The 56159-nt window shown below is 73.3% G+C and carries 52 protein-coding genes and 4 pseudogenes (1 of these 56 running past the window's edge); 43 read left to right on the plus strand and 13 right to left on the minus strand.

The features are described from left to right. From ABZ261_RS18465 to ABZ261_RS18475, 3 genes and pseudogenes are all read left to right on the plus strand, one after another. Positions 1 to 330 (plus strand): annotated as a pseudogene (locus ABZ261_RS18465) (3-isopropylmalate dehydratase small subunit); the annotation flags it as partial. Between the two features lie 273 nt (positions 331 to 603). After that, a complete protein-coding gene (locus ABZ261_RS18470; protein ID WP_356860356.1) occupies positions 604 to 834 on the plus strand; it encodes a hypothetical protein in 231 nt (76 codons plus the stop codon). A 136-nt stretch (positions 835 to 970) separates the two neighbouring features. After that, on the plus strand, positions 971 to 1627 hold the full coding sequence (locus tag ABZ261_RS18475; protein WP_356860358.1) for an HU family DNA-binding protein: 657 nt from the start codon (positions 971 to 973) through the stop codon (positions 1625 to 1627). Positions 1628 to 1698: 71 nt separating this feature from the next. Here ABZ261_RS18475 and ABZ261_RS18480 read toward each other — a convergent pair whose 3' ends face one another. Together ABZ261_RS18480 and cofC are read right to left on the minus strand one after the other, a co-directional pair. Further along, a complete protein-coding gene (locus tag ABZ261_RS18480; RefSeq protein ID WP_356860360.1) occupies positions 1699 to 1902 on the minus strand; it encodes a hypothetical protein in 204 nt (67 codons plus the stop codon). Between the two features lie 122 nt (positions 1903 to 2024). Next, complete coding sequence (gene cofC / locus ABZ261_RS18485) at positions 2025 to 2663, minus strand: 2-phospho-L-lactate guanylyltransferase (RefSeq protein ID WP_356860362.1); 639 nt, start codon at positions 2661 to 2663, stop codon at positions 2025 to 2027. Between the two features lie 200 nt (positions 2664 to 2863). On the opposite strand from cofC, the gene ABZ261_RS18490 reads away from it, so the two are divergent. The 3 genes from ABZ261_RS18490 to ABZ261_RS18500 all read left to right on the plus strand — a co-directional run bounded on the left by ABZ261_RS18490 (position 2864) and on the right by ABZ261_RS18500 (position 6029). Next, the gene (locus tag ABZ261_RS18490; RefSeq protein ID WP_356860364.1) at positions 2864 to 3634 is read left to right on the plus strand and encodes a lysophospholipid acyltransferase family protein; all 771 of its coding nucleotides are present in this window, start codon (positions 2864 to 2866) and stop codon (positions 3632 to 3634) included. Next, complete coding sequence (locus tag ABZ261_RS18495; RefSeq protein ID WP_356860366.1) at positions 3631 to 4641, plus strand: NAD(P)H-dependent glycerol-3-phosphate dehydrogenase; 1011 nt, start codon at positions 3631 to 3633, stop codon at positions 4639 to 4641. The genes ABZ261_RS18490 and ABZ261_RS18495 overlap by 4 nt, the downstream gene beginning before the upstream one ends. Positions 4642 to 4871: 230 nt before the next feature. Beyond that, positions 4872 to 6029, plus strand: coding sequence for a D-alanine--D-alanine ligase family protein (locus tag ABZ261_RS18500; protein ID WP_356860368.1), 1158 nt, complete (start codon positions 4872 to 4874; stop codon positions 6027 to 6029). 70 nt (positions 6030 to 6099) lie between these two features. On the opposite strand, the gene ABZ261_RS18505 is transcribed toward ABZ261_RS18500, so the two are convergent. Both ABZ261_RS18505 and ABZ261_RS18510 read right to left on the minus strand, forming a co-directional pair. Continuing rightward, positions 6100 to 6618, minus strand: coding sequence for a DUF3515 domain-containing protein (locus ABZ261_RS18505; RefSeq protein WP_356860370.1), 519 nt, complete (start codon positions 6616 to 6618; stop codon positions 6100 to 6102). A gap of 20 nt (positions 6619 to 6638) precedes the next feature. Further along, a complete protein-coding gene (locus tag ABZ261_RS18510) occupies positions 6639 to 6872 on the minus strand; it encodes an Lrp/AsnC ligand binding domain-containing protein (RefSeq protein ID WP_030952852.1) in 234 nt (77 codons plus the stop codon). A 206-nt stretch (positions 6873 to 7078) separates the two neighbouring features. Between ABZ261_RS18510 and ABZ261_RS18515 the strand changes: the two genes are divergently transcribed. Both ABZ261_RS18515 and thiD read left to right on the plus strand, forming a co-directional pair. Beyond that, a complete protein-coding gene (locus ABZ261_RS18515) occupies positions 7079 to 8044 on the plus strand; it encodes a thiamine-phosphate kinase (protein ID WP_356860372.1) in 966 nt (321 codons plus the stop codon). Continuing rightward, entirely contained in the window at positions 8041 to 8835 is a 795-nt protein-coding gene (gene thiD / locus ABZ261_RS18520; protein ID WP_356860374.1) for a bifunctional hydroxymethylpyrimidine kinase/phosphomethylpyrimidine kinase, read from the plus strand. The genes ABZ261_RS18515 and thiD overlap by 4 nt, the downstream gene beginning before the upstream one ends. 147 nt (positions 8836 to 8982) lie before the next feature. On the opposite strand, the gene rpmB is transcribed toward thiD, so the two are convergent. Beyond that, on the minus strand, positions 8983 to 9168 hold the full coding sequence (gene rpmB, locus ABZ261_RS18525) for a 50S ribosomal protein L28 (protein ID WP_003993230.1): 186 nt from the start codon (positions 9166 to 9168) through the stop codon (positions 8983 to 8985). Positions 9169 to 9425: 257 nt separating this feature from the next. Here rpmB and ABZ261_RS18530 point away from each other — a divergent pair, with 257 nt between their 5' ends. Continuing rightward, positions 9426 to 11186: a DAK2 domain-containing protein gene (locus ABZ261_RS18530; protein WP_356860376.1), complete on the plus strand. Its 1761-nt coding sequence runs from the start codon at positions 9426 to 9428 to the stop codon at positions 11184 to 11186. A gap of 1 nt (position 11187) precedes the next feature. On the opposite strand, the gene ABZ261_RS18535 is transcribed toward ABZ261_RS18530, so the two are convergent. Both ABZ261_RS18535 and ABZ261_RS18540 read right to left on the minus strand, forming a co-directional pair. Further along, the gene (locus ABZ261_RS18535) at positions 11188 to 14184 is read right to left on the minus strand and encodes a tetratricopeptide repeat protein (protein WP_356860378.1); all 2997 of its coding nucleotides are present in this window, start codon (positions 14182 to 14184) and stop codon (positions 11188 to 11190) included. Further along, entirely contained in the window at positions 14181 to 16019 is a 1839-nt protein-coding gene (locus ABZ261_RS18540) for an HSP90 family protein (RefSeq protein ID WP_356860380.1), read from the minus strand. The genes ABZ261_RS18535 and ABZ261_RS18540 overlap by 4 nt, the downstream gene beginning before the upstream one ends. A 200-nt stretch (positions 16020 to 16219) precedes the next feature. Here ABZ261_RS18540 and recG point away from each other — a divergent pair, with 200 nt between their 5' ends. From recG to mutM, 8 genes are all read left to right on the plus strand, one after another. After that, positions 16220 to 18448, plus strand: coding sequence for an ATP-dependent DNA helicase RecG (recG, locus tag ABZ261_RS18545; RefSeq protein WP_356860382.1), 2229 nt, complete (start codon positions 16220 to 16222; stop codon positions 18446 to 18448). Between the two features lie 121 nt (positions 18449 to 18569). Further along, complete coding sequence (gene rsmD, locus ABZ261_RS18550) at positions 18570 to 19157, plus strand: 16S rRNA (guanine(966)-N(2))-methyltransferase RsmD (RefSeq protein ID WP_356860384.1); 588 nt, start codon at positions 18570 to 18572, stop codon at positions 19155 to 19157. Positions 19158 to 19183: 26 nt separating this feature from the next. After that, a complete protein-coding gene (coaD, locus tag ABZ261_RS18555) occupies positions 19184 to 19663 on the plus strand; it encodes a pantetheine-phosphate adenylyltransferase (protein ID WP_356860386.1) in 480 nt (159 codons plus the stop codon). 57 nt (positions 19664 to 19720) lie between these two features. Next, entirely contained in the window at positions 19721 to 20833 is a 1113-nt protein-coding gene (locus ABZ261_RS18560; RefSeq protein ID WP_356860388.1) for a cell division initiation protein, read from the plus strand. A gap of 131 nt (positions 20834 to 20964) precedes the next feature. Next, the gene (locus ABZ261_RS18565) at positions 20965 to 21618 is read left to right on the plus strand and encodes a YceD family protein (RefSeq protein WP_356860390.1); all 654 of its coding nucleotides are present in this window, start codon (positions 20965 to 20967) and stop codon (positions 21616 to 21618) included. A 2-nt stretch (positions 21619 to 21620) separates the two neighbouring features. Then, positions 21621 to 21794 carry a 50S ribosomal protein L32 gene (gene rpmF / locus ABZ261_RS18570; protein WP_003951102.1) on the plus strand — a complete coding sequence of 58 codons (174 nt, stop codon included), beginning with the start codon at positions 21621 to 21623 and terminating at the stop codon, positions 21792 to 21794. A gap of 8 nt (positions 21795 to 21802) precedes the next feature. Further along, on the plus strand, positions 21803 to 22645 hold the full coding sequence (rnc, locus tag ABZ261_RS18575) for a ribonuclease III (protein WP_356860392.1): 843 nt from the start codon (positions 21803 to 21805) through the stop codon (positions 22643 to 22645). A gap of 162 nt (positions 22646 to 22807) precedes the next feature. Next, entirely contained in the window at positions 22808 to 23671 is an 864-nt protein-coding gene (gene mutM, locus ABZ261_RS18580; RefSeq protein WP_356860394.1) for a bifunctional DNA-formamidopyrimidine glycosylase/DNA-(apurinic or apyrimidinic site) lyase, read from the plus strand. 28 nt (positions 23672 to 23699) lie between these two features. Here the strand turns inward: mutM and ABZ261_RS18585 are convergent, their stop codons facing one another. Beyond that, positions 23700 to 24092 (minus strand): helix-turn-helix domain-containing protein, encoded by a 393-nt coding sequence (locus tag ABZ261_RS18585; RefSeq protein ID WP_356860396.1) that lies wholly within the window; start codon positions 24090 to 24092, stop codon positions 23700 to 23702. A gap of 102 nt (positions 24093 to 24194) precedes the next feature. Between ABZ261_RS18585 and ABZ261_RS18590 the strand changes: the two are divergent. Further along, positions 24195 to 24821: pseudogene (locus ABZ261_RS18590) on the plus strand (GNAT family N-acetyltransferase). Positions 24822 to 25005: 184 nt separating this feature from the next. Here the strand turns inward: ABZ261_RS18590 and ABZ261_RS18595 are convergent. Continuing rightward, positions 25006 to 25545 (minus strand): DUF4262 domain-containing protein, encoded by a 540-nt coding sequence (locus ABZ261_RS18595; protein WP_356860398.1) that lies wholly within the window; start codon positions 25543 to 25545, stop codon positions 25006 to 25008. A 99-nt stretch (positions 25546 to 25644) separates the two neighbouring features. On the opposite strand from ABZ261_RS18595, the pseudogene ABZ261_RS18600 reads away from it, so the two are divergent. Further along, positions 25645 to 26064: pseudogene (locus ABZ261_RS18600) on the plus strand (tyrosine-type recombinase/integrase); the annotation flags it as partial. Here ABZ261_RS18600 and ABZ261_RS18605 read toward each other — a convergent pair. After that, positions 26058 to 27284, minus strand: coding sequence for a CAP domain-containing protein (locus tag ABZ261_RS18605; protein WP_356860400.1), 1227 nt, complete (start codon positions 27282 to 27284; stop codon positions 26058 to 26060). The pseudogene ABZ261_RS18600 and the gene ABZ261_RS18605 sit on opposite strands and share 7 nt — an antisense overlap. A 206-nt stretch (positions 27285 to 27490) precedes the next feature. Between ABZ261_RS18605 and ABZ261_RS18610 the strand changes: the two genes are divergently transcribed. The 4 genes from ABZ261_RS18610 (at position 27491) to ABZ261_RS18625 (ending at position 33838) form a co-directional block, all read left to right on the plus strand. Further along, positions 27491 to 27772 (plus strand): acylphosphatase, encoded by a 282-nt coding sequence (locus tag ABZ261_RS18610; protein ID WP_356860402.1) that lies wholly within the window; start codon positions 27491 to 27493, stop codon positions 27770 to 27772. A 379-nt stretch (positions 27773 to 28151) separates the two neighbouring features. Next, a complete protein-coding gene (locus tag ABZ261_RS18615) occupies positions 28152 to 28355 on the plus strand; it encodes a hypothetical protein (RefSeq protein ID WP_014675251.1) in 204 nt (67 codons plus the stop codon). A gap of 264 nt (positions 28356 to 28619) precedes the next feature. Then, on the plus strand, positions 28620 to 32219 hold the full coding sequence (smc, locus tag ABZ261_RS18620; protein ID WP_356860404.1) for a chromosome segregation protein SMC: 3600 nt from the start codon (positions 28620 to 28622) through the stop codon (positions 32217 to 32219). Positions 32220 to 32419: 200 nt separating this feature from the next. Then, the gene (locus tag ABZ261_RS18625) at positions 32420 to 33838 is read left to right on the plus strand and encodes a sugar porter family MFS transporter (RefSeq protein ID WP_356860406.1); all 1419 of its coding nucleotides are present in this window, start codon (positions 32420 to 32422) and stop codon (positions 33836 to 33838) included. A gap of 351 nt (positions 33839 to 34189) precedes the next feature. Here ABZ261_RS18625 and ABZ261_RS18630 read toward each other — a convergent pair. After that, positions 34190 to 34454 (minus strand): annotated as a pseudogene (locus ABZ261_RS18630) (cytosine permease); the annotation flags it as partial. A gap of 75 nt (positions 34455 to 34529) precedes the next feature. On the opposite strand from ABZ261_RS18630, the gene ftsY reads away from it, so the two are divergent. Further along, the gene (ftsY, locus tag ABZ261_RS18635; RefSeq protein WP_356860408.1) at positions 34530 to 35729 is read left to right on the plus strand and encodes a signal recognition particle-docking protein FtsY; all 1200 of its coding nucleotides are present in this window, start codon (positions 34530 to 34532) and stop codon (positions 35727 to 35729) included. Between the two features lie 98 nt (positions 35730 to 35827). On the opposite strand, the gene ABZ261_RS18640 is transcribed toward ftsY, so the two are convergent. Further along, positions 35828 to 36490 (minus strand): bifunctional DNA primase/polymerase, encoded by a 663-nt coding sequence (locus ABZ261_RS18640; protein ID WP_356860410.1) that lies wholly within the window; start codon positions 36488 to 36490, stop codon positions 35828 to 35830. Positions 36491 to 36947: 457 nt separating this feature from the next. Between ABZ261_RS18640 and ABZ261_RS18645 the strand changes: the two genes are divergently transcribed. The 5 genes from ABZ261_RS18645 (at position 36948) to ffh (ending at position 44550) form a co-directional block, all read left to right on the plus strand. Next, a complete protein-coding gene (locus ABZ261_RS18645) occupies positions 36948 to 38426 on the plus strand; it encodes a hypothetical protein (RefSeq protein WP_356860412.1) in 1479 nt (492 codons plus the stop codon). A 265-nt stretch (positions 38427 to 38691) separates the two neighbouring features. Next, positions 38692 to 40029: an ammonium transporter gene (locus ABZ261_RS18650; protein ID WP_356860414.1), complete on the plus strand. Its 1338-nt coding sequence runs from the start codon at positions 38692 to 38694 to the stop codon at positions 40027 to 40029. Continuing rightward, positions 40026 to 40364, plus strand: a complete 339-nt coding sequence (locus tag ABZ261_RS18655) for a P-II family nitrogen regulator (RefSeq protein ID WP_030612756.1) — start codon at positions 40026 to 40028, stop codon at positions 40362 to 40364. Before ABZ261_RS18650 ends, ABZ261_RS18655 begins: the two co-directional genes overlap by 4 nt. Positions 40365 to 40407: 43 nt before the next feature. Beyond that, entirely contained in the window at positions 40408 to 42915 is a 2508-nt protein-coding gene (locus ABZ261_RS18660; RefSeq protein ID WP_356860416.1) for a [protein-PII] uridylyltransferase, read from the plus strand. An 84-nt stretch (positions 42916 to 42999) separates the two neighbouring features. Then, complete coding sequence (gene ffh / locus ABZ261_RS18665; RefSeq protein WP_356860418.1) at positions 43000 to 44550, plus strand: signal recognition particle protein; 1551 nt, start codon at positions 43000 to 43002, stop codon at positions 44548 to 44550. 527 nt (positions 44551 to 45077) lie between these two features. On the opposite strand, the gene ABZ261_RS18670 is transcribed toward ffh, so the two are convergent. Further along, positions 45078 to 45971, minus strand: a complete 894-nt coding sequence (locus ABZ261_RS18670) for a class I SAM-dependent methyltransferase (protein WP_356860420.1) — start codon at positions 45969 to 45971, stop codon at positions 45078 to 45080. Positions 45972 to 46464: 493 nt separating this feature from the next. Here ABZ261_RS18670 and ABZ261_RS18675 point away from each other — a divergent pair, with 493 nt between their 5' ends. The 14 genes from ABZ261_RS18675 to ABZ261_RS18740 all read left to right on the plus strand — a co-directional run. Beyond that, a complete protein-coding gene (locus ABZ261_RS18675) occupies positions 46465 to 47061 on the plus strand; it encodes a hypothetical protein (protein ID WP_356860422.1) in 597 nt (198 codons plus the stop codon). 433 nt (positions 47062 to 47494) lie between these two features. Further along, positions 47495 to 47914 carry a 30S ribosomal protein S16 gene (rpsP, locus tag ABZ261_RS18680; RefSeq protein WP_356860424.1) on the plus strand — a complete coding sequence of 140 codons (420 nt, stop codon included), beginning with the start codon at positions 47495 to 47497 and terminating at the stop codon, positions 47912 to 47914. A 5-nt stretch (positions 47915 to 47919) separates the two neighbouring features. Then, entirely contained in the window at positions 47920 to 48159 is a 240-nt protein-coding gene (locus ABZ261_RS18685) for an RNA-binding protein (RefSeq protein WP_108954184.1), read from the plus strand. A gap of 121 nt (positions 48160 to 48280) precedes the next feature. After that, positions 48281 to 48838, plus strand: coding sequence for a ribosome maturation factor RimM (rimM, locus tag ABZ261_RS18690; RefSeq protein ID WP_356860426.1), 558 nt, complete (start codon positions 48281 to 48283; stop codon positions 48836 to 48838). Then, positions 48835 to 49668 (plus strand): tRNA (guanosine(37)-N1)-methyltransferase TrmD, encoded by an 834-nt coding sequence (gene trmD, locus ABZ261_RS18695; protein WP_356860428.1) that lies wholly within the window; start codon positions 48835 to 48837, stop codon positions 49666 to 49668. Before rimM ends, trmD begins: the two co-directional genes overlap by 4 nt. A 135-nt stretch (positions 49669 to 49803) precedes the next feature. Continuing rightward, positions 49804 to 50154 carry a 50S ribosomal protein L19 gene (rplS, locus tag ABZ261_RS18700; protein ID WP_356860430.1) on the plus strand — a complete coding sequence of 117 codons (351 nt, stop codon included), beginning with the start codon at positions 49804 to 49806 and terminating at the stop codon, positions 50152 to 50154. 47 nt (positions 50155 to 50201) lie between these two features. Continuing rightward, positions 50202 to 50900 (plus strand): signal peptidase I, encoded by a 699-nt coding sequence (lepB, locus tag ABZ261_RS18705; RefSeq protein ID WP_356860432.1) that lies wholly within the window; start codon positions 50202 to 50204, stop codon positions 50898 to 50900. Beyond that, a complete protein-coding gene (gene lepB / locus ABZ261_RS18710) occupies positions 50893 to 52002 on the plus strand; it encodes a signal peptidase I (protein WP_356860434.1) in 1110 nt (369 codons plus the stop codon). The genes lepB (ABZ261_RS18705) and lepB (ABZ261_RS18710) overlap by 8 nt, the downstream gene beginning before the upstream one ends. After that, positions 51935 to 52858 carry a signal peptidase I gene (gene lepB, locus ABZ261_RS18715; protein WP_356860436.1) on the plus strand — a complete coding sequence of 308 codons (924 nt, stop codon included), beginning with the start codon at positions 51935 to 51937 and terminating at the stop codon, positions 52856 to 52858. Before lepB (ABZ261_RS18710) ends, lepB (ABZ261_RS18715) begins: the two co-directional genes overlap by 68 nt. Before the next feature lie 186 nt (positions 52859 to 53044). Then, a complete protein-coding gene (lepB, locus tag ABZ261_RS18720; protein WP_356860438.1) occupies positions 53045 to 53830 on the plus strand; it encodes a signal peptidase I in 786 nt (261 codons plus the stop codon). 85 nt (positions 53831 to 53915) lie between these two features. Continuing rightward, on the plus strand, positions 53916 to 54422 hold the full coding sequence (locus tag ABZ261_RS18725; RefSeq protein WP_356860530.1) for an NUDIX hydrolase: 507 nt from the start codon (positions 53916 to 53918) through the stop codon (positions 54420 to 54422). Between the two features lie 56 nt (positions 54423 to 54478). Then, positions 54479 to 54787, plus strand: a complete 309-nt coding sequence (locus tag ABZ261_RS18730; RefSeq protein WP_003965949.1) for a DUF2469 domain-containing protein — start codon at positions 54479 to 54481, stop codon at positions 54785 to 54787. 135 nt (positions 54788 to 54922) lie between these two features. Continuing rightward, positions 54923 to 55285: a YraN family protein gene (locus ABZ261_RS18735; protein ID WP_356860440.1), complete on the plus strand. Its 363-nt coding sequence runs from the start codon at positions 54923 to 54925 to the stop codon at positions 55283 to 55285. Further along, positions 55286 to 56159, plus strand: partial view of a YifB family Mg chelatase-like AAA ATPase gene (locus tag ABZ261_RS18740; RefSeq protein ID WP_356860442.1) — the 5' portion only. The gene runs 752 nt beyond the window's last position; 874 of the gene's 1626 nt are visible here — the first part of the coding sequence; the start codon lies at positions 55286 to 55288; the stop codon falls past the right edge of the window.

The following is a 56159-nucleotide window of genomic DNA, read 5'->3' on the forward strand; positions in this document are numbered from 1 at the left end:
TTCAAAGCCGTGATCTCCTCCCGCTTCGCCGACATCTTCCGCGGCAACTCGCTGAAGAACGGCCTGCTCACCGTCGTCCTCGACCAGAGGACCGTGGACGCCCTGTGGGAGCTGACCGAGGCGGATCCCACCGCCGAGATCACCGTCGACCTCCAGGCCCGCGAGGTCCGCGCCCGGGGCATCACCGCCGCCTTCGAACTCGACGAGAACTCCCGCTGGCGACTGCTCAACGGCCTCGACGACATCTCGATCACCCTCCGCAACGAGACCGACATCGCCGCCTACGAGGCCCGCCGCCCGCCCCACAAGCCGCGCACCCTCCCGGTCTGATCCGACGCGGGCCGAGCCCCCGGACGGTCGGCTTTCGGCCACCCCGACACCCCCCCTGTACCCCTGATCGCCACGATCGGGGGTACAGCCGTGTCTGCGCCCGGACGGCCTCTTCCGCACCCGTCCGCTGCCCCAACTCCCAAGATTGCGCAGGTGATTGGCCGGGTAGGCGAGCGGTGGAAACGGATCTTCGCCGGGGCCCGAGAGGGTTGCCGAAGGCGGCAGTTGCACCCTGGGCAGGCGACAACTCGCCCCAGATGGCACAATCTGTGCATGGAACACGACGGCCAACTCCAGCTCTATACGGCGGTCGCGATCCGGCTCAAGGAAGCGCACGCAAGGGTGCGCGCACTGCAAGTCCCGGAGGGCGTACGGATGGCGCTGACCCGGAAGCTGCTGGTCATTACGGCCGCGGCCAAGCACGATCTCGCCGACGCGGCAAGGCGGCTCGAGCGGTTCACCGCGGACCTCGACGAGGGCCGGATCCCCGACGGGGACCGCTGAACAGCCCGTGGCGGCCGAGCCTGTTGCGGCACAAGGGTGATAAGCCCGTTTCGTGTTTGATTTGCGGTATATATCTGCCTAACGTGCGAAAAAGCTTGAACACTTTCGTTCTGGCGATGTCTCCGAAGGGGAAGACGTGAACAAGGCGCAGCTCGTAGAAGCGATTGCCGACAAGCTGGGAGGCCGCCAGCAGGCCGCCGACGCTGTCGATCATGTCCTGGACGCCATCGTCCGCGCGGTCGTCGCGGGCGAGCGGGTCTCGGTCACCGGCTTCGGGTCCTTCGAGAAGGTGGACCGCCCCGCCCGCTACGCCCGCAATCCCCAGACGGGCGAGCGGGTTCGGGTCAAGAAGACCTCGGTGCCGCGCTTCCGCGCCGGTCAGGGCTTCAAGGACCTGGTGAGCGGCTCCAAGAAGCTGCCCCGCGGCGAGGTCGCCGTCAAGAAGGCCCCCAAGGGCAGCCTGTCCGGCCCGCCGCCCACCATCGCCAAGGCCGCCGGCAAGAAGGCCGCCGCCAAGAAGACGGCGGGTGCGGCGAAGACCACGGCCACCGCGAAGAAGACGGCGGCGAAGAAGAGCACGGCCGCCGCCGCGAAGACCACGGCGAAGAAGGCGCCCGCCAAGAAGACCACGGGCGCCGCCAAGACCACCGCGTCGAAGTCCACCGCCAAGAAGACGACGGCGAAGAGCGCCCCGGCGAAGAAGGTCACCGCCAAGAAGGCCCCGGCCAAGAAGTCGACGGCCCGCAAGACCACCGCCAAGAAGACGACCACCGCGCGCAAGGCGCAGTCGTAAGGCCGCCAGGGCACCCACGCGCCGGGCCGGACTCCGTCAAGGAGCCCGGCCCGCGGCGTGTGTAAGGGCGGTTACAGGGTTTGGAGGGTTACCAGGGTGATCCGGGCGGCCTCGCCCGCGCCCTCCGTCTCGATGCGCACCCGCTGACCGGGCCGCAGCAGCCGCAGACCGCCCCGGTCGAACGCCGCCGCGTCGAACGGCACGGGGGTTCCGTCGTCGAGCAGCACCTGTCCGCTGCGGGTCTCGGGGTCGTAGGTGTACGCGGTCGCCTGCATGCCGGCCAGCCTAATGCCGGCCGCGGGGCCAGGGCGCGCCGCCGGCCGCGCGGACGCACCCGCGACGCGGGCGCGCGACACCCGCGGACCCGCCGTGCAGCGCCCCGCCGGCGCCGCGCGGTTCAGGCTCCCGGAATCGGCAGACCCGCCGACGCGGCCGCCGTGTGCCGCCCGACCCCCAGGGCCAGCGCCGCGCGCAGATCGCCCCCGGTGTCCACGTCCTGCCGCACCGAATCGACCCCCGCCAGCAGGAGTTCCGCCGCGCCCGAGGCGCGGTGCCGGGCACGGGAATCGGGTCCGAACGCCGGCCGCAATGCACATTCCGGCGCCGCCGCCAGCAATGTCGTGCCCCGGGCCGCCGCATCGGCGAGAAAAGCGCGCGGGAATTGCGCCGCCGCCCGCAGGACGCGGGACAGTTCCGCCGGGCGCAGCGCGGGCAGATCGGCGTTCAGGGCCGCGACCGCAGCACCGGGCCGCGCGGTGCGCACGACGGCCGCGCCGTGCGCCAGGGCGGCGTTCAGCCCGCGGCCCGGGGCGTCCGGGACGATCCGCGCGCCCAGCGCCGCCAGCTCCCGGCCGGCCAGCTCGTCGTCCGTGACGACCGCCACATCCGCGACGGCCGGGCAGGCCAGCGCCGCGGCCACGGTGTCCTGCGCGAACGCCAGGGCCAGGCCCGGGCGGACCCGGTCGGCGGCGGTGTCCGCGAGCCTGCTCTTGGCCCGTGCCAGAGGCTTCAGCGGGATGACCAGGGTCCATTGCACCGGCGTACCGTCCCTCTCTCGTCGCGCGCCCATTGTCCCCCGGAGCGTGCGGCGGCCCGGTCGGCGGGAGGGGCGCCGAGCCCCCTGCGGGGGCGGGGCCGGGGACGGGCGGGCGTACGGTGTTCTCGACAGACCGGCGGCCCGGGGCCACACTTGTGCGGCCCCCCGCCGGGGTGGCAGCCCTAGAGGAAGGTGTCCTTGTGCCCCGCCGCAGAATCGGCTTCTGGTACCGCTTCGCCGCGGTGATCTGCAAACCGCCGCTGGTGGTTCTGATCAAGCGGGACTGGCGTGGAATGGAGCACATTCCGGCCGAGGGCGGGTTTATCACCGCGGTGAACCACAATTCCCACCTGGACCCCTTCGCATACGCGCACTTTCAGTACAACACCGGGCGGGTCCCGCGATTCCTGGCGAAGAGCGGGCTATTCACAAAGGGATTCGTCGGCGCCGCCATGCGCGGCACCGGCCAGATCCCCGTCTACCGGGAGAGCACGGACGCGCTCAGCGCCTTCCGGGCCGCGATCGACGCCGTGGAGCGCGGCGAGTGCGTCGCCTTCTACCCCGAGGGCACCCTCACCCGCGACCCGGACGGCTGGCCCATGACCGGCAAGACCGGCGCCGCCCGGGTGGCCCTGCAGACCAAGTGCCCGGTCATCCCGATCGCCCAGTGGGGCGCCAACGAACTGCTCCCGCCGTACGCCCGGAAGCCCAACCTCTTCCCGCGCAAGACCCACCGCGTGCTGGCGGGCCCGCCCGTGGACCTGTCGCGCTTCTACGACCGGGAGATGACCCCCGAGCTGCTCAAGGAGGCCACCGAGGTCATCATGGCGGCCATCACCCGTCTCCTGGAGGAGATCCGCGGCGAGAAGGCGCCCGAGACGCCGTACGACCCGCGCCGCGAGCGGATCGAGCAGCGCCGCCGCACCCGGGCGCAGAAGCGGGACAGGCAAGCGGAAGGGCAGAGCAAGTGAGCACGCCAGTGCGGGCGGCCGTCATGGGCACCGGCTCCTGGGGCACCGCCTTCGGCATGGTCCTCGCCGACGCCGGCTGCGAGGTGACCCTGTGGGCCCGCCGCCAGGAGCTGGCCGAGGCGGTCAACTCCACCCGGACCAACCCCGACTACCTGCCCGGGGTGGAGCTGCCCGAGCGCCTGCGCGCCACCTCGGACGCGGCCGAGGCCCTCGCGGACGCGGACTTCACCGTCCTCGCCGTCCCCTCCCAGACCCTGCGGGCCAACCTCACCGAGTGGACCCCGCTGCTCGCGCCGGACACCGTCCTCGTCTCCCTGATGAAGGGCGTCGAACTCGGCTCCACCATGAGGATGAGCGAGGTCGTCGACGACGTCGCCAAGGTCGGCCCGGGCCGGATCGCGGTCGTCACCGGACCCAACCTGGCCCGCGAGATCGCCGCCCGCATGCCCGCCGCGGCCGTCGTGGCCTGTACCGACGAGCGGGTCGCGCAGCGCCTCCAGGCCGCCTGCCACACGCCGTACTTCCGGCCGTACACCAACACCGACGTGGTCGGCTGCGAACTCGGCGGCGCGGTCAAGAACGTCATCGGGCTCGCCGTCGGCATCGCCGACGGCATGGGGCTCGGCGACAACGCCAAGGGCTCGCTCATCACCCGCGGCCTCGCCGAGACGACCCGGCTCGGTCTCGCCATGGGCGCCGACCCGCTGACCTTCTCCGGACTCGCGGGCCTGGGCGACCTGGTGGCCACCTGCTCCTCGCCGCTGTCCCGCAACCACACCTTCGGCACCAACCTCGGCAAGGGCATGACCCTGGAGGAGACCATCGCGGTCACCCGGCAGACCGCCGAGGGCGTCAAGTCCTGCGAGTCGGTGCTGGATCTGGCCCGCCGGCACGGCGTCGACATGCCCATCACCGAGACGGTCGTCGGCATCGTGCACGAGGGCAAGCCGCCGGTCGTCGCCCTCAAGGAGCTGATGGGCCGCAGCGCCAAACCCGAACGGCGCTGACCCGGACGGCGCCACGCCCGAACGGCGCTGACCCGGACGGCGCTGACCCGGACGGCGCTGACCCGGACGGCGCCACGCCGAGCGGATGCCGGTCGCAGATCCCGCGGCCCCGGTCCGGGCCCCGTGCGCGACCTGGTGCGCGACGCTGTGCGACCGTCCGCGCGACGCTGAGCGACGGCCCGGGAGCGCGCGCTGACTCGGGCGCTGCCTCCAGGTACTCTCATCGCGATATGAGCAGCGAGAACCTTCCCCAGAGCCCTGAGCAGCCGTCGCGCAAGCCGCGCGTCGCCGTCGTGTTCGGCGGGCGCAGCTCCGAACACGGGATCTCCGTGGTCACCGCCGGCGCCGTCCTCAAGGCCATCGACCGGACGAAGTACGACGTCCTGCCGATCGGCATCACCGCGGACGGCCGCTGGGCGCTGACGGCCGACGAGCCGGAGCGGATGGCCATCGCCGACCGCCGCACCCCCACCGTGGCGGAGCTGGCGGAGTCGCACGAGGGCGGCGTGGTGCTCCCCGTCGACCCGAGCGACCGCGAGGTCGTCTACAGCGAGCCGGGCTCGGTGCCGAAGGCGCTCGGCGAGGTCGACGTGGTGTTCCCGGTGCTCCACGGCCCCTACGGCGAGGACGGCACCCTGCAGGGCATGCTGGAGCTGTCCGGTGTGCCGTACGTGGGTTCGGGCGTGCTCGCCTCGGCCGTCGGCCAGGACAAGGAGTACATGAAGCGGGTGTTCACCAGCTTCGGGCTCAAGGTGGGCCCGTACGTGGTGATCCGGCCGCGGGAGTGGGCGCGGGACGAGTCCGCCGCCCGCAAGAAGATCGTCGACTTCGCCGCCGAGCACGGCTGGCCGCTGTTCGTGAAGCCCGCGCGCGCGGGTTCGTCCATCGGCATCACCAAGGTCGACGACCTGTCGGGCCTGGACGAGGCGATCGCCGAGGCACAGGCGCACGACCCGAAGATCCTCGTCGAGGCGGCCGTGCGCGGCCGGGAGATCGAGTGCGGCGTCCTGGAGTTCGAGGACGGCCCGCGGGCCTCCGTCCCGGCCGAGATCCCCCCGCCGGACGCCCACGCCTACTACGACTTCGAGGCCAAGTACATCGACTCCACGCCGGGCGTCGTCCCGGCGCCGCTCACCGAGGAGCAGACCGCCGAGGTGCGGCAGCTCGCGGTGGAGGCGTTCGAGGCGGCCTCCTGCGAGGGACTGGTGCGCGCGGACTTCTTCCTCACCGAGGACGGCGAGTTCGTCATCAACGAGATCAACACCATGCCCGGCTTCACGCCGATCTCCATGTACCCGAAGATGTGGCAGGCGAGCGGGGTCGCCTACCCCGAGCTGATCGACCGGCTGGTGCAGGCGGCGCTGCGCCGCTCGACCGGCCTGCGCTGAGACCGCGCCGACGGCCCGGCGACCCGGCGGCCCGGCGCTCCGGCGTCCCGCCGGGCGCGTCGGCGGGACGTCAGCGCATGGAGCCGATCCCCTTGGGGACCGCCTTCTTCACGGCCGGCGCCAGGTCCGTCAGCACCTGCGCGCTGTCGTCGGGCCCGGACAGCTTCTCCGGCAGGGTCACCTGTACGTACGCCAGGCGACCGGACGTGGTGAACCGCCACGTCCCGTCGCCCTCCTTCTCCATGAGCCAGTCCACGCCGTCGACCCCGCCGCCGATCGCGTTCGGGTCCTTTCCCTGTGCCACCTCGGGATCGACCATCTTCGGCGGCCGCACGATGCCGCAGCGCAGTATGATCGCCGGGTTTCCCCAGCCCGCCGTGTAGACGGACCGGGGCTCGGGGTCGGCGCGGGTCCGTCCGTCCACCTTCCGGGGCAGCACCTTGTGCAGGTTCCGGCACAGCGGGGCGGTCTTCGCGTCGGGGGTGGGAACCGCGACCGTGGCGCTGTCCCGTGCCGGGGAGCAGCTCACGGCCGCGGCCAGCAGGGCGGGCGCGAGCAGGCCGAGCGGCCGGTGACGGAAGATGTTCACCGGCCAAGCGTAGACGGGGGCTACAGATGCACGACCGGACAGGTCAGGGTGCGCGTGATGCCGTCCACCTGCTGGACCTTGGCGACCACCATGCGGCCGAGGTCGTCGACGGTGTCGGCCTGGGCGCGCACGATGACGTCGTACGGTCCGGTCACGTCCTCGGCCTGGATCACTCCAGGGAGCTTGCTGATCGTCTCGGCGACGGTCGACGCCTTGCCGACCTCCGTCTGGATCAGGATGTACGCCTGTACCACGGAACCTCCAGGGCGGCCACGAGGATCATGTGGGGGAAAGGAACGCCACGGTATCGCGTCGCCGCTCCCCGCGGGGAGACCTGCGGGAACCGGGCTTGCGCGCCGGGGTGCAGGCACGACGGAAGTCGACGGTCATCTCGACCGTATCGGGGACACTGAAGACGCGCGACCGGGCACGGCAAGGGAGAGAAGGGGAGCCAAGGGACATGAAGGGCACTGTTGGTGAGCTCGGGGAGTTCGGGCTCATCAGGGAGCTCACCTCCCGTCTCACCACCACCTCGGCGGTCCGGGTCGGCCCCGGCGACGACGCCGCGGTGGTCGCCGCGCCCGACCGCCGGGTGGTGGCGAGCACCGACGTCCTGCTGGAGGGGCGGCACTTCCGGCGCGACTGGTCCACGGCCTACGACGTCGGCCGCAAGGCCGCTGCGCAGAACCTCGCCGACATCGCCGCGATGGGCGCCGTGCCGACCGCCCTGCTGCTCGGCCTGGTCGTCCCGGCCGAACTGCCGGTCACCTGGCCCAGCGAGCTGATGGACGGCCTGCGGGACGAGTGCCAGGTCGCGGGGGCCTCCGTGGTCGGCGGGGACGTGGTGCGCGGCGACACGATCACGGTGTCGATCACCGCGCTCGGCGATCTGCGCAATCACGAGCCGGTGACCCGGGGCGGCGCCCAGCCCGGCGACCTGGTGGCCGTCACCGGCTGGCTGGGCTGGTCCGCGGCCGGTTACGCGGTGCTCTCCCGCGGCTTCCGCTCGCCGCGCGCCTTCGTGGAGGCCCACCGCCGCCCCGAGCCGCCGTACCACGCCGGCCCGGCCGCCGCCGCGCTCGGCGCCACCGCGATGTGCGACGTCAGCGACGGGCTGATCGCCGACCTCGGGCACATCGCCGAGGCCAGCAAGGTCCGCATCGACATCCGTTCCGGAGCGATCGACATCCCGACCCAGATGAACGACATCGGGCAGGCCGTCGGCGTGGACCCGCTGCAGTGGGTGCTGACCGGGGGAGAGGACCACGCGATCGTGGCGACCTTCCCGCCGGACGTCAAACTGCCGGCCCGCTGGAAGGTCATCGGCGAGGTCCTCAACCCCTCGGCGCTGCCCCAGGTGACCGTCGACGGGGCGCCCTGGACCAGCACGGGCGGCTGGGACCACTTCGGGGACATCGAGTCATGATCCCCCGCGTGCTGACGGTGGCCGGCTCGGACTCCGGCGGCGGCGCCGGCGTCCAGGCCGACCTGAAGACGATGCTCGCGCACGGCGTGCACGGCATGAGCGTGCTCACCGCGGTCACCGCGCAGAACTCCCTGGGCGTGCAGGGCGTCTGGGAGCTGCCCGTGGAGGCGGTCCGGGCCCAGTACCGCAGCGTGGTGGACGACATCGGCGTGCAGGCCGTGAAGACGGGCATGCTGGCCTCGGCCGAACTGGTCGGGACGGTCGCCGAGTTGATCTCCGCCACGGACGCGCCCGCGGTGGTGGACCCGGTGGGCGTCTCCAAGCACGGCGACCCGCTGCTGGCCGCCTCCGCCCTGGACGCGGTGCGGACGAGGCTGCTGCCCGCGGCGACCGTGGCGACCCCCAACCTCGACGAGGTGGCGCAGCTCACCGGGGTGCGGGTCGGGTCGGAGGACGATCTGCGGCGGGCCGCGGCGGCCGTGCTGGAGTACGGGCCGCAGTGGGTGCTGATCAAGGGCGGGCACCTCGCCGGGGACGCCGTGGACCTGCTCACCGACGGCCGCGCGGAGCACTGGCTGCGGGCGCCCCGCCACGACAACCGGCACACCCACGGCACCGGCTGCACCCTCGCCTCCGCGATCGCCTGCGACCTGGCGAAGGGCCGGTCCGTGCCGGAGGCCGTCACGGCGGCCAAGGAGTACGTCACCGGGGCGATCGCCGCCGGATTCGCCCTGGGCGCCGGGATCGGGCCCGTGGACCACGGGTGGGCGCTCGGGCGGGACACTCCCTGACCGCGGCGGGCCGGTCCCGCCGGCGGTCGCGGCCCTGGGGCGGCCGTGTCGCGGCCGGACGGCGGGCACGGCAAAAAGCCGGCCCACCCGGGGGTGGACCGGCTCAGTGCAACGAACCAGCCGGTGGCCGCGCGCTGTAGCGGTGCGTCAGCGCGAGACCTTGCCGGCCTTGATGCACGAGGTGCAGGCGTTCACGCGCTTCGGCGTCCCGCCGACCACGGTACGCACACGCTGGATGTTCGGGTTCCAGCGGCGGGACGTACGGCGGTGCGAGTGCGAGATGTTGTTGCCGAAGCCCGGCCCCTTGCCGCAGACGTCGCAGTTGGCAGCCACGGGTCACTCCAAAGACTTCAGATGCACTTACGGTTGATCCCGGCATGCCGGGATCAAGGTCTTCACGACCTGAGATCTGAGTGGCGCTGCCAGGGGAATGGCCCGATCGGATCGGGCAACCGGAGCAGCATACAACGGCTGCGCCCGTGCAACGAAACTACCACGGCAGCTCGGCGCCCCGCTCCCGGCCCTCTTCCGGAGGACAGCGGTCCGGGGTCTACGCTGCGTCCACGTCCAGCCAGCTCAGGGAGGCGCAGGTGGCGCAGGTGCCGCAGACGTTCTTCGATGCTCTCGCGGTGCGCACCTGGTGCGGTCTGGCGCTCCGGGCACTCGGCCGGGCCCGCGAGGAGATCGACGCCATCAACGTCTACCCGGTGGCCGACGGCGACACCGGCACCAACCTCTACCTGACCCTGGAGTCGGCGGCCACCGCCGTGGAGGCCGTGTTCGCCGGGTACGCCACCGGCTCCGCGGAGCCCTCGCCGGCCGACGCCGTCCGGGCCATGGCCCACGGGGCGCTCATCGGGGCCCGGGGCAACTCCGGGACGATCCTCGCGCAGCTGCTGCGGGGGATGGCGCAGGTCCTCGCGGCCGACGGCGAGGCGGCCCGCATCGACGGGACGAGCCTGCGGCTGGCCCTGCGCCGGGCCGCCGACTCCGCCCGGCACGCCGTCGCCCACCCCGTCGAGGGCACCGTGCTGTCGGTGGCCTCGGCCGCCGCCGACGCCGCCGAGGGAGCCGAGGGCGACTGCGGGACCGTCGCGCGGGCGGCCTACGAGGGAGCACGGGCGGCGCTGGCGGCGACCCCGGGGCAGCTGGCCGCGCTGGAACGGGCCGGCGTGGTCGACGCGGGCGGGCGGGGCCTGGTCGCGGTCCTGGGCGCGCTGGTGGAGGCGTTCACGGGGGAGCCCGTACCGGAGAGTCCGCCACGCCGGACCTCCGAGCCGCCGGACTCCCCCTCCGCGGCGCACCCGCACCGGGGAGGCGGGCCCGACGCCGGCGCGGCCGCCCCCGGCCCGGAGGCCGCCACGGCGCCCGGCCCGGAGGCCGCCACGGCGCCCGTCCCCGCGGCCTGCCCCGACGCGGCGGAGCACGGGGGGCCCGCCTTCGAGGTGATCTATCTGCTGGAGGCCGACGACGCGGCCGTGGACCGGCTGCGCGAACGGCTCGACGCCCTCGGCGACTCCCTGGTCGTGGTCGGCGGCGACGGGCTGTGGAACGTCCATGTGCACGTGGACGACGCCGGCGCCGCCGTGGAGGCGGGCGTGGAGGCCGGGCGGCCGTACCGCATCCGGATCACGCACTTCGGACTCGGCGACGCCCACACCGGCGGCGAACGCCCGCCGCTCGAGCGCGCCCAGCGTGCCGTGGTGGCCGTCGTGCCGGGGGAGGGGCTGGCCGGGCTGTACACCGAGGCCGGCGCGACCGCCGTCCTCGCCCGGCCCGGGGAGCCGCCCGCCAGCGGGGAACTGGTGCAGGCGGTGCGGCGGGCCCACGCGCGCGAGGTGGTGCTGCTGCCCAACGACGCGGAGCTGCGCCACACGGCCGCCGCCGCGGCCGAGCAGGCCCGTGCCGAGGGCGTCCGCGTGGCCCTGATCCCGACCCGGTCGGCGGTCCAGGGCATCGCCGCGCTGGCCGTGCACGAGCCGGAGCGCCGGTTCGACGAGGACGTCGTGCAGATGACCGCGGCGGCCGGCGCCACCCGGTACGCGGAGGTCACCGTCGCCGAGCACGAATCCTGGACGACGGCCGGCATCTGCCAGGCCGGGGACGTGCTCGGCCTGATCGACGGCGATGTGGCGGTGATCGGACCCGACGTGACGGCCACCGCCGAGACCGTCCTGGACCGCATGCTCCAGGCCGGCGGCGAGCTGGTCACCCTGGTCGTCGGCGACGAGGCGCCCGAGACCGTCGCCGACCACCTGCAGGCCCGGGTGCGGGAGTCCTACCTGGCCGTGGACACGGTGGTGTACCGGGGCGGCCGGCAGGGCGCCCTGCTGCTCATCGGCGTGGAGTGACTCAGCCCCGCGGGCCGGCCCCCCGGTCCCGCTCCTCCCCTTCCCCTTCCCGCTCCCCTTCTCGGTCTCCGTTGTCGTCCAGCGTCTCCCGCAGCATCCGGGACGCCTCCTCCCGCCGCGCCCGGACCGTCTCGTCCGCATCCCCGGCGCCCGCGTAGGCGGCGAGCACGGCCCGCGCGCGTGCCGCCGCGCGGTCCGGGCGGCCGAGGTCCGCCTCCAGCCGGCCGGCGCCGAGTTCCGCGCCGGTACGGCTGTGCAGCCCGGCCGCGCCGAGCGCGCCGAACACCGCCACGGCCCGGCTCATCTGCTCCAGCGCCGCCTCGCACGCGGCCCGGATCGCCGCGTCCTCGGCCCCCTCGGACGCCGAGCGGGCCAGCAGCTCCGCGAACTGCCGGTGCGTGCCGCCGAGTTCCTCCACCAGCTCGTCACGGTCCGCGGGGCCCGCCGCGGCCAGCGCGGTCTCGCACTCCCGCACCGCCTGCGCCATCAGCGCGCGGGCGTCCTCCGTCCCGGACTCGCCGCCCAGCGCCAGCCAGGCGCGGGCGCGCAGCGACCGGACCAGGAACTGCGTGTTGCCGAGCGTGCGCCACAGCTCGCCCGCCCGCGCGTAGGCCCGGTCGGCCTCGTCCGCCAGTCCGGCGCTGCCCAGCGACTCCGCGGCGAGATGGGCGAGCGTCGCGTGGTCCTGCTGCTCGGGCCAGTGCCGGGTGATGTCGGCGGCCCGCAGCCGGTGTTCGGCGGCGGCCCGGTGCTCGCCCAGCTCGCCCAGGCAGTCCCCGAGCCACCAGCGGGTCTGGACGACCGCCCCCTCGCCGTGGGTCTCGGCGCTCAGGTCGGCCAGCGCGGACTCCAGCACCTCGGCGGCCTCCGCGTACCGGCCCTCGCGCAGCAGGAAGCCGCCCAGCTGCTGCCGCGCCCAGGCGCCCAGCGTGCCGCTCTCGCCGGCCTCGTCGGCCCAGTGCGCGGCCTCCAGCGCGTGTCCGGCCGCCTCCCCGGGCGCGTCCCGGCCGCCGAGCACCTCGGCGAGCTGCAGGTGAAGCTGCGCCCGCCCGACCGGCTCCACGTACGGCCCGCCGTGCTCCAGGGCCGCCCGCAGCGCCCGCTCCGCGCCGGCCAGGTCACCGGCCTGGTGGGCCAGCGCGGCGACCTGCACCTCGTACTCCACCGCGAACCACGGCAGCCCGGCGCCCACGTAGGCGTCGGCCGCCTGCCGGAACAGCCGTGCCGCCCGCGGGGCGTCCCCGCACAGCCCCGCCAGCTCGGCGAGCATCGCCCGCGCCTCGGCGGCCCGCGCGGTGAGCCGCAGGTCGTCCCCGCCGTGACCCTCGACGAGCGCCAGCACCTCCCGTACGGCCGCCTCGGCGTCCGCGACCGCCGCCGCACCGGTGCCCTGCCCGGCGCTCTCGTGGACCCGGCGCATCAGAATGCGCGCCCGGCTCATCACCACCGACGCCGTCTGCCGCACGCCGGTGCGCTCGTCGGCGTACAGCGCGAGCACCTCGTCGTACAGGTCCGCGACCGCCGCGAGGGCCGCGTCCACCTCTCCGTCCAGCGCGCGGACGTAAGCCCCCCGCGCGCGTGCCGCCAGCGCCTCGCCGGGATCGCCCGCCTGCGCGTACAGCAGGGCCGCCCGCTCGAACAGGGGCAGCCCCTCCGGGCCGAGGGCCATCGCCTCGTGGTCGGCGATCTCCGCGCGGTCGCGCGGCTCCAGCTCGGCGTCCTGCGCGGCCCGCGCGACCGCTGCCCACGCCTGAAGCGCGTGCGGCCGCAGGGTGTCCGACAGCCGCCGCGCCTCGGCGAGCAGGGCGGGCAGCTGCGGTCCCGCGGCCTCCCCGGCCCCCTGCCCGGCGGGCGGGGCGGGGGCGGCCGGCGCCGCGGCGGGCCGTACCGTCCGCACGCCCAGCGGCAGCCGCTCCACCAGCGGGCGCGCGGCCATCCGCGCCCGGATCCGGTCGCCGACGGACGGGGTGCCGTTGCGGGCGTCGAACCGTCCCGCGAGCTCCGTCGCCGCCGCGCGCGCGTGCCCGGCCAGTTCCCGCGCGGTCCACGTCCGCCCGGCCGGCCCCGGCACCCGCTGCCCGCCGAGGCCCAGCTCGGTCAGCCGGTCCATGAGCAGCGTCACCACGGCCAGGAAGTCCAGCCGGCTGCGCGGATGCCCGGTGTCCGTGAAGTAGGCCGGCCGTTCGGCCAGCAGCTCCAGGCCACGGGCCTCGTTGCCGGTCAGCGCGCAGAACTCCACGTGGTCGGCGTACGCGCCCCGCATGCTCTCCATGGGCCGCACGAGCCGCAAGCCCCGCAGGTGGTGCGCGCGGGCCTCCTCCACGCGGCCGAGGCGCAGCAGCGGGACCAGCGAGGAGGCGAGCACGGCGTGCGGCTCGTGGGCGCAGGCGAACTCGCCCTCCAGCACCGGCCGCCACAGCCGCAGCGCCTCGTCGTCCCGGCCGCACCGCACCTGCCAGGTGCCCTGCGCGTGCAGCTCGCAGGCGTGGCAGTCGGCCATCCGGTCCCGGTCGGCGGCCAGCCACGCGGCGTACGCCCGCTCCGCCCGCGCGAGGTCCCCGACGTGTGCGGCCACGCTGAACTCGGCGCTGCGCACGGCGCGTTCCGAGTACCCGGCGAGCCGGTAGCGGTGCTCCATCTCGCCGAGCCACTTCTCGACCGAGGCGAGCGGGATGTGCGGCTGGTCCAGCATGCCCGCCGACATCCACTTGAAGACCCAGTGCAGCGAGTGCGCCTCGTACTCGTCGAAGTCCTCGGGCCGTTCGTCCCACATGCGCAGCAGCCGCGCGAACGGGACGAACATCTTGTCCTTCTCGGAGCTGTAGTTGTAGACCTTCAGCTGGTGCCCCAGCGCCTCGATCACGGCCAGCGGCACGTCCAGCCTCTCGGCCTCGGCGAGCAGCCGCTCCGCGCGCGCGTTGCGGGCCGGGCCCTCCGGCTGCTCGGCGTTCTCCGCCAGCGCCCGGCGCAGCGCGTCGAAGTCGGTGATGTCGCTCATCGTCCGTCACCCTCCCCGTGGGTCGCCCAGGCGAGCAGCCCGATGAACGCCCGGTTCAGCAGTGCGGAGTCGGCGGGCCGCAGCGGCCGCTGGGCCATCAGCAGCGCCTGCCCGTACAGCGACTCGGTCGCGGTGCCGATCAGCTCCGGGTCGCTGAGCGCACCGATCCGCCGGACCAGCGGATTGAGGTGGTTGAGCACCAGGCGGGCGCGCGGGGCGGTGCCGCGCAGCGAGCCCAGGATGCCCGCCCACAGGTCGTCGGCCTCCTCCTCGGCGGCGGCGCGCGCCTGCTCGTGCCGCGCGGCCCGGTCGTCCAGGTGCAGGGCCGGCACCGACAGCGGGTGGAAGGCACGCAGGACGACGTCGCAGCCCAGCGGGTCCAGCGTGGCCCGCGCGGCGGCCAGGAACCCGGACAGCGCCAGCTCCTCGCCGGGGTCGACGCCGTCCAGGTGCGCGGTCACGGTGTCCGCGTCCAGCTCGGCGACCACCGTCCCCGGCCGCACCAGCGCGAGCGCCTCGACCAGCTCGCTGTCGTAGGTGTAGCCGCCGTTGACGACCCCGACGCCCTGCGCCGCGGCGATCGGCGCGACCTGCCGGTACTCCTCCACCGTCCGCGTGAAGTGCACCACCGGGTGCCGCTGCGCGAACTCCTCCAGGGACAGCCGCCCGTCGGTCGTCTCGAACGGCAGCCACGGCAGCATGGTGCGCAGCATCTCCCGGTCGTGCCGGGCGAGGGACTTCACGCCCAGGTGGTGCACGGCCAGGAAGGCCGCCAGCCGCTCCGGGTCACCGGCCGCGAGCCCGGTCAGCCAGGACCGGATCCGCTCGCCTAGCGCCTCCCGCACGGCGGCCAGGGTCTCGTCCTCGTACAGCGACTCGCGCGAGGCGGTGGGCCGCAGGCTGTCGGTGTCCAGCACGCAGCGCACGAAGAACGCCCAGTCCGGGAGGAGCTGCTCGGCCCGCTCGGTGAGCAACATGCCCTTCAGGTGCACCCGGTGGGTCGCCCGCTGGGCCGGGCTGACCGCCGACGGCAGCACGTACGCCACCCCGCGGACCCCGGCCAGCGGCACGTCCAGGTCGATCGAGTCCAGCGGGGCGAACCCGAACAGCTCCCGGCAGTGCCGGGCGAGCGCCGCCCGCCGGCCGGCGGGAGAGGCGTGGGCGCGGTCCCACGGCGCGGGCAGGTCGGTGACCGGCTCGTCGCCGACCCGCACGTCGTACGGCAGCAGTGAGCCGAAGTCCCGGGCCAGGGCGCGGACCCGCTCCGGCGCCAGCCACTCGGCCGCGCCGGCCCGCGCCGTCAGGTACACGGTGGTGCCCGGCTCGGGCCGTTCGGCGGCGGGCAGCGTGCGCACGGTGTACGAACCGTCGTCGCTCGCCGTCCACTCCACCGGCGGGGCCCCGGGCGCACGGGCGCTGCGGCTGACGACCCGGATCCGCTCGGCGACCAGGAAGCAGGCCAGCAGGCCGATGCCGAACTGGCCGAGGAACTGCGACCGGGCCTCCTGCAGGCCCTCGGCCCGCTTGGAGCTGCGGCCGATGGTCGCCAGCAGGGCGTGCACGTCGGACTCGGTGAGCCCGACGCCGCTGTCCTCCAGCCGCAGCCCGCCGTCCGCCGCGTACAGCCGGATCCGCGCCGGGGCGTCCGGTTCCACGGCCCGGCGGGCGGTGACGGCGTCCACGGCGTTCTGCAGCAGCTCGCGCAGGTACACCTTGGGACTGGAGTAGAGGTGATGGGAGAGCAGGTCCACCAGACCGCGCAGGTCGACCTGGAACGTGTGAGGTGAAGGGGGCGACTGGGATGCCTGGGAAGGCTGGGAGGTCTGGGAGTCCATCGTCACTGCGCCGGAGGGGGGAGTGCGTGCGGCGCGGGGTCGGGCGGTCCCGGATGGGGCGGTGACCGCGAAGGATGGCCGGAGCGCGCCATCCTAGAACCGGAGCAGCCCGCCTGACCAGGGGTTTCCCTGATGTTTACCGCGCTGCGGGACAAAGCCGCACGGCAGCGTCTGCGGCATTGTCGGTGCGGTGGTGTGCAATGGATCTCGTGCCCGCACTGGATGAACCACTGAAGCAGCCCCTGAAGTCAGTGCTCGGCCCCGCCACCGCCAAGGTGATGGCCGAGCACCTCGGCCTGCACACCGTCGGCGACCTCCTCCACCACTACCCGCGCAGATACGAGGAGCGCGGCCAGCTCACCCACCTGGCGGACCTCCCCATGGACGAGCACGTCACGGTGGTCGCCCAGGTCGCCGACGCCCGCCTGCACACCTTCGCCTCGGCCAGGGCCCCGCGCGGCAAGGGCCAGCGCCTGGAGGTCACGATCACCGACGGCAGCGGCCGGCTGCAGCTGGTCTTCTTCGGCAACGGCGTGCACAAACCGCACAAGGAACTCCTGCCGGGCACCCGCGCGATGTTCGCCGGCAAGGTCTCCGTCTTCAACCGGCGCCTGCAACTCGCGCACCCCGCCTACGAGCTCCTCCGCGGCGACGGCGAGGAGACGGTCGAGACCTGGGCCGGCGCCCTGATCCCGCTCTACCCGGCCACCGCCAAGCTGGAGTCCTGGAAGATCGGCAAGGCGGTGCAGACGGTCCTCCCCAGCGCGCGGGAGGCCGCCGACCCGCTGCCCGCCTCCCTCCGCGAGGGCCGCGGCCTGCTGCCCCTGCCCGAGGCCCTGCTCAAGATCCACCGCCCGCACACCAGGGCCGACGTCGCCGACGCCCGCGCCCGCCTGAAGTGGGACGAGGCCTTCGTCCTCCAGGTCGCCCTGGCCCGCCGCCGGCACGCCGACAGCCAGCTCCCGGCCGTCGCGCGCATCCCCCGGCCGGACGGCATCCTCGCGGCGTTCGACGACCGCCTGCCCTTCACCCTCACCGAGGGGCAGCGGAAGGTCTCCCGCGAGATCTTCGACGACCTGGCGACCGAGCACCCCATGCACCGCCTGCTGCAGGGCGAGGTCGGCTCCGGCAAGACGCTGGTCGCCCTCCGCGCCATGCTCGCCGTGGTCGACGCGGGCGGACAGGCGGCCCTCCTCGCGCCCACCGAGGTCCTCGCCCAGCAGCACCACCGCTCGATCACCGAGATGATGGGCGACCTGGCCGAGCCCGGCATGCTCGGCGGGGCCGAGCACGCCACCAAGGTCGTCCTGCTCACCGGCTCCATGGGCACGGCGGCCCGCCGCCAGGCGCTGCTCGACCTGGCCACCGGCGAGGCCGGCATCGTCATCGGCACCCACGCCCTCATCGAGGACAAGGTCCGCTTCCACGACCTCGGCCTGGTCGTGGTCGACGAGCAGCACCGCTTCGGCGTGGAACAGCGCGACGCCCTGCGCGGCAAGGGCAGACAGCCCCCGCACCTCCTCGTCATGACGGCCACCCCCATCCCGCGCACCGTCGCCATGACCGTCTTCGGCGATCTGGAGACCTCGGTCCTGGACCAGCTCCCGGCCGGCCGCTCCCCGATCGCCACCCACGTCGTCCCCGCCGCCGACAAGCCCCACTTCCTTGCCCGCGCCTGGGAACGGGTCCGCGAGGAGGTGGCGAACGGCCACCAGGCGTACGTCGTCTGCCCCCGCATCGGCGACGACGCCGACGAGGGGAACGACCGGAAGAAGGCGGCCGGGAAGACGCCCCCCGACGACGAGGCCGACCGGCGCCCGCCGCTCGCCGTCCTGGAGGTGGCGGACCAGCTGACCCGCGGCCCCCTGCGGGGCCTGCGCGTCGAGGTCCTCCACGGCCGGATGCACCCCGACGACAAGGACGCCGTGATGCGCCGCTTCGCGGCCGGCGAGACGGACGTCCTGGTCGCCACCACCGTCATCGAGGTCGGCGTCAACGTCCCCAACGCCACGGCCATGGTCATCATGGACGCGGACCGCTTCGGCGTCTCCCAGCTCCACCAGCTGCGCGGCCGGGTCGGCCGCGGCTCCGCCCCCGGCCTGTGCCTGCTGGTCACCGAGACGCCCGAGGCCGGCCCGGCGCGCCGGCGCCTGAACGCGGTGGCCGCCACCCTCGACGGCTTCGAGCTCTCCCGCATCGACCTCGAACAGCGCCGGGAGGGCGACGTCCTCGGGCAGGCCCAGTCCGGCGCCCGCTCCAGCCTCCGCGTCCTCGCGGTCATCGAGGACGAGGAGGTCATCGCCGAGGCGCGTGCGGAGGCGGCGGCGGTCGTGGCGGCGGACCCCGAGCTGACCGGCCTCCCGGCCCTGCGCACGGCCCTGGACGCCCTGCTCGACGAGGAGCGGGAGCAGTACCTGGAGAAGGGGTGAGGCGCGCCCGCCCGGGGCCGGTCCCCGGGCCGGGCGGGGCCACCCCGCGCGCGGGCGCGAGCCGGCGCGGCGGACCTGCTGCCACACTGAATCCGTAACCACCCCCGAACGAGGACTGAAGATGACCCGCGTGATCGCCGGCAGCGCAGGCGGCCGTCGCCTCTCGGTACCGCCCGGCACCGGAACCCGGCCCACGTCCGACCGCGCACGCGAGGCCCTCTTCTCCACCTGGCAGTCCCTCCTCGGCGGCCCCCTCGACGGCGAACGGGTCCTGGACCTGTACGCCGGCTCGGGAGCCGTGGGCCTGGAGGCCCTGTCCCGGGGCGCGGGCCACGCCCTCCTGGTCGAGGCGGACGCCCGGGCGGCGCGGACCGTCCGGGAGAACGTGCGGAACCTCGGCCTGCCCGGCGCCGAGGTGAGGGCGGGCAAGGCGGAGCAGGTCGTCCGCACCGCGCCCCCCGGCGAGCCGTACGACCTGGTCTTCCTCGACCCGCCGTACGCCGTCGCGGACGACGATCTCCGGGAGATTCTGCTCACACTCCGCTCGGAGGGCTGGCTCGCCGAAGAAGCCCTCGTCACCGTGGAGCGCAGCACCAGAGGCGGCGCCTTCCGCTGGCCGGACGGCTTCGACGCGATCCGGTCCCGTCGTTACGGCGAGGGAACGTTTTGGTACGGTCGCGCCGCCTCTACGTGCGAAGACGCACGATGACCGGACCGGAGAGCGAGGGATCACAAGTGCGCCGCGCCGTCTGTCCCGGGTCGTTCGACCCGATCACCAACGGACACCTCGACATCATCGCCCGGGCCTCCCGGCTGTACGACGAGGTCTACGTCGCGGTGATGATCAACAAGTCCAAGAAGGGCCTGTTCGGGATCGAGGAGCGGATCGAGCTGATCCGCGCGGTCACCACCGAGTACGCCAACGTCCGCGTGGAGTCCTTCCACGGCCTCCTCGTCGACTTCTGCAAGGAGCGCGACATCCCCGCCATCGTCAAGGGGCTGCGCGCCGTCAGCGACTTCGACTACGAGCTGCAGATGGCCCAGATGAACAACGGCCTCACCGGCGTCGAGACGCTCTTCGTCCCCACCAACCCCACCTACAGCTTCCTCTCCTCCTCCCTCGTCAAGGAGGTCGCGGCCTGGGGCGGCGACGTCTCCCACCTCGTGCCCCCGCAGGTGCTCGACGCGCTCAACGCACGTCTCGCCGAGGGCTGATGGGGCTACAGTCGTCCCGTCCGTCTCCAACCCGGCTGTAGAGAGTGGCGAGCACAGGTGGACGTGCAGAAGAAGCTCGACGAGATCGTCTCCGCGGTCGCCGGCGCCCGGGCCATGCCCATGTCGGCCTCGTGCGTGATCAACCGCGCCGAGCTGCTCGCGATGCTGGAGGAGGTGCGCCAGGCGCTCCCCGACTCCCTCGCGCAGGCACAGGAGCTGATCGGCGACCGTGAGCAGATGGTCGAGCAGGCCCGGCTGGAAGCCGAGCGCATCATCGAGAACGCGCACGCCGAGCGCGGCTCGCTGATCTCCGACACCGAGATCGCCCGCCGCTCCCAGGCCGAGGCCGACCGCATCCTCGCCGAGGCCCGCAAGGAGGCCGAGGAGATCCGCGCCGAGGCCGACGACTACGTCGACTCCAAGCTCGCCAACTTCGAGGTCGTCCTCACCAAGACCCTCGGCTCGGTCGGCCGGGGCCGCGAGAAGCTGCTCGGCACCGGTCCCGGCCTGGACGAGAACGGCTACGAGGACGAGGACGCCCCCGAGCGCAGCCACGACCCCGAGACCCTGCGCCGCGACGCCGACGCCTACGTGGACGCCAAGCTCGGCGCCTTCGAGGCGGTCCTCGCCAAGACCCTGGAGGCCGTCGGCCGCGGCCGGCAGAAGCTGCACGGCCGGATCGCCACCGACGACCTCGGCGCCCTCGCCGACGACACCACGACCTTCCAGCACTCCAGCGACGCCGACTACCTCGCCGACCTGGCGGCCCTCGCCGACAGCGACCGCGCCGCCCTGGCCGGGAGCGAGCGAGCGGCCCAGCGGCGGCCGGAACCGTCGTACGAGCCGCAGCCCGGATACGGCTATCCGCAGCAGCCGGACCCCTACGCGGGCTTCGGGCAGCAGCAGGACTACGCACCGCAGCAGGACCCGTACGGCTACCGGCAGGCCGACCCCTACGCCGCACCCGGCTACGCCCCGCCGGCCGACGCCTCCTACCAGGGCTCCTACGACCCTGCGCAGTCCGGCTACGACCCGCAGCAGGCCCAGCAGCCCCAGCAGCCCCAGGGCGGGCACCAGCAGGACTACGCCCTGGACGAGACCAGCCTCTTCGACACCGGCATGATCAGCCCCGAGCAGCTGAGGGCCTACGAACAGGGCCGGGGCCTGTAGCGGTGCACCGGATTGGGCCCTGAGCGAAAGGTCCAGTATCCTGGCTGTTCGGTCGCGCCTATGCCCGCGATCACCGCTGCCCGGAACACCTGCGGGCGGCGTCCCTCCGAGTTCGCAGATCGAAAGCAGGAATGGCTTCCAACGCCCGCCTCGACCACCGCAACCCCCTCGTGATCGACACGCACGAGCTGGGTCGGCGTCCTGGCGCGCTGCAGCGCCTGACCCGCGAGATCGACGCCCCCAGGGATCTCGGCATCCAGGGGGTCATCGGAGTGCCGGAAGGCGCCCCGGTGGAACTCGAACTCCGGCTCGAGTCGGTCATGGAAGGGGTGCTCGTCACCGGCACCGCCCGTGCAGCGGCCGAGGGGGAGTGCGTAAGGTGTCTGGAGCCGGTCGAGCTGGAGCTCGAAGCGGACTTCCAGGAGATGTTCTCGTACCCTGACGCCGACGACCGGGGCCGTGTGAGAGCGGAACCGGGCGACGACGCCGAGGACGACGAGGACAGGCTCTTCATCGAGGACGGTCTGATCGACCTCGAACCTCTGCTGCGCGATGCGGTGGTGCTCGCACTGCCGATGCAGCCGGTGTGCCAGGACGACTGCCCGGGCCTGTGCTCCGAGTGCGGAGCACGGCTCGCGGACGACCCGGACCACCACCACGACGCCGTCGACATCCGTTGGGCGGCTTTGCAGGGACTCGCCGGTTCGACGACGGACGGCGAGAAGGACGAGATGAGCGGCGACGCGACTCGATCAGCGCGCGTCGACGAGAAGCAGGAGAAGTAGCCGTGGCTGTTCCGAAGCGGAAGATGTCGCGCAGCAACACGCGCCACCGCCGGTCGCAGTGGAAGGCTGCGGTCCCCACCCTGGTTGCGTGCGAGCGCTGCCACGAGCCCAAGCAGCAGCACATCGCGTGCCCGTCTTGCGGCACCTACAACAAGCGCCAGGTCCTCGAAGTCTGAGCGGGCTGGTGAGAGGCACTGTGTCCAGTCCGAAGAAGGACACCGGGGCGGACGCGTCCGCCAAGACGAAAGTGGACAACCAGGCCTCGTCCCACGCGCTTCTGGAAGGGCGGCTCGGCTATCAGGTCGAGTCCGCCCTTCTGGTGCGAGCGCTGACCCACCGTTCCTACGCGTACGAGAACGGCGGCCTGCCGACGAACGAGCGGCTGGAGTTCCTCGGGGACTCCGTGCTCGGCCTCGTCGTCACGGACACGCTGTACCGCACCCACCCCGACCTGCCCGAAGGCCAGCTGGCCAAGCTGCGGGCCGCGGTGGTCAACTCGCGTGCGCTGGCGGAGGTCGGCCGCGGCCTCGACCTGGGCGCCTTCATCCGGCTCGGCCGTGGTGAAGAGGGCACGGGCGGCCGGGACAAGGCGTCCATCCTCGCCGACACCCTCGAAGCGGTGATCGGCGCGGTCTATCTCGACCAGGGCCTCGAAGCGGCGTCCGAGCTGGTGCACCGGCTCTTCGACCCGCTGATCGAGAAGTCCTCCAACCTGGGCGCCGGCCTGGACTGGAAGACGTCCCTCCAGGAGCTGACCGCGATCGAGGGGCTCGGCGTGCCCGAGTACCTGGTCACGGAGACCGGCCCCGACCACGAGAAGACCTTCACTGCTGCCGCCCGCGTCGGAGGCGTCTCGTACGGCACCGGCACCGGCCGCAGCAAGAAGGAGGCGGAGCAGCAGGCCGCCGAGTCCGCCTGGCGGTCCATCCGGGCCGCGGCGGACGAGCGCGCCAAGGCGGCGAAGGAGGCCAAGGAGGCCGTCCGGGAAGCCGTCCGGGACGGCGACACGTCGTCCGCGACCGCCTGACGGAGCACATCCGAGCAGTTGCGAGCGCCCGTCCCGCCCGAGCGGGGCGGGCGCTCGGTGCGTCTCCGCGCCTGCGCCGGCGGCCGGAGGCCCGCCCGGCCGACAGCCTCCGGCCGCCGGGCGTTACGCTGCCGCTGACCGCAGATCCGCCTGAGGAGAGCCGTGCCCGAGCTTCCCGAAGTAGAGGTCGTCCGGCGTGGCCTGGAACGCTGGGTCGCCCACCGCACCGTCGCCGAGACCGAGGTGCTGCATCCGCGCGCCGTGCGCCGGCACCCGGCCGGACCCGACGACTTCGCGCACCGGCTCAAGGGCCACCACATCGGCGTGCCGCGCCGGCGCGGCAAGTACCTGTGGCTGCCGCTGGAGGAGACGAACCAGTCGGTCCTCGCACACCTCGGCATGAGCGGTCAGCTCCTGGTCCAGCCGCACGACGCGCCGGACGAGAAGCACCTGCGCGTCCGCGTCCGGTTCGCCGACTCGCTCGGCACCGAGCTCCGCTTCGTCGACCAGCGCACCTTCGGCGGGCTGTCGCTGCACGACAACACCCCCGACGGGCTGCCCGGCGTCATCGCGCACATCGCCCGCGACCCCTTGGACCCGCTCTTCGACGACGAGGCGTTCCACCGGGCGCTGCGCCGCAAGCGGACCACCGTCAAACGGGCCCTGCTGGACCAGTCGCTGATCAGCGGAGTCGGCAACATCTACGCCGACGAGGCCCTGTGGCGCGCCCGCATCCACTACGAGCGCCCCACGGCCGGCTTCACCCGCCCGGTCACCGCGGAGCTGCTCGGCCACATCCGGGACGTGATGAACGCGGCCCTGGCCGTCGGCGGCACCAGCTTCGACAGCCTGTACGTCAACGTCAACGGCGAGTCGGGCTACTTCGACCGCTCCCTGGACGCCTACGGCCGCGAGGGCCGGCCCTGCCGCCGCTGCGGCACGCCCCTGCGCCGCCGTCCGTGGATGAACCGGTCCAGCTACTTCTGCCCCAGGTGCCAGCGGGCGCCGCGCCCCGCCACCCGCTGACGCCCCGTGCCCGCGCCCGCCGTGCGGGCTACGCCGGCCGCCGGCCGTCGTAGGCCGCGCGTGCCGCCAGCACCTCGTCCATCGCGCCCTCGACGCAGTCGATGAGCGCGAGCAGCCGCTCGGCGACCCGGCGGCCCAGGGGCGTCAGCTCGTAGTCCACGCGGGGCGGGTTCGTCGGCTGGGCCTCCCGGTGCACCAGCCCGTCCCGCTCCAGCGCGTGCAGCGTCTGCGACAGCATCTTCTCGCTCACCCCGTCGACGCGGCGGCGCAGTTCGTTGAAGCGCAGCGAGCCCTCGTACAGCGCGCCGAGCGTGAGCCCGCCCCAGCGGCCCGTGACGTGCTCCAGCGTGCCGCGCGACGGGCACGCCTTGGCGAAGACGTTGTAGGCGAGGTCTTCGTCGCCCTCGGTGATGGCGCTCATACCACAAGCGTACGCGAGTGCAGCGCTGACCCAGAGTTCGCGCTGACTGCTGGTAAGCCACTCCGGGGACGAGCGTCCGGGCAGGCTCCGGCTGTGCATGCGATCACGACCGGCGGCACGGCGGCCGCGCCGGCCGTCCTGGACGCGGCCCAGCTGTCGTCCGACCCCGAGCTCGCGGCCGGCTTCGCCGAGTCCGCCCACCGGATCCTCGCCGGCCAGGTCCGCGCAGGCGCCGCGCTCGGCTGGGTGGAACCGCCCCACGCGGGCGGAAGTGACGGAGCTCCTCGACCGCGTCACGAGTGCGGCGCGGACCGGGGAGGGGCCCTGCGCGCCGCCTGCCTCGACCGCCGGCCGGCCGGACTGGGGTACCGGCTGCGCTACACCCGCCCGACCCACCGACCGCACGCCGATCCGGAGAAGATCGCGGTGGACGCCGCCGCCCAGGGGCGTGGCATCGGCCGGGCCCTGACCACCGCCCTGATCGCCGACGCCCGGCGGGCGGGCGTCGAGGTCCTCACCCTGGACGCCCGCGGCGACAACGCCCGCGCCCTGCGCCTCTACCGGTCACTGGGCTTCGCCGAGCACGGCCGCCTCCCCGACTTCGTCGCCGTCGGGGACCGCCGCTACGACAAGGTCTTCCACAGGCTGGACCTCCGCCGAGACCGGACCGCCCGAAGCCCGGCCCCGGGCGCCCCTGGGCAGGTCCGAGCTGCTGGAGCGGCCGGCTGAGCGCTCGGTCACGGCCGTGGCCGGTCATCGTCACCTCGTCAGTGGCGGGCCGCCCGGTGAGGACGTGTTCTTCCGCGCACCCGGTGAGCCGTGAGGAAGGCCCCCGACCGGGTTCATGGTCGGGGGCTCCACGCCGTCGTTCTGGTTGCTGTACTTCCCTGCTGTACATGGGGTCCACGGGCCCTCAGACACTTCCCCATGGACCGGCGGTATCTGACTTGGGGATCCACAGCAGGGGTTGATTCTCTCGACAGTAGTCAGCCGCATCGTCTTCCCATGGAAAGCGACCTTCCCGGTCGGGCCAGAAGAGCTGTGCCATGGGCAGTGATGAAACCTGGTAGAAGTCCAGCCCCGCGCCGAAGAAGTCGTGGCACCAGCTCTCGTGAACGGGCCGGATGACAGCGGAGTGATTGTCGTAGATGTCGTTCCGGCGCTGGTCAGGCACGAGCGGAGGCCCGCTGCGCACGGCATCGCCCGCATCACTGACCAGGGGCATCATGACGTCGACGTCCAGCCCGAAGATGCACACTTCCGGGCTGCGCAGCGTGTGCCACATGCCTATGGAGTAGGCCCACCCAGCTGGGGCTTCGCTGCCGGCGTGGACTCCCAGCACATGCCAGCCGTAGTCCCTTGTGCCAGCGGCCACAGTCCGGTCTCGGTGATTCCACGACGCTTCGTTCGACGACTGCGTGCACAGGATGCACGGACACCCGGAGTTACCCATCGGGGGATGCTAACGCCGCGAACGATCAAGCCCGTCACGTGGGTCATGGCGGTTCGCGCTGCCTTGCCGGAGAGCTACCGGGCTCTCGTGGACGTCGCCGCAGTCACCTTGCCGTGGAAGACGCTCGACGGTCCTCCGGTCACGGTGTCGCTGCTCTTCACCGGTTCCATGGGCCTGGCCCTCGACCGGAACCGCTGCAACGACCGCGTATGGCGGCCGGCGCCACAGGCCGCGGGTGTCGAGACCCGGCGGGACAACGGCATGCATGCGCTGAGGCACTTCTATGCCTCGGTGCTCCTGGACGCGGGGGAGAGCATCAAGGCGCTCAGTGAGTACCTGGGCCACCACGAACCCGGCTTCACGCTGCGCACATACGCGCGCCTGATGCCGTCGAGTGAGACCCGGGCCCGGACCCGGGCCGCCGTCGATCGCGTCTTCCGGGAGGACGAGTCTGCCGACGACGGCCCCGAGACGGCCCAGGAAGGGTTTCAGGTCTCTGAGCTGCGGTTGTCTCAGTAGCCGAAGTCCTGCGTCCACCAGGGTCCGCCCGGGCCGAAGTGGACGCCGACGCCGAGGGTCTTGAAGTCGGGGTTCAGGATGTTCGCGCGGTGGCCGGGGCTGTCCATCCAGGCCGCCACCACGGCCGCCGCGGTGGCCTGGCCGCGGGCTATGTTCTCGCCGCCGAGGTCGGTGACGCCGGCCGCCGCGGCACGGTCCCAGGGCGTTCTGCCGTCCGGGTCGGTGTGGTCGAAGAAGCCCCGCGCGGCCATGTCGTCGCTGAACGCCTCGGCCAGCCGGGTCAGGGAGGAGTTCGCCGCCAGCGGTCGGAGGCCGGCCTTGGCGCGTTCCTCGTTGACGAGCCTCAGCACCTCCGCCTCGGCGGCGGTCTCCTCCGACACCGTCACCGGTGCGGAGGCCGGCGCCTTGGACGCCGAGCGCGACGGGGTGGTCTTCGACCCCGCCGGCCTGGAGTGCGCGGACGGCGCGGTCTTCCCCGCCGGCTTGCGGGTGGCGGGCTTCGACGGTGCCGGGTCGGAGGGGGCCGGCTTCGACGGGGAGGGGGAGGCCGAGGGCGAGGCGGACGCCGATGCCGATGCCGAGGGGCCGGCGGAGGCGGCGGAGCCCGGGGACCGGGTGGGTCCGGTGCCGCGGCCGGGTATGCCGCCCTCCGGGCTGTCGGCGCTGCCCGACGTGCCGCCCTGCTCGGTGGCCGCGTTGCCGGGCAGGTCGGCGGCCTGCACCCGTTCCCCGCCGGAGGTGTGCGCACCGCCGCCGAGCCGGTACTGGTCCAGGCCCGGTACCACTCCGGTGGCCACGGCGACCGTGCCGAAGGCGACGGCCGCGGACGCGCCGAGCAGTCCTGCGCGCACCGGCCGCCCGGTCTTGGCCTTCTTCCGGTGCCGCTGGCCGCCGGACGGGGCGCCGGCCGGTGCGTCGTCGCCCGGCCAGTCGGCCGGGGAGCCGCCGGGGACGGGACCGGAAGGGGACGGCGGCGCGGCCGGCGCCGGGCCGGTCCCGGCCTCGAACAGGTAGGCCTGGGCCCTGGCCGTGGCCTCGGCGTAGGCCTCGGGGTTCAGGTAGGGCGCTGTGCCCATGGGTATCTGCCGCCGGTCCGCGGACGGGGTCGCGGAGGAGTGTCCGGGGCCGTCCCCCTCGGTGACGGAGCGCTGCGTGTACGCGGCCTCCGCGGCGCGGCCCGTGGCGGCGCGGCCGGCGGCGGAGCGTCGGTGGCGTCCCATGTCCTTGCCCTCTCCTCGTGCTCGCGGTCGACCGGCGCCCGCACGGCGGGTGCTCCGCCGGCGACTCCTCGGTGAGCGGCGCCCTCTGGTCGACTCGACTCACTCGAACGAGTGAGTTTCAGAAGCGATTCATTGGGTCGGGACGGTACCGCATGACGCCGGAGGACGGCGTGTCCCGAGCGGTGCCGGCCGGTTAGGTTGCACCCATGAGCGAGGAAGTACGGCTGGTCGCCTGGGTCCGCGGACATGTGCAAGGTGTGGGTTTCCGCTGGTTCACGCGTGCCAAGGCGCTGGAGATCGGCGGGCTGAGTGGTTTTGCTCTCAATCTGGCCGACGGGCGGGTGCAGGTGGTCGCGGAGGGGCCGCGGGAGGGCTGCGAGGGACTGCTGGACTGGCTCCGCGGCGACGACACGCCCGGCCATGTCGACGGAGTCACCGAGATCTGGGACACACCCCGGGGTGGCTACGACGGCTTCGCCGTCCGCTGAGTCCGCCGGGCGGCGCCCCGCGGACCGGCCCGCCGTGAACTGCCGCGGGCACATGCGGGAGCGGAAACGGCCTGGTGGTTGCCAACACGGGCCCGGCGTGGCAGGCTCCGCTGGTACAGCTGGACGTCCCGCCCCGAGGGCCCGGAGGAGTCGCAGCGCCGCCGCTTCCACGGCCGCGCGCCCCGGTTCGCCCCCCAATACAGGGCGTGATCGTGTTGACCGTCAAACTTTTTGGTGAGACGCTGAAAGCCCCGCGCACCTTAGCTGTTTGGCATGGAGCAGCACCAGAGCAACACCCGGATGTGCCAAGCACCGCGGGTGCGAATCCCTCACGACCCAACCGCATCGGTCGGTCACTCAGTGTGGAGGACCATCCATCATGGCAAAGGCGCTTCTCGGTTACGTCGGCGGCTCCGACCCGCGACTCCTCGCCGAGATGCGACGGCTGCAGCAGCGCGTCCAGGACCTGGAGTCCGAGCTCGTAAGGATCCAGGCGGAGAACGAAGCGCTGACGGCTGCCGCCTCTCAGGACAGGATCATGGAGAGCATCGACGCACACCAGGCGGAGCCTGCGCTCACCTGATCGCCGCATCGCTCCACAGCAGCAGTCGCCGCGATCGGGCTGCCCGTATCAACCACTCAGTTGATCGACGGCTGTGAACCCGGCCGTCAGAGCTGCAAGGGACGCTTCGGCGTCCCTTCTTTTCTTCCCCCCGCCTCTTTTCTTTCCCCCGCGCATCCTTTCACTGCCTTCAACATCTGGTCTGCCCTGCGCGTCCCCCGGCGAAACCGCGCGGCCGCGGCGGTTCATGGAGCGAGACAGCGGCGAAAGGTAGAGTCCAGCGGCGTGCACCTCAAGGCCCTGACCCTCCGCGGATTCAAGTCGTTCGCCTCGGCGACCACCCTCCGCTTCGAGCCGGGGATCACGTGCGTCGTCGGACCGAACGGCTCGGGCAAGTCCAACGTCGTGGACGCGCTCAGCTGGGTCATGGGCGAACAGGGCGCCAAGACGCTGCGCGGCGGCAAGATGGAGGATGTCATCTTCGCCGGCACCACCGGGCGGCCCCCGCTCGGCCGCGCCGAGGTGTCCTTGACCATCGACAACTCCGACGGGGCCCTGCCCATCGAGTACGCCGAGGTCACCATCACCCGGACCATGTTCCGCAACGGCGGCAGCGAGTACCAGATCAACGGCGACACCTGCCGCCTCCTGGACATCCAGGAACTCCTCTCCGACTCCGGCATCGGCCGCGAGATGCACGTCATCGTCGGCCAGGGGCAGCTCGACTCCGTCCTGCACGCCGACCCCATGGGCCGGCGCGCCTTCATCGAGGAGGCGGCCGGAATCCTCAAGCACCGCAGGCGCAAGGAGAAGGCCCTGCGCAAGCTGGACGCGATGCAGGCCAACCTCGCGCGCGTGCAGGACCTGACGGACGAGCTGCGCCGCCAGCTCAAACCCCTCGGCCGCCAGGCGGCGGTCGCACGCAGGGCCGCCGTCATCCAGGCCGACCTCCGGGACGCCCGGCTGCGGCTGCTCGCCGACGACCTCGTACAGCTGCGGGAAGCCCTCCAGGCCGAGATCGCCGACGAGGCGGCTCTGAAGGAGCGCCGGGAGGCCGCCGAGCAGGAGCTGAAGAAGGCCCTGCACCGCGAGGCCCGGCTGGAGGACGAGGTGCGGCGGCTCACGCCACGGCTCCAGCGCGCCCAGCAGACCTGGTACGAGCTGTCCCAGCTGGCCGAGCGGGTGCGCGGCACCGTCTCGCTGGCCGAGGCCCGGGTCAAGAGCGCCACCTCCGCGCCCCTGGAGGAGCGGCGCGGCCGGGACCCCGAGGACCTGGAGCGCGAGGCCGCCCGCATCCGCGAGCAGGAGGCCGAGCTGGCGGCTGCCCTGGAGGCGGCCCGGCGGGCGCTGGACGACACGGTCACCCACCGCGCCGAACTGGAGCGGGAGCTGGCTCAGGAGGAGCGCAGGCTCAAGGACGCCGCCCGTGCCATCGCCGACCGCCGCGAGGGCCTGGCCCGGCTGTCCGGACAGGTCGGCGCGGCCCGCTCGCGCGCCGCCGCCGCCCAGGCCGAGATCGACCGCCTGGCCGCGGCCCGCGACGAGGCGCGGGAACGCGCGGCGCGCGCCCAGGAGGAGTACGAGGCGCTGAAGGCCGAGGTCGACGGCCTGGAGGCGGGTGACACGGAGCTGGCCGAGCGACACGAGGCGGCCAGGCGGCAGCTCGCCGAGGCCGAGACCGCCCTCGCCGCGGCCCGCGAGGCGGCGACCGCGGCCGAACGCCGGCGCGCCGCGACCCAGGCCCGCCGTGAAGCGCTGGCCATGGGTCTGCGCCGCAAGGACGGCACCGGCACGCTGCTGGGCGCCCGGGAACGGCTGACGGGCGTGCTGGGACCGGCCGCCGAGCTGCTGACGGTCACCCCGGGCTACGAGATTGCGCTGGCCGCGGCCTTCGGCGCGGCGGCGGACGCGATCGCCGTGACCAGCCCCGCCTCGGCGGCCGAGGCGATCAGGCTCCTGCGCAAGCAGGACGGCGGCCGGGCGGCACTGCTCCTGGCGGGCGCCCCGGAGGACGTCCCGACGAGGGACACGGAGGACGGCCCGGCCGGCCGCGCCGGCTCCGCGGACGACCGCCCGGCCGGTCTCCCCCTCCTCGCCGCCGACCTGGTCCGCGGCCCCGCCGAGCTCATGCCCGCGGTGCGCCGGCTGCTGCGCGGCATCGCGGTCGTCGCGACGCTGGAGGACGCCGAGGACCTGGTCTACGCCCACCCGGAGCTGACCGCCGTGACCGCCGAGGGGGACCTGCTCGGGGCGCACTTCGCGCACGGCGGCTCGGCGGGGGCGCCCAGCCTGCTGGAGGTGCAGGCCTGCGTGGACGAGGCCGCCGCCGAGCTGACCGAACTGGCGGGGCGGTGCGCGGAGCTGGCCGAGGAGCAGCGCGTCGCGGCCGAGCGGCGGGCCGAGGCGGCGGCCCTGGTGGAGGAGCTGGGGGAGCGGCGGCGGGCCGCCGACCGGGAGAAGTCGGCCGTGGCCCAGCAGCTCGGGCGGCTGGCCGGGCAGGCGCGCGGGGCGGCCGGGGAGGCGGAGCGGTCGGCCGCGGCGGCCGCGCGGGCGCAGGAGGCGCTGGACAAGGCCGTACGGGAGGCCGAGGAGCTGGCCGAACGGCTGGCGGTCGCCGAGGAGATGCCGGTGGAGGAGGAACCGGACACCTCCGTGCGGGACCGGCTCGCCGCCGACGGCGCCAACGCCCGGCAGACCGAGATGGAGGCCCGCCTCCAGGTCCGTACCCACGAGGAGCGGGTCAAAGGGCTCGCCGGGCGCGCCGACGCGCTCGACCGGGCGGCCCGCGCGGAACGCGAGGCACGCGCGCGTGCCGAGGAGCGCCGGGCCCGGCTGCGGCACGAGGCGTCCGTCGCGGCGGCCGTCGCCTCCGGCGCCCGCCAGCTCCTCGCGCACGTCGAGGTGTCCCTGGCCCGCGCCGAGCAGGAGCGTGCCGCCGCCGAGGCGGCCAAGGCCCGGCGGGAGCAGGAGCTGGCCGCCGCGCGCACCGCGGGACGCGAACTGAAGGCGGAACTCGACGCCTTGACGGATTCCGTGCACCGCGGTGAGGTGCTCGGCGCCGAGAAGCGGCTGCGGATCGAGCAGCTGGAGACCAGGGCGCTGGAGGAGCTGGGTGTCGAGCCGGAGGGACTGGTGGCCGAGTACGGGCCGCACCGCCTCGTGCCGCCCGCGCCCCCCGCCGACGGCGAGCGGCTCCCGGACGACCCCGGTCATCCCCGCAACCAGCCGCGTCCGTTCGTCCGGGCCGAGCAGGAGAAGCGGCTCCGGGCCGCCGAGCGGGCGTACCAGCAGCTGGGCAAGGTCAACCCGCTGGCTCTGGAGGAGTTCGCGGCGCTGGAGGAGCGGCACCAGTTCCTCAGCGAGCAGCTGGAGGACCTGAAGAAGACCCGCGCCGACCTGCTCCAGGTCGTGAAGGAGGTCGACGAGCGCGTCGAGCAGGTGTTCACCGAGGCCTACCGGGACACCGCCCGCGAGTTCGAGGGCGTCTTCAGCCGGCTGTTCCCCGGCGGTGAGGGCCGTCTGGTGCTGACCGACCCGGACGACATGCTCACCACGGGCGTGGACGTGGAGGCGCGGCCGCCGGGGAAGAAGGTCAAGCGGCTGTCGCTGCTGTCGGGCGGTGAGCGGTCGCTGACGGCCGTGGCGCTGCTGGTGTCGATCTTCAAGGCCCGGCCGAGCCCGTTCTACGTGATGGACGAGGTCGAGGCGGCGCTGGACGACACCAACCTGCAGCGGCTGATCCGGATCATGCAGGAGCTGCGGGAGAGCTCTCAGCTGATCGTCATCACGCACCAGAAGCGCACGATGGAGGTCGCCGACGCGCTCTACGGCGTCTCCATGCAGGGCGACGGCGTCTCCAAAGTCGTCTCCCAGCGCCTTCGCTAGCGCCCCTTCCAAGATCCACTTACTCTGCGTTCAAGAAATGAACACGGAGTGCTGTTGTATACAAAAAAACTCACAGTCCTCGGGGTATTGACTTCGTTACTTGAAGGCATAGTCTCTGCAACGTTGCTTTTACCTTCAGGTCTCACCTGGAAGGACTCGCCCCCCACACGGCAGCGTTGCCGTGGCCCGAGGAGATACACGTGACCAGCACAGCGCAGGCGCCACAGCCAGGGACCAGGACGACTCATCCCGAACACCTCGGGCACGTCATCTTCATCGCGGCGGCTGCCGCCATGGGCGGTTTCCTCTTCGGCTACGACAGCTCCGTGATCAACGGCGCCGTCGAGGCCGTCCGCGACCGCTACGACATCGGCTCCGCCGCCCTCGCCCAGGTCATCGCGATCGCCCTGATCGGCTGCGCCGTCGGCGCCGCCACCGCCGGCCGCATAGCCGACCGGATCGGGCGCATCCGCTGCATGCAGATCGCCGCCGTCCTCTTCACCGTCAGCGCCGTCGGCTCCGCGATGCCGTTCACGCTGTGGGACCTCGCCCTGTGGCGCGTCGTCGGCGGCTTCGCCATCGGCATGGCCTCCGTCATCGGCCCGGCCTACATCGCCGAGGTCGCACCGCCCGCCTACCGCGGCCGCCTCGGCTCCTTCCAGCAGGCCGCGATCGTCGTCGGCATCGCCGTCTCGCAGCTGGTCAACTGGGGCCTGCTGAACGCCGCCGGCGGCGACCAGCGCGGCAAGCTGATGGGCCTCGAGGCCTGGCAGGTCATGCTCGGCGTGATGGTCGTCCCGGCCGTCCTCTACGGCCTGCTCTCCTTCGCGATCCCCGAGTCCCCGCGCTTCCTGATCTCCGTCGGCAAGCACGAGCGCGCCCGGCAGATCCTCGCCGAGGTCGAGGGCGGCGACGCCGACCTGGACGCCCGCGTCGCCGAGATCGAGTCGGCCATGCAGAGCGAGGAGAAGTCCTCCTTCAAGGACCTGCTCGGCGGCGGCTTCTTCTTCAAGCCGATCGTCTGGATCGGCATCGGCCTGTCGGTCTTCCAGCAGTTCGTCGGCATCAACGTCGCGTTCTACTACTCCTCGACGCTGTGGCAGTCGGTCGGCGTCGACCCGACGGACTCGTTCTTCTACTCGTTCACGACCTCGATCATCAACATCGTCGGCACCGTGATCGCGATGATCTTCGTGGACCGCGTCGGCCGCAAGCCGCTCGCCCTCATCGGCTCGGTCGGCATGGCGGTCGGTCTCGCGCTGGAGGCCTGGGCGTTCAGCCACGACCTGGTCGACGGCAAGCTGCCGAGCACGCCGGGCTGGGTCGCCCTGATCGCCGCGCACGTGTTCGTCCTCTTCTTCGCCCTGTCCTGGGGCGTGGTCGTCTGGGTCATGCTGGGCGAGATGTTCCCGAACCGGATCCGTGCCGCCGCGCTCGGCGTGGCCGCCGCCGCCCAGTGGATCGCCAACTGGGCCATCACCGCGAGCTTCCCGTCGCTGGCCGACTGGAACCTGGCCGGCACCTACGTGATCTACACGGTCTTCGCCGCGCTCTCCGTCCCGTTCGTCATGAAGTTCGTGACGGAGACGAAGGGCAAGTCCCTGGAGGAGATGGGCTGAGGCCCCCCAGTCCCGAGGAGTAGGGCCAAGTCCCCGCTGCCCTTCTCCTCGCACCGTCCGCCGCCCCCGGCCCGGCCACTGCCCGGACCGGGGGCGGCGGTGTCGTACGGGCACGCGGCGGACGGGCGGCCCCGGGCCCCCGCGCCGCCCGTCCGGGGCACGGGCCCCCGCCCCCACCGCGTGGCACGCGGCGCGGCCCGGCAGCACCCGGGGCGTCCAGCCGCGCGAGGCGCCCGACGTGGAAAGGTCCCCTCGGCACGGCTCGCCGAAGACGGCGGCCGGACGGCAGAGGGCCGCGCTCACGGGGCCGGACGACTCCGCTGCCGCTCCCGACGAGGGCCGCGACCGGTTCAGCGCACCCGGCAGCAGGTTGCCGCGCTGCCCGAGGACCGCACGCGAGAGCGCCATGCCGGGGGCGCCGGCCCGCCCGCCCGCGATGCCGATCGACCCGGCCGGGCCGTACGACACGACCGGCGCGGCCACGGCGACGACGAGCGCCCGCACAGGTCCAGGCGGTACGCCACGACCAGGCCGGCGCCCGTCGCGGCAGCAGGACGCCGATGCTCGCGCCGACCGGGGCGGGAAGCAGCTCACGCGCTCCCGCCGTGCGCTCGTGCGGTCGGGAATACGCCCGCGGGGGGACGGCGCGAACGGGCTCGAGGAGAACCCCATGGCCGATACTGGTCGGGTTATGGAAACCGTCATCCTTGCTGTAGTCATCGCCGTGGTCGTGCTCGTCGCGCTCGGCGGGCTGATCGTGGGCGGCCGGCGCCGGAAGCCGCTGCCCCCGCCGCCCCCCGCAGCGCCCGACATCACCGCGCCCCCGGCCGAGCCGCACGTCGGCGACGAGGCCGAGACGCCGCGCGACGAACCGCGCCGGACGATCGAGGAGGTGGATCTCCCGGGCGGCCCCGCGGTCGTCGTCGAGGAGCCCCCCGCTGTCGAGGCTCCCGAGATCGAGATCCCGGAGCCCACCGCAGGCCGGCTGGTCCGGCTGCGCGCCCGCCTGTCCCGCTCGCAGAACGCCCTCGGCAAGGGCCTGCTCACGCTGCTCTCCCGTGAGCACCTGGACGAGGACACCTGGGAGGAGATCGAGGACACGCTGCTCACCGCCGACGTCGGCGTGCAGCCCACCCAGGAACTGGTCGAGCGCCTGCGCGAACGCGTGCGGGTCCTCGGCACCCGCACCCCCGAAGAGCTGCGCGCCCTGCTGCGCGAGGAGCTGCTGAAGCTGGTCGGCACCGACGTCGACCGCTCGGTGAGGACCGAGCCCGAGGACCGCAAGCCGGGCATCGTGATGGTCGTCGGCGTCAACGGCACCGGCAAGACCACCACCACCGGCAAGCTGGCCCGCGTGCTGGTCGCCGACGGCCGCAGCGTCGTGCTGGGCGCCGCCGACACCTTCCGGGCGGCCGCCGCCGACCAGCTGCAGACCTGGGGCGAGCGCGTCGGCGCCTACACCGTGCGCGGCCCGGAGGGCGGCGACCCCGCCTCCGTCGCCTTCGACGCGGTCAAGGAGGGCAAGGAGATGGGGGTCGACGTCGTCCTCATCGACACCGCCGGCCGCCTGCACACCAAGACCGGCCTCATGGACGAGCTGGGCAAGGTCAAGCGCGTGGTGGAGAAGCACGCGCCGCTGGACGAGGTCCTGCTCGTGCTCGACGCCACCACCGGCCAGAACGGCCTGGTGCAGGCGCGGGTGTTCGCCGAGGTCGTGGACATCACCGGCATCGTGCTGACCAAGCTGGACGGCACCGCGAAGGGCGGCATCGTCGTCGCGGTCCAGCGCGAGCTGGGCGTCCCGGTGAAGCTGATCGGACTCGGCGAGGGCGCCGACGATCTCGCCCCGTTCGAGCCCGAGGCGTTCGTGGACGCGCTGATCGGCGACTGACCGCCCCCGCTCTCGGCAGGGGTCGTTCCCACAGGGCCCGAGAAGCGCCCGCCTCCGAGGTGCAGTCGGGGACGGGCGCTTCGTCTCTGGCCGGCCGGTCAGGCCCAGGCCCGCGACCGGTGCGCCACGTAGGCCAGCGTGCCCAGCAGCAGCCGGGCAGCCGGCGGCCGTGTCGCCGAGTCCGGCGCGGGCGGGCGCAGCCAGCGCACCGGGCCCAGGCCGCCCCGGTCGGAGGGCGGCGCGGTGATGTACGCGCCCGGCCCCAAAGCGCGCAGGTCCAGCGCGGCGGGATCGTCCCAGCCCATGCGGTACAGCAGCCGGGGGAGCCCGGCGGCGGCGCCCGGCGCGACGAGGAAGTGGACGCGGCCGTCCGGGGTGACGGCGACCGGGCCGAGCGGGAGGCCCATGCGCTCCAGGCGGGCCAGGGCCCGCCGGCCGGCCGCCTCGGAGACCTCCAGCACGTCGAACGCCCGGCCGACCGGCAGCATCACCGCGGCGCCCGGGAACCCGGCCCAGGCCTTGCTCACCTCGTCCAGCGTGGCCCCGGCCGGCACCCGCGGCGCGAAGGCGAGGGGGTGCGCACCGGGCGCCGTGCAGTCGGCGTGTCCGCACGAGCAGACGCCCGAGGCGGCCCGCGCCCCCGGCACCACGTCCCAGCCCCACAGCCCGGTGAACTCGGCGACGGCGGTGCAGTCCGCCAGACGGCCGCGCCGGCGCGTGCCGGAGCGGATCTCGCGGATGCCGCCGATCGTGAAGTCCATGCCCCCTCCAACGGGTCCTGCGCGCCGGTGGTTACGACGAGGAACGAGACGGTAGCGGAACGTAACGCTACGGCTCCCCCTGCCCGCGGTGCCGCAGGGCCGAGGCGGCGCTTCGAAGCACAGCGGGTGGCACGCCGAGGGGCATGCGCCCCCGGGTGCATCGCTCCGCCCGCTTCCGGCCGCCCAGTGACCAGTGAAGCGCGCGGGGTCCCTCGCGAGTTCATGCGAAGGGGTGGCGAATGGTGGCGTTTCCGTGATTGCCGTGGCTGGATGGGTGATCACGGCATTACTGTGAGTGCGCTAGTCCCGGGGGCGCATGCATCCACGGGTATGCCGGAGGCAAGTCGCCGACCCGTTCGAAGGGTGAGAACCGGCGGACGGGAGGCCGTGTGCACCGGCATCCTGATAGGGCTTGGCGCACTCGGCGACAAGTGGTCTCAGGGATGGGGGCGTTCCAGTGGGCGGCAGCGGCGGTGGCGGGACGAGCGGGGACAAGCGCCCGAACGAACTGCTCGGCTCGTGGTTCCTCCGCAGCGGCTGGTCCAAGGGCGAGCTGGCCCGCCAGGTGAACCGCAGGGCACGCCAGCTCGGCGCCAACCACATCTCCACCGACACCTCGCGCGTGCGCCGCTGGCTGGACGGCGAGAACCCCCGCGAACCGATCCCGCGCATCCTGTCCGAGCTGTTCTCCGAGCGCTTTGGCTGCGTGGTCTCCGTCGAGGACCTCGGCCTGCGCGCCGCCCGCCCGTCGCCCGCCTCCTCCGGCGTCGACCTGCCCTGGACGGGCCCGCAGACGGTCGCCCTGCTCGGCGAGTTCTCCCGCAGCGACCTGATGCTCGCCCGCCGCGGCTTCCTCGGCACCTCGCTCGCCCTGTCCGCGGGCCCCTCCCTCATCGAGCCCCTGCAGCGCTGGCTCGTGCCCGCCCCGGCCTCGCCGGCCCCGTCCGAGCCCCAGCCCGCCCTCGACTCCCGCAGGCCGGGCCGGCTCTCCCGGCCCGAGCTGGACCTGCTGGAGTCCACCACGCGCATGTTCCGCCAGTGGGACGCCCAGTGCGGCGGCGGTCTGCGCCGCAAGGCGGTCGTCGGCCAGCTGCACGAGGTCACCGACCTGCTCCAGGAGCCCCAGCCCGAGGCCACCGCCCGCAAGCTGTTCCAGGTCGCCGCCGAGCTGGCCGAGCTGGCCGGCTGGATGTCCTACGACGTCGGCCTCCAGCCCACCGCCCAGAAGTACTTCGTCCTCGCCCTGCACGCGGCCAAGGAAGCCGGCGACAAGCCCCTCGGCTCCTACATCCTCTCCAGCATGAGCCGCCAGATGATCCATCTCGGCCGGCCCGAGGACGCCCTGGAACTGATCCACCTCGCCCAGTACGGCAGCCGCGACTGCGCCGGCCCGCGCACCCAGTCCATGCTGTACGCGATGGAGGCCCGCGCCTACGCCAACATGGGGCAGCCCGCCAAGACCAAGCGCGCGGTCCGCATGGCCGAGGACGCCTTCGCCGACGCCGGCGAGTGGGACGAGCCCGACCCCGACTGGATCCGCTTCTTCTCCGAGGCCGAGCTATACGCCGAGAACTCCCACTCCTACCGCGACCTCGCCTATGTCGCCGGCCGCAGCCCCACCTACGCCTCCCTCGCCGAGCCGCTGATGCAGCGGGCGGTGGAGCTGTTCGCCGAGGACCTCGAGCACCAGCGGTCGTACGCGCTCAACCTCATCGGCATGGCCACCGTGCACCTGCTCCAGCGCGAGCCCGAGCGGAGCACGGCCTACGCCGCCAAGGCCATGCAGGTCGCCAAGAAGGTCCGCTCCGAGCGGGTGAACACCCGTATCCGCAAGACGGTCGACTCGGCCGTGCGGGACTACGGCGACCTCGCCGCCGTCGTCGCCCTCACCGACCAGCTCGCCGCCGACCTGCCGGAGACCGCCACAGCGGTCTGACCCGCCGGAACGCGACCCCCGGCCGCGACCGGGGGTCGCACGTCGCCAGGAGGCCGCGCCACGATAGCGAGCGCCCAGCCGCGCCTCCCGCGCTTCACCGAGGCGTAACACACACGGCGTCTTCGTCACCCGGGCGAAACAACGAGGGGCTTCCACCGAAACCGCGCTGCGCCAGTCTCATGGCGCATAACCGACCCACCCCTCACCCGACCGGACCGCCAGGCACCGCCCGCACGGGGCCGTACCGACCGACGAGGAGACGCCGATGGCATCAGCCATCACGCTTGGGGCGGACGCACCCGCGCTGTCGTCCGCCAACACAGGCTTCATGCTCATCTGTTCCGCCCTGGTGCTGCTCATGACCCCCGGCCTCGCCTTCTTCTACGGAGGCATGGTCCGCGTCAAGAGCACCCTCAACATGCTGATGATGAGCTTCATCAGCCTCGGCATCGTCACCGTCCTGTGGGTGCTCTACGGCTTCTCCCTCGCCTTCGGCACCGGCAGCGCGCTGCTCGGGTGGAACAGCCACTGGTTCGGGCTCAGCGACATCGGACCGACGGAACTGTGGGACGGCTACACCATCCCGGTCTTCGTCTTCATGGTGTTCCAGCTGATGTTCGCCGTCATCACGCCGGCCCTGATCAGCGGCGCCCTCGCCGACCGCGTCAAGTTCTCCGCGTGGTCGCTGTTCGTCGCCCTGTGGGCCACGATCGTGTACGTCCCGGTCGCCCACTGGGTGTGGGGCGCCGACGGGTGGGCGTACAAGCTCGGCGTCATCGACTTCGCCGGCGGCACGGCCGTGCACATCAACGCCGGTGCGGCGGCCCTGGGCGTGATCCTGGTCATCGGCAGGCGCGTCGGCTTCAAGAAGGACCCGATGCGCCCGCACAGCCTCCCGCTGGTCATGCTCGGCGCCGGACTGCTGTGGTTCGGCTGGTTCGGCTTCAACGCCGGCTCCTGGCTCGGCAACGACGACGGCATCGGCGCGCTGATGTTCGTCAACACACAGGTCGCCACCGCCGCCGCCATGCTGGCCTGGCTCGCCTACGAGAAGATCCGCCACGGCGCGTTCACCACGCTCGGCGCCGCCTCCGGCGCGGTCGCCGGCCTCGTCGCCATCACCCCGTCCGGCGGCGCGGTCTCCCCGCTCGGCGCGATCGCCGTCGGCGCCGTCGCCGGCGTCGCCTGCGCCGCGGCCGTGAGCCTGAAGTTCCGGTTCGGGTTCGACGACTCCCTCGACGTCGTCGGCGTGCACATGGTCGGCGGCATCATCGGCTCCCTGCTCATCGGCTTCCTCGCCACCGGCAAGGGCCAGTCAAAGGTCGAGGGCCTCTTCTACGGGGGCGGACTGCACCAGTTCTGGCTCCAGTGCGCCGGTGTCTTCGCGGTCCTCGCCTACTCCCTGACCGTCTCCGCCGTCCTCGCCTTCCTCCTCGACAGGACCCTCGGCATGCGGGTCACCGAGGACGAGGAGGTCTCCGGCATCGACCAGGCCGAACACGCCGAGACCGCGTACGACTTCAGCGGCGCCGGCGGCGGGGTCGCCGGAACCCTCGCCGCCCCGGCCCTGACGGCCGCACAGAACAGGAAGGTGGACGCATGAAGCTCATCACCGCCGTGGTGAAGCCGCACCGGCTCGACGAGATCAAGGAGGCCCTCCAGGCCTTCGGCGTCCACGGACTCACGGTCACCGAGGCCAGCGGTTACGGCCGGCAGCGCGGCCACACCGAGGTCTACCGCGGCGCCGAGTACACCGTCGACCTCGTCCCCAAGGTCCGCGTGGAGGTCCTCGCCGAGGACGACGACGCCGAGCAGCTGATCGAGGTCATCGTCAAGGCGGCCCGCACCGGCAAGATCGGCGACGGCAAGGTCTGGTCCCTGCCGGTCGAGACGGCCGTACGGGTCCGCACGGGCGAGCGCGGACCGGACGCGCTCTGAGGCAGCACCCCCGGGTCGGGGCAACGGATACAGGAGTCGCCGGGTGACAGGTACGGATGTGCGGAAAGAAGCGGACGACGTGGGACCCGGCGGCTACGCGGCGGCCCGGCTGCGCCTCCTCACCGAGGAGGCGCGGTCCGGGCCGCCGCGCCGTGCCGCCCTGTCCGAGCTGACCGACGACTGGCTCGCCGGACTGTTCCGCGCGGCGGTGGACGGGAAGGGAGCGAAGCGGACCCCCCGGCAGGCCGGCAGCGGGCGAGAGGAGGGCGGCCCGCCCGGCGTCTCGCTCGTCGCCGTCGGCGGCTACGGCCGCGGCGAGCTGTCCCCGCGCAGCGACCTCGACCTCGTGCTGCTGCACGACGGCTCCGACCCGGCCGCGGTCGCCGCCCTCGCCGACCGGCTCTGGTACCCCGTGTGGGACCTCGGCCTCGCCCTCGACCACTCCGTCCGCACCCCCGCCGAGGCCCGGAGAACCGCCGGCGAGGACCTGAAGGTCCAGCTCGGCCTGCTCGACGCCCGCCACCTCGCCGGGGACCCCGGCCTCACCGCCGGGCTGCGCACCGCCGTCCTCGCCGACTGGCGCGACCAGGCGCCCCGGCGCCTCCCCGAGCTGAAGGAACTGTGCGCCGAGCGCGCCGCCCGCCAGGGCGAACTGCGCTACCTGCTGGAACCCGACCTCAAGGAGGCCCGCGGCGGCCTCCGCGACGCCACCGCGCTGCGCGCCGTCGCCGCCTCCTGGCTCGCCGACGCCCCGCGCGAGGGCCTGGCCGAGGCCCGCCGCCGGCTCCTCGACGTACGCGACGCCCTCCACCTTGCCACCGGCCGCGCCACCGACCGGCTCGCCCTGCAGGAACAGGACCAGGTCGCGGCCGCACTCGGGCTGCTCGACGCCGACGCCCTGCTGCGGCAGGTCTACGAGGCGGCCGGCGTGATCACGTACGCCGGCGACGTCACCTGGCGGGAAGTGGGACGGGTGCTGCGCTCGCGCGCCGTCCGGCCGCGCCTGCGCGCCATGCTGGGCGGCGCGAAACCGGCCCCCGAACGCTCCCCGCTCGCCGAGGGCGTGGTCGAGCAGGACGGCGAGGTGGTGCTCGCCCGCACCGCGCGCCCCGAACGCGACCCCGTGCTCCCGCTGCGGGCCGCGGCCGCCGCCGCGCAGGCCGGCCTCCCGCTCTCCCGGCACGCCGTTCGGCGCCTGGCCGCCACCGTCCGCCCCCTGCCGACGCCCTGGCCCGCGGAGGCCCGGGAACAACTGGTCACCCTGCTCGGCTCCGGCCGCCCGACGGTCGACGTCTGGGAGGCCCTGGAGGCCGAGGGCCTGATCACCCGCCTGCTCCCCGACTGGGAACGGGTCCGCTGCAGGCCCCAGCGCAACGCCGTCCACATCTGGACGGTCGACCGGCACCTGATCGAGACGGCCGTCCGCGCCTGTGCGCTCACCCGCCGCGTCAGCCGCCCCGACCTGCTTCTCGTCGCCGCGCTGCTGCACGACATCGGCAAGGGCTGGCCCGGCGACCACTCGGTGGCCGGCGAGATCATCGCCAGGGACGTCGCCGCGCGGATCGGCTTCGACCGCGCCGACGCCGCCGTCCTGGCGACGCTCGTCCGGCACCACCTCCTGCTCGTCGAGACGGCCACCCGCCGCGACCTGGACGACCCGGCCACCGTCCGCTCGGTCGCCGAGGCGGTCGGCACCCAGAGCACCCTGGAACTGCTGCACGCCCTCACCGAGGCCGACGCCCTCGCCACCGGCCCGGCCGCCTGGTCCTCCTGGCGCGGCTCCCTCGTCGCCGACCTCGTACGACGCGTCTTTGCCGTCCTCGCCGGGAACGATCCCGAGGAGCCCGAGCCGGCCGCGCCCACCGCCGAGCAGGAACGCCTCGCCGTGGAGGCCCACCGCACCGGCGGCCCGGTCCTCGCCCTGCGCGCCCAGACCGATCCGGTGACACGGACACAGCCGTCCGGCGACCCGGAACCCCAGGGCGTCGAACTCCTCATCGCCGTACCCGACCGGGCCGGTGTGCTGCCCGCGGTCGCCGGCGTCCTCGCCGTGCACCGGCTCACCGTCCGCACGGCCGGACTGCGCGCCCTGCGCCTGCCCGACGGCGTGGACGACGACCGCCCCGTCCTGCTCCTCGACTGGCGGGTCGCCGCCGAGTACGGCTCCCTGCCGCAGGCGGCCCGCCTCCGCGCCGACCTCGTGCGCGCCCTGGACGGCTCCCTGGACATCGCCGGCCGCCTCGCCGAACGCGACGCGGCCTACCCCCGCCGCCGCGGCTGGAGCGCCCCGCCGCCGCGCGTGACGGTCGCCCCGGCCGCCTCCCGCCACGCGACGGTGATCGAGGTCCGCGCCCAGGACGCCCCCGGCCTGCTGTTCCGCATCGGCGCGGCCCTGGAGAAGGCGGGCGTACGGGTGCGGAGCATGCATGTGAGCACGCTCGGCTCCAACGCGGTCGACGCGTTCTACGTCACCACGGGCGCCGGCGCACCCCTGCCCGACCGGGACGCCGCCTCGACCGCCCGAACGCTGGAGGAGACACTGCGCGGATGAGCCTGCCCCGGCGCCTGCGACGCCGGGATACCCTGGAGGGCGATTCCCACAAGACCGTCACCGACCCCGAGGACCGCGAGCGCCGTGTTCGACACTCTCTCCGATCGCCTGTCAGCGACTTTCAAGAACCTGCGCGGCAAGGGACGGCTCTCCGAGGCGGACATCGACGCCACGGCACGCGAGATCCGCATCGCGCTCCTCGAGGCGGACGTGGCGCTGCCCGTCGTGCGGACGTTCATCAAGAACGTCAAGGAGCGCGCGCTCGGCGCCGAGGTCTCCAAGGCGCTGAACCCCGCCCAGCAGGTCCTGAAGATCGTCAACGATGAACTGGTCACCGTCCTCGGCGGCGAGACCCGGCGGCTGCGGTTCGCCAAGCAGCCGCCCACGGTGATCATGCTGGCCGGTCTCCAGGGCGCCGGCAAGACCACCCTCGCGGGCAAGCTCGGCAAGTACCTCAAGGACCAGGGTCACTCCCCGCTGCTGGTCGCCTGCGACCTCCAGCGCCCGAACGCCGTCAACCAGCTGAGCGTCGTCGCCGAGCGCGCCGGGGTCGCGGTGTACGCGCCCGAGCCGGGCAACGGGGTGGGCGACCCGGTCAAGGTCGCCAGGGACTCCGTGGAGTTCGCCAAGTCCCGGGTCCACGACATCGTGATCGTGGACACCGCCGGCCGCCTCGGCATCGACGCCGAGATGATGCAGCAGGCCGCGGACATCCGGGACGCGGTCTCGCCGGACGAGATCCTGTTCGTCGTCGACGCGATGATCGGCCAGGACGCCGTCAACACCGCCGAGGCCTTCCGCGACGGCGTCGGCTTCGACGGCGTGGTCCTGTCCAAGCTCGACGGTGACGCCCGCGGTGGTGCGGCCCTGTCCATCCGGCAGATCACCGGCAAGCCGATCATGTTCGCGTCGAACGGCGAGAAGCTCGACGACTTCGACGCGTTCCACCCGGACCGGATGGCCTCCCGCATCCTCGACATGGGTGACCTGCTCACCCTGATCGAGCAGGCGGAGAAGACGTTCAGCCAGGAAGAGGCCCAGAAGATGGCCTCCAAGCTGGCGTCCAAGAAGGGCCAGGACTTCACCCTGGACGACTTCCTGTCCCAGATGGAGCAGGTCAGGAAGATGGGCAGCATCAGCAAGCTGCTCGGCATGCTCCCGGGCATGGGCCAGATCAAGGACCAGATCGCCAATCTCGACGAGCGGGACGTGGACCGCACCGCCGCGATCATCAAGTCGATGACCCCGGCCGAGCGCCAGGACCCGACGATCATCAACGGCTCCCGCCGGGCCCGCATCGCCAAGGGCTCGGGCGTCGACGTCAGCGCCGTGAAGAACCTGGTCGAGCGCTTCTTCGAGGCCCGCAAGATGATGTCGCGCATGGCGCAGGGCGGCGGCATGCCGGGGATGCCGGGGATCCCGGGCATGGGCGGCGGCCCCGGCCGGCAGAAGAAGCAGCAGAAGAAGGCCAAGGGCAAGCAGCGCTCCGGCAACCCGATGAAGCGCAAGCAGCAGGAACTGGAGGCGGCGCAGCGCCGCGAGGCCGCGGCGCAGGCCGGAGGCGCGTTCGGGCTGCCGCAGCAGGGCGGCCAGGACTTCGAGCTGCCGGACGAGTTCAAGAAGTTCATGAGCTGACGGCATCCCGCCGCACGCGTCCAGGGGCGCCCTTTTCCGGAGGGACGCCCCTCGCGCGTACCGGCGGCGCTCCGGCGTCCCGGCTCCACGCGGGGGCGCCCGCGGGGAGCGAGCCCTCCGCCGGCATGCCCGGCGGCGCCGCACCCGCATCCCGGCGGAACCGGCGCCGGGCGACCCTCCCACCGACACCGCAGGGCCCCCTGTCCCCGCCCGGCACGCGTGATCCGGCCACCTCGCCGGGGCGGCGGTACGACGACGCGCCCCTGCCGCCCGTCCCCGAGCCCGTATGTCCCGCGGCCGGGCCGGGAGGCCCTGAGGCACGGCACGGTCGGGCCGCCTTGCCCCGAGGCACGGGGGAGGGGCGCGCACTGCGCGTCGCGGCGTTCCCCGGACGCGGACTCACGCCTCGGTGCCCGAGCCGGCGGAGCCGCGCTCCGGGGCTTCCCCACCCGGGTCGGGACAGCCCCGGGGTCCGCGTCCGGGGCCACGCGGCCGGGGCCGGGGCCCGGCGTGCGTCCGCGGGCCGGTCACGGGACGCGGGCGATGAGGTAGCGGAAGACGTTCGGCATCCACACGGTCCCGTCCTCGCGCCGGTGCGGATGCAGGGCCTCCGTCAGCTCCTTGTCCACCTGCCGCGCGTCGGTCGCCGCGATCGCCGCGTCGAACAGGCCCGTCGACAGCAGTCCGCGCACGGCGCTGTCCAGGTCGGCGTACCCGAACGGGCAGGAGACCCGCCCCGAGCCGTCCGGCCGCAGCCCGGCCTGCTCCGCGACCTCCTCCAGGTCGTCGCGCCGGGCGGGCCGCCAACGGCTCGCACCCCGCAGCGGTTCGGCCAGTTTCGTGGCCACCCCCAGCACCGCGGCGGTCGCGCAGCGCTCCGGCGGCCCCCAGCCGGCCAGCACCACGGCGGCCCCCCGCCCGGCCAGCGGCAGCGCGGTGGCGAGCAGCTCACCGAGCCCTTCGGCGTCGCCGACGAGGCCGGCGGCCGGCTCGAAGACGGTCACCAGGGTGTAGGACGCCCCCTCCGCGCCGGCACCCTGCGCGCCGGCCGCGTCCGCGGGCGAGCCGCCGACCAGCCTCGCGGCGCACCCCGTGCGCCGGCCGCCCCTCGCGCCGCCGGCGCCGGGCCGGGGCCCCGGCAGCAGGCGCTCGCGGGCGAGGGCGAGCCGTTCGGGGGAGGAGTCGACGCCGGTGACCGCGGCGCCCCGGGCGGCCGCCATCAGCAGGGCCAGTCCGGAACCGCAGCGCAGGCCCAGCAACCGGGTCGCGGGACCCACTTCCAGTCGGTCGTACACGGCTTCGTAGAGCGGGACGAGCATCCGCTCCTGGATCTCGGACCAGTCACGCGCGCGTGCGCTCGGGTCCACGCGGGATGCGGGGTCCGCGTGAGCCGTGTGCTGCCGCACGAGCGTAGGTGTCATGGATATGCGCCCCAATCCGCCGACAGTCCACCGCTGCGCACGGCCGCGTGCCCCCGTGCCGTGCGCGCGCCCTTCACGTATGCCACATAACTCCCGGCTCGCGACCGCGTCCAGGGGTCTTGAGGCCCCGCTTGGCAGCGGGAGGCGGGTGTGGCCGGAATTCACACCCCCGCAACACGGCAGGCCGTACGGTGTCCGCTCCCGGAGGAGCGCGCCGGTGGAGGGGGCCGGGAAGGGCCGCGGTAACGTCACGGCCGCCGTGGACGCTGAGCGGGGTGGGGCGGCTGCCGGAAGCGGCCGAAACACCTCTTGCGCGTACGGGCGGGGGCGCAGTGCGGACTACGTACCACCTTGGTAGGAGCTGCGCGCCTTCTCCGCAGATCGGCGCACCCGCCCTCGTCTCCGCGCATCAGTGACAACTGACGGGTACGTGCAAAATATTTGGGATGCCCCGGAATAGGAACACAGCGGCACTCCCGCTCGTTGTCATTACGTGAGCACGACACAGACACCACCTGTTCTCGCCGCGGAGCTGGCACAGGCGTGGGCCGACATTCAGCGGTACCACCCCGACCTGCCGGATCTCGCCGCGCCGGAGTCCCTGATCGGAGAGTCGTCGTCCGCGTGCGGGCACGAGCTCTCCTTCGAGCGGCTGCTCCACGAGGCGGTCCACGGCCTCGCCGCCGCGCGCGGCGTCCGGGACACCTCCCGGGCCGGCCGCTACCACAACCGTCGTTTCCTCGCGATCGCCGAGGAGCTGGGCCTGGACCACCCCGAGGAGCCGCACCCGAGCAGCGGTTTCTCGCTGGTCACGCTCAACGCCGAGGCGAAGCGCCGCTACCGCCCGACCATCGAGCGGCTGCAGCGCGCGCTGAAGGCGCACACCGCGGCCACCTCGGCCGACACGTCCCGCACCTTCCGCGGCCCGGCCGCCCGCCACGGCTCCTCCGGCGGCGGCGTCCGGGTCAAGGCGGTGTGCGACTGCGGCCGCAACGTCCGGGTGGTCCCCTCGGTCCTGGCCCAGGCCCCCATCGTCTGCGGCGGCTGCGGCAAGCCGTTCCGCATCCCGGAGGTCATGGGAGCGGCGTGATCGCCCGCCGCGGAGCACCGGCATCTCGTGGGTGCCGGGCCGCAGGCGGCGAGGACCGCGGACGACCGGCACCGCCGTGCCGTCCGGCCGCGGACGGCCGTGCCGCGAGCCGGCACGGGCGGGCCCGGCCGGCGCCCGCGCGGCGGCGCACCCGGCGTCCGGCGCACCTCCGGGCAGGCCGGGCGGGTCGCCGGGCAGGGCACCCGACGCAGCTCACCTCCGCGCCGGGTGCCTCCCCGGCATGCCCGGCCGCGGACGGCCACCCCCCGGCCGGGGGCGACTGGTGGGTGTGGCACAATGGCTAGCTGTACTCGACAGCCGCACAGGACCCCTCTCTCCTCCGGCTGACGCGTCCATCGGGCATTCGGGTACCGCAACCCCACGCGGCCACTCGCCGTGCCCAACCACGTCAAATCCAGGAGAACCCACTCCCGTGGCAGTCAAGATCAAGCTGAAGCGTCTGGGCAAGATCCGTTCGCCTCACTACCGCATCGTCGTCGCCGACTCCCGTACCCGCCGTGACGGCCGGGCCATCGAGGAGATCGGCAAGTACCACCCGACCTACAACCCGTCGGTCATCGAGGTGGACGCCGAGCGTGTGGCGTACTGGCTCTCCGTAGGCGCTCAGCCGACCGAGCCCGTCCTCGCCATCCTCAAGAAGACCGGCGACTGGCAGAAGTTCAAGGGCGAGCCGGCTCCCGCGCCGCTGCTCACCGCCGAGCCCAAGCCGGCCCGTCCGTCGTTCGAGGCTCTCGGCGGCGACGACGAGGGCAAGGGTGAGGCGATCACCCCGAAGAAGAAGGCTGAGAAGAAGGACGAGGCCGCGGCCGAGTCCGACTCGACCGAGGCCTGAGCAGCATGCTCGAAGAGGCGCTTGAGCACCTCGTCAAGGGCATCGTCGACAACCCTGACGATGTGCAGGTCGCTTCGCGCGACCTGCGTCGCGGGCGCGTGCTCGAGGTCCGGGTCCACCCGGACGACCTCGGCAAGGTGATCGGCCGCAACGGCCGCACCGCGCGCGCCCTGCGCACCGTCGTGGGCGCCATCGGCGGTCGCGGCGTCCGCGTCGACCTGGTCGACGTGGACGACGTCCGCTGAGCTTCATCGCAACCGGCTCGGGCCGGGGAGGGCCACTGGGCCGTCCCCGGCCCGCAGTCGTATGAGCAGCAGGCCGTCCGAGCGGGATGCGTCTGCTGGAGACGACAGGAGAATGGGACACGTGCAGCTGGTAGTCGCGCGGATCGGCCGCGCCCACGGTGTCAGGGGCGAGGTCACCGTCGAGGTACGTACCGACGAGCCGGAGCTGCGGCTCGGCCCGGGCGCCGTCCTGGCCACCGACCCGCCCTCCGCCGGGCCGCTCACGATCGCCGCCGGCCGCGTCCACAGCGGCCGCCTGCTCCTGCGTTTCGAGGGTGTCACCGACCGCAACGCCGCCGAAGCGCTGCGCAACACCCTGCTGATCGCCGACGTCGACCCCGACGAGCTGCCCGAGGGCGACGACGAGTACTACGACCACCAGCTCATCGACCTCGACGTGGTCACCGAGGACGGCACGGAGGTCGGCCGGATCACCGAGATCTCGCACCTGCCCTCGCAGGACCTGTTCATCGTGCAGCGCCCCGACGGCGGCGAGGTGCTGATCCCCTTCGTCGAGGAGATCGTCACCGAGATCGACCTCAAGGAGCAGAAGGCGGTCATCGCGCCCCCGCCGGGTCTGATCGACGACCGCGCCGAGATCGCCTCGTCCAGGGAAGAAGCCGGGGACGACAGCGCATGAGGCTCGACGTCGTCACGATCTTCCCCGAGTACCTGGAACCGCTGAACGTCTCCCTCGTCGGCAAGGCGCGCGCGCGTGGCCGACTCCACGTGCACGTCCACGACCTGCGCGACTGGACCTACGACCGGCACAACACGGTCGACGACACGCCGTACGGCGGCGGCCCCGGCATGGTGATGAAGACCGAGCCGTGGGGCGACGCCCTGGACGAGGTCCTCGCCGACGGCTACGAGAGCGGCGCCGCGTCCCCCGCGCTCGTCGTGCCCACCCCGAGCGGCCGCCCCTTCACCCAGGAAACGGCCGTGGAGCTGTCCGAACGCCCCTGGCTGATCTTCACACCGGCCCGCTACGAGGGCATCGACCGGCGGGTGACGGACGAGTACGCGACACGCATGCCGGTCTACGAGGTCTCCATCGGCGACTACGTCCTCGCCGGCGGGGAGGCGGCCGTGCTCGTCGTCACGGAGGCCGTGGCGCGGCTGCTGCCCGGTGTCCTCGGCAACGCCGAGTCCCACCGCGACGACTCCTTCGCGCCGGGCGCGATGGCCAACCTCCTGGAAGGCCCCGTCTACACCAAGCCGCCCGTCTGGCGCGGCCGGGACATACCCGAGGTCCTGCTCAGCGGCCACCACGGCAAGATCGCGCGCTGGCGGCGCGACGAGGCCCTGCGGCGGACCGCGGCGAACCGGCCGGACCTGATCGAGCGCTCGGGCCCCGGAGCCTTCGACAAGAAGGACCGCGAGACGCTCTCCGTCCTGGGCTGGGAACCCGACCCGGAAGGCGAGCGGTACGGCCGATTTTGGCGCCGGGCCGCGGCCGTGGAAGAATAGGCCGCTGTTGTGCGCCCGTCCGGCGTGCGCCCCTGCCACAGGGGGACACGACGCCCGCCCCGACCCGCACGACAGTCCTCTGGAACCCCTAGTTTCCGTTGATGACCTGTGGCATCAGCGAAGAAAGCAGACGAAATGTCTCACCTGCTCGACTCCGTCGACGCCGCGTCGCTGCGCACCGACATCCCGGCCTTCCGCCCGGGTGACACCGTCAACGTCCACGTCCGTGTCATCGAGGGCAACCGCTCCCGTGTGCAGCAGTTCAAGGGCGTTGTGATCCGCCGCCAGGGCTCCGGTGTCCGCGAGACCTTCACGGTCCGCAAGGTCTCGTTCTCCGTCGGCGTCGAGCGCACCTTCCCGGTGCACACCCCGATCGTCGAGAAGATCGAGCTGGTCACCAAGGGCGACGTGCGCCGCGCCAAGCTGTACTACCTCCGTGAGCTGCGCGGCAAGGCCGCCAAGATCAAGGAGAAGCGCGAGAGCTGAGCGCCTCCGGCAAGGTCCGTGGCGGGCCGGGATAGCATCTCGCCCCGATGGACACCGAAGCACAGCCGACGCAACGCGACCGCTCCTCCCACCCCGGTGCTCCGGGGGCGGAGGACCGGTCGCGTTTCGCGTTGGCGGCACGGGTCGCCGACTGGGTCCCGGGCGGCCGCATCACCCTCACGCTCTTCGCCTGTCTGGCGTTCTCGCTGCTCCTGAACGCTTTCGTGGTGCAGCCGTTCCAGATTCCGAGCGGATCCATGGAGCAGTCTTTGAGGATCGGGGACCGCGTTCTCGTAAACAAGTTGGCGTACCGTTTCGGATCCCAGCCACGACGCGGCGACGTGATCGTGTTCGACGGCACCGGGTATTTCGGGGACGCCGACTACGTCAAGCGGGTGGTCGGGGTGGGAGGAGACCATGTGGTCTGCTGCGACAAGAAGGGGAGGCTCGAGGTGAACGGCCGGCCGGTCGACGAGACGGCGTTCCTCCATCCCGGGGACAGCGCCTCCGGCGTGCCCTTCGACGTCGTCGTGCCCGCGGGGCGCCTGTTCGTGCTCGGCGACCACCGCAGCGATTCCAGCGACTCCCGCGACCACCTCGGCTCGCCCGGCGGCGGCATGGTCCCCGTCGGCGACGTCATCGGGCGGGCCGACTGGATCGTGTGGCCCCACCGCCACTGGACGCGTCTGACGCGGCCGTCCGCCTACGCGCACGTGCCCGCCCCGGCGGAGGGGACTCATGGGTAACCGCGGCAAACCGCGCGGAGTGCCCAGCACGTCCGCCGACAACCTGCTGCCCACCGGGGCCCGCCGCACGTCCACGCCCGGCGGCGGCCGCACCCGCGCGGAGCGGCGCAGACTGCAGCGCAAGGTCAAGCGCAAGCGCAGGCGTTCAGCCGTCCGGGAGATCCCCCTTCTGGTCGGGGTCGCCGTCCTCATAGCGCTCGTCCTCAAGACCTTCCTCGTCCAGGCGTTCGTCATCCCGTCCGGCTCCATGGAGCAGACGATCCGGATCGGCGACCGCGTCCTGGTCGACAAGTTCACGCCGTGGTTCGGCTCCGAGCCGAAGCGCGGCGACGTCGTCGTCTTCCACGATCCCGGCGGCTGGCTCCAGGACGAGCAGACCACCAAGAAGAACGACCCCGTCGTCGTCAAGCAGGTCAAAGAGGGCCTCACCTTCATCGGCCTGCTGCCCTCCGACAACGAGAAGGACCTCATCAAACGGGTGATCGGGGTCGGCGGCGACCACGTCAAGTGCTGCGACGCCCAGGGCAGGGTCACCGTCAACGGCGTACCGCTCACCGAGGGCGACTACCTCTATCCGGGCGACGCCCCCTCCGCCACGCCCTTCGACATCACCGTCCCCGAGGGACGCCTGTGGGTGATGGGCGACCACCGCGGCAACTCCGCGGACTCCCGCTCCCACCAGGACACGTCCTACGGCGGCACGGTCTCGCAGAACTCGGTCGTCGGCCGGGCCATGGTCATCGGCTGGCCGGTCGGCCACTGGACGCGCCTGAAGGAACCTAAAACCTTCGCAAGCGTCACCGGCGCCGTGTCGGGGACGACCGCTGCTCCCCGCCCGTCGCATAGGGTTGGCCCCGAGAATCGACACGGAATGACCCAGCTCCCGACCCCTGCGGAACTCCCGCTCGTTATGGGAGTGGTGGGCCTGCACCGTATGCGGGGCAGGCGGCGGCACACAGTGAGGAGTTGGCGTGGGGGATGTTGCGGTTGGCGCACGGTCGGGCAACGGCGGCGAGGAGCACCGCGGGCACCCCGTGGAGCCGGACGTTCCCGTACCGGACGGCGCCATGACCCCCGGGAACGACATGACGGCGGGCGGTGAGGACACGCCTCAGGACGGGCAGCCGCGCGCCGGGGACGAGGGCGCGGACGGGACCGGGCGGCGGCCGAAGAAGCAGCGCTCCTTCTGGAAGGAGCTGCCGATCCTGGTCGGCATCGCGCTGGTCCTGGCCCTGCTGATCAAGACGTTCCTGGTGCAGGCGTTCTCGATCCCGTCCGACTCGATGCAGAACACCCTCCAGCAGGGCGACCGCGTCCTGGTCGACAAGCTCACGCCGTGGTTCGGCTCCGAGCCCCAGCGCGGCGAGGTGGTCGTCTTCCACGACCCCGACAACTGGCTGGCGGGCGAGCCGACGCCGAACCCGAACCCGGTGCAGAAGTTCCTGAGCTGGATCGGCCTGATGCCGTCGGCGGAGGAGAAGGACCTCATCAAGCGCGTCATCGGCGTCGGCGGCGACACCGTCGAGTGCAAGGGCAGCGGCCCGCTGAAGGTCAACGGCAAGGCGCTGAACGAGCCGTACGTCTACCCGGGCAACACGCCGTGCTCCGTGGACGACCTGGGCGGCCAGTTCAAGCTGAAGGTCCCCCAGGGCCGCATCTGGGTGATGGGCGACCACCGCCAGAACTCCCGCGACTCCCGCTACAACCAGTCCGACAAGAACCACGGCATGGTGCCCGTCGACGAGGTCGTCGGCCGCGCCATCGTCAAGGCCTGGCCGATCAACCGCTGGGGCACCCTGCCGATCCCGGACACCTTCGACCAGCCGGGCCTGGACCGGCAGCCCTCCTCCGCAGCGTCCCTGACGGTGGCCCCCGAGGGCGTGGCCGTGGCGGCGGCCGTGCTGCCGGTAGCGGTGCGACGGCGCCGTCGGACGGAGCGGTCCGGGTCCCGGTCCTGATCCCGGCCCGAGACCTGGTCCGGGGGAAGTCGCGCGCCGGCGGTGACCGCCCGGGGCCGTGGCCGGTGCGGAACGCAGCCCGGCGAGGCGGCCCGGAACCCATGACTCCGCGCGAGCGGCGGCGGGGGACGGCGAGGCGGACGTGGGGCTGCCCCCGTCCGGTACCGCCGGGTAGGGTGCGGATCCATGGGTGGCGACAGCATGACGCGCACGGCCCCGCACGGCGACGGCACCGGGATCGCACGGAGCGGCCACGGTCGCCTCGGGCAGCGGCTGTCCGGGGCCGCCGTGGCGCTGGGCCTGGTGCTGTTCCTCGGCGGATTCGCCTGGGCGGCGCTGGTCTACCGGCCGTACACCGTGCCCACCGGCTCCATGACGCCCACCATCGACGCCGGCGACCGGGTGCTCGCCCAGCGCGTCGACGGTGACGAGGTGCGGCGCGGCGACGTGGTCGTCTTCCAGGACAAGACCTGGGTCGGCAACGCCAAGGTGGTCAAGCGCGTCGTCGCCGTCGGCGGTGACACCGTCTCCTGCTGCGCCGACGGCAAGCTGACGGTGAACGGCAAGCGGATCGACGAGCCCTACCTGCCCGAGGGCAGCCTGGCCGAGTTCGGAAACTTCCCCCAGGTGACCGTGCCCGCGGGCCGGCTGTTCCTCCTCGGCGACGAACGCCTGGGCTCTCTGGACTCCACCGCCCACCTGACCGACGCGGCGCGGGGCACCGTCTCCCGCCACGCCGTCTCCGGCCGCGTGGACGCCGTCGTCTGGCCCTGGAAGGGCATGCTCGAGCGGCCCACCGGCTTCGCCCCGCTCGGCGCCCTGTCCCGGCCCGGCCCGCTGCGCACGATCGAGCTGATGATCGTGGCCGGCGCCGCCCTGGTCCTCGGCGGCGGCGCCTACGGCCCGGTCGCGGCCCGCCTGAGCCGCTCCCGCGCCCGCACCAGTCGCCCGGAGGCGGCCGGTGCCCGCTGAGACCGCCCGGCCGGACGGCGGCGCGTACGGGGACGGGGCGGCCCACGACCGCACGCCCGGCGGCGCCGCGGCCCCGGACGGCGCCGTGCCGCCCGGCGGCGAGGGCGGGGGCGGCCTGCGGAAGGTGGCCCGGGTGGTGCTGCTCGACCCCCGGGACCGCATCCTCCTGCTGCACGGCCACGAGCCGGACGACCCGGCCGACGACTGGTGGTTCACGCCCGGCGGCGGTGTGGAGGGCGCCGAGACGCGCGAGGAGGCGGCGCTGCGGGAACTCGCGGAGGAGACCGGCATCACCGACGTCGAGCTCGGCCCGGTGCTCTGGCGGCGCCGCTGCTCCTTCCCGTTCGCGGGCCGCCGCTGGGACCAGGACGAGTGGTACTACCTGGCCCGTACGGCGCAGACGGCGACCGCCGCGACGGGGCTGACGGAGCTGGAGCGGCGCAGTGTCGCCGGAGCGCGCTGGTGGACCTGTCAGGAACTGGCCCGGGCCCATGAGACGGTGTATCCGACCAGACTTGCCGAGCTGCTGCGCACGCTGCTCGTCGAAGGTCCCCCGGCCAGGCCCGTGACCCTCGACACGGAAATCGTCTGAGGGATACCCGGACTGGCGCACAATGGGGGGATCGCACGGCTGAAGGGGAACATGCCATGAGCGCCGAGGACCTCGAGAAGTACGAGACCGAGATGGAGCTGAAGCTCTACCGGGAGTACCGAGATGTCGTCGGTCTGTTCAAATACGTGATCGAGACTGAGCGGCGCTTCTACCTCACCAACGACTACGAGATGCAGGTGCACTCGGTCCAGGGTGAGGTCTTCTTCGAAGTGAGCATGGCCGATGCCTGGGTCTGGGACATGTACCGGCCGGCCCGCTTCGTGAAGCAGGTACGGGTGCTCACGTTCAAGGACGTGAACATCGAGGAGCTGAACAAGAGCGATCTGGAGCTGCCCGGCGGCTGATGACCTGCGGGTTCTCCGCCTCCTACCCGTTCTTGCCCGTTCGGGTGACGGAGTTCTCCACAATCCCCTGGCCGTCCACCGAGATCAACACCGGCGGACGGGATGCGTGACGGTTGGCACGGAGGTGGTGCCGACATGAACGCACGAGAGGCAATCGGCAAGTACGGCGAGGACCTGGCCGCCCGGCGGCTCGCCGAGGCCGGGATGACGGTCCTGCAGCGCAACTGGCGCTCCGGACGGTCCGGCGAGATCGACATCGTGGCGCGGGACGGCGACGTGCTCGTCGTCTGCGAGGTGAAGACCCGCAGGGGCAGCGGCTACGAGCATCCGATGGCCGCCGTGACCCCCGGGAAGGCGGACCGGCTGCGCCGGCTCGCCGAGCACTGGATCCAGGCCCACGGAGGAGCGCCGCCGGGCGGCGTCCGCATCGACCTGATCGGCGTCCTCCTGCCCCGCCGGGGCGCCCCCTGTGTCGAGCACGCGCGGGGGGTGGCCTAGATGGGCTTCGCCCGCACGTGCTCGGTGGCCCTGGTCGGCGTCGAGGGCGTCGTCGTCGAGGTCCAGGCCGACCTCGAACCCGGCGTCGCCGCCTTCACCCTGGTCGGCCTCCCGGACAAGAGCCTGACCGAGAGCCGCGACCGGGTCCGGGCGGCGGTGGTCAACTCGGGCGGCGAGTGGCCGCAGAAGAAGCTCACCGTGGGGCTCAGCCCGGCCTCGGTGCCCAAGGCGGGGTCCGGCTTCGACCTCGCCGTCGCCTGCGCGGTGCTCGGCGCCGCCGAGCGGATCGACCCCCGGGTCCTCGCCGACATCGTCATGATCGGGGAGCTGGGCCTGGACGGCCGGGTCCGGCCGGTACGGGGCATCCTGCCCGCCGTGCTGGCCGCGGCCGACGCGGGCTACGAGCAGGTGGTCGTGCCCGAGTGCTCCGCCGCCGAAGCCTCACTCGTCCCCGGCGTGTCCGTGCTCGGCGTCCGCAGTCTGCGGCAGCTCGTCGCGGTCCTCACCGAGGAGCCCGTCCCCGACGAGACGCCGGACGAACCGGGGCGCCCCGACTTCCTGCTGGCGGGCCTGCGGGTGCCGGGCACGGGCGCCGCCACCGGCATGCACAGCGCCGGCGCCGTGCACCAGGACCAGGACCACGACCTGGCGGACGTCGTGGGACAGGTCTCCGCCCGCACGGCCGTGGAGGTCGCCGCCGCCGGGGGCCACCACCTGTTCCTGGAGGGCCCGCCCGGCGCGGGCAAGACCATGCTCGCCGAACGCCTGCCCGCCGTCCTGCCCCGGCTCACCCGGGAGGAGTCGCTGGAGGTCACGGCGGTGCACTCGGTGGCCGGCCTGCTGCCACCGGGCAAGCCGCTCATCGACGTGGCCC

Origin of the sequence: Streptomyces sp. NPDC006193, assembly GCF_040613915.1 — a bacterium.
In the GTDB taxonomy this organism is placed as follows: Bacteria; Actinomycetota; Actinomycetes; order Streptomycetales; family Streptomycetaceae; genus Streptomyces.

What these genes read in the sequence shown, in the direction of transcription:
- ABZ261_RS18585 (WP_356860396.1), bottom strand. Translation starts at nt 24,092, where the DNA reads ATGAGCGCCATCACCGAGGGCGACGAAGACCTCGCCTACAACGTCTTC.
- ABZ261_RS18615 (WP_014675251.1), top strand. Translation starts at nt 28,152, where the DNA reads ATGGCAAAGGCGCTTCTCGGTTACGTCGGCGGCTCCGACCCGCGACTC.
- ABZ261_RS18735 (WP_356860440.1), top strand. Translation starts at nt 54,923, where the DNA reads ATGAACGCACGAGAGGCAATCGGCAAGTACGGCGAGGACCTGGCCGCC.
- ABZ261_RS18655 (WP_030612756.1), top strand. Translation starts at nt 40,026, where the DNA reads ATGAAGCTCATCACCGCCGTGGTGAAGCCGCACCGGCTCGACGAGATC.
- trmD (WP_356860428.1), top strand. Translation starts at nt 48,835, where the DNA reads ATGAGGCTCGACGTCGTCACGATCTTCCCCGAGTACCTGGAACCGCTG.
- lepB (WP_356860432.1), top strand. Translation starts at nt 50,202, where the DNA reads ATGGACACCGAAGCACAGCCGACGCAACGCGACCGCTCCTCCCACCCC.
- ABZ261_RS18650 (WP_356860414.1), top strand. Translation starts at nt 38,692, where the DNA reads ATGGCATCAGCCATCACGCTTGGGGCGGACGCACCCGCGCTGTCGTCC.
- rplS (WP_356860430.1), top strand. Translation starts at nt 49,804, where the DNA reads ATGTCTCACCTGCTCGACTCCGTCGACGCCGCGTCGCTGCGCACCGAC.
- ABZ261_RS18595 (WP_356860398.1), bottom strand. Translation starts at nt 25,545, where the DNA reads ATGGGTAACTCCGGGTGTCCGTGCATCCTGTGCACGCAGTCGTCGAAC.
- ftsY (WP_356860408.1), top strand. Translation starts at nt 34,530, where the DNA reads ATGGAAACCGTCATCCTTGCTGTAGTCATCGCCGTGGTCGTGCTCGTC.
- ABZ261_RS18610 (WP_356860402.1), top strand. Translation starts at nt 27,491, where the DNA reads ATGAGCGAGGAAGTACGGCTGGTCGCCTGGGTCCGCGGACATGTGCAA.
- ABZ261_RS18540 (WP_356860380.1), bottom strand. Translation starts at nt 16,019, where the DNA reads ATGGACTCCCAGACCTCCCAGCCTTCCCAGGCATCCCAGTCGCCCCCT.
- ABZ261_RS18500 (WP_356860368.1), top strand. Translation starts at nt 4,872, where the DNA reads ATGAGCAGCGAGAACCTTCCCCAGAGCCCTGAGCAGCCGTCGCGCAAG.
- recG (WP_356860382.1), top strand. Translation starts at nt 16,220, where the DNA reads ATGGATCTCGTGCCCGCACTGGATGAACCACTGAAGCAGCCCCTGAAG.
- ABZ261_RS18730 (WP_003965949.1), top strand. Translation starts at nt 54,479, where the DNA reads ATGAGCGCCGAGGACCTCGAGAAGTACGAGACCGAGATGGAGCTGAAG.
- ABZ261_RS18535 (WP_356860378.1), bottom strand. Translation starts at nt 14,184, where the DNA reads ATGAGCGACATCACCGACTTCGACGCGCTGCGCCGGGCGCTGGCGGAG.
- lepB (WP_356860438.1), top strand. Translation starts at nt 53,045, where the DNA reads ATGGGTGGCGACAGCATGACGCGCACGGCCCCGCACGGCGACGGCACC.
- ABZ261_RS18565 (WP_356860390.1), top strand. Translation starts at nt 20,965, where the DNA reads ATGGCTTCCAACGCCCGCCTCGACCACCGCAACCCCCTCGTGATCGAC.
- ABZ261_RS18480 (WP_356860360.1), bottom strand. Translation starts at nt 1,902, where the DNA reads ATGCAGGCGACCGCGTACACCTACGACCCCGAGACCCGCAGCGGACAG.
- thiD (WP_356860374.1), top strand. Translation starts at nt 8,041, where the DNA reads ATGATCCCCCGCGTGCTGACGGTGGCCGGCTCGGACTCCGGCGGCGGC.
- ABZ261_RS18640 (WP_356860410.1), bottom strand. Translation starts at nt 36,490, where the DNA reads ATGGACTTCACGATCGGCGGCATCCGCGAGATCCGCTCCGGCACGCGC.
- ABZ261_RS18670 (WP_356860420.1), bottom strand. Translation starts at nt 45,971, where the DNA reads ATGACACCTACGCTCGTGCGGCAGCACACGGCTCACGCGGACCCCGCA.
- ABZ261_RS18515 (WP_356860372.1), top strand. Translation starts at nt 7,079, where the DNA reads ATGAAGGGCACTGTTGGTGAGCTCGGGGAGTTCGGGCTCATCAGGGAG.
- ABZ261_RS18605 (WP_356860400.1), bottom strand. Translation starts at nt 27,284, where the DNA reads ATGGGACGCCACCGACGCTCCGCCGCCGGCCGCGCCGCCACGGGCCGC.
- rsmD (WP_356860384.1), top strand. Translation starts at nt 18,570, where the DNA reads ATGACCCGCGTGATCGCCGGCAGCGCAGGCGGCCGTCGCCTCTCGGTA.
- lepB (WP_356860434.1), top strand. Translation starts at nt 50,893, where the DNA reads ATGGGTAACCGCGGCAAACCGCGCGGAGTGCCCAGCACGTCCGCCGAC.
- ABZ261_RS18685 (WP_108954184.1), top strand. Translation starts at nt 47,920, where the DNA reads ATGCTCGAAGAGGCGCTTGAGCACCTCGTCAAGGGCATCGTCGACAAC.
- ABZ261_RS18470 (WP_356860356.1), top strand. Translation starts at nt 604, where the DNA reads ATGGAACACGACGGCCAACTCCAGCTCTATACGGCGGTCGCGATCCGG.